The organism is Paraburkholderia bannensis NBRC 103871, assembly GCF_000685015.1.
In the GTDB taxonomy this organism is placed as follows: domain Bacteria; phylum Pseudomonadota; class Gammaproteobacteria; order Burkholderiales; family Burkholderiaceae; genus Paraburkholderia; species Paraburkholderia bannensis.
Map to the genome: position 1 here is coordinate 173,015 of NZ_BAYA01000010.1, position 57,671 is coordinate 230,685.

A 57,671-nucleotide genomic window follows, 5' to 3' on the forward strand; every position below is an offset into this window, starting at 1 on the left:
CGTCGACCAGATAACGACGCCACAGACGCGCCGGATCCTGCATGATGCGCCAGCACCATTCGACGCCCGAGCGCTGCATCCAGGCGGGTGCGCGCTTTTGCAGGCCGGCCGCAAATTCAATCGCGGCGCCCGCGCACAGCATCAGCCCACCCGGCATCGAGCCTGCGTGACGCAACGCCCAGCGCTCCTGCTTCGGCATGCCGATGCACACGAACACGAGATCAGGCGCGGCTTCGCGCACGCGTTGTGCGATCGCATCGCCTTCGGCACCGATCGGGTCGAAGTTCATCGACGGCGCGATCACCTGCATATCGAGCCCCGGATAGTAATGTGCGATGCCGTCGATCAGCGTCTGCTCGTGGCCGGGCTGGCCGCCCACGACGACGACTTTCCAGCCGTTCAGGCGCGCGCGTTCGCACAAACCGGGCAACAGGTCTGCACCCGTCACACGGCCCGGCAACGGCATGCCGAACAGGCGGCTCGCCCACACGACGGGCATGCCGTCGGCGAACAGGAAGTCCGCGGTGCGATAGAGCGTCTTGAGTTCGGGCTGCCGGTCGAGGCGCACGAGATGATCGACGTTCGGCGTCACCGCCACGCGCGCGCGGCCATCGCGTTGGCTCGCAGCGTCGCACAGCGCATCGAGCGCAGTGTCGAACGACACAGCGGCGATATCGAGTCCGAACAACGCGATACGGGGCAGGGAATCCGCCCGTGCGGCTGCCTTTGGCGCCGCCGTCTGATAAAGCACACTGCTCATTGTTTTTGTAACCCCGACTTCCCGCGCGGATCGATCCGCGCGTGCGCCCGCAATACGGGCTCACGCGTTTCACCGTGATTCGTCCGACGTGATGTTGTTTGGTCTCCTGGCGATGCCAAGATGCGTTTGGTTTTATTCGCGGAAAGAATCCGCAAACGAATAGTACCAGCGCATCTCAAAACTCGGGGGGCCTTGTCGTGTTTTTACAGCGGCAAATTCGAAAGAAATGATTGGCGCCTGTGACGGTTCATATTTCAATTCCTCCGATGAATCCGGAGCATCGCCCTGCAACGCCTTGCTGGCGGCGCGCGCTGCGCAAAACCCCTGCAAAAACCGTCGTATTCGCAGCACGGATCGGCTAACATCGCTGCTCGCGAAATGTGCGGTAAGGGAGTTTCCTTATAGTGTTGGCAACACGCAAACGATTAGCGCGATTTAAAACCCCACGGCGGCGAACGACGAACCCGGTAATATCGACCGAACTCGCGTTAAAACCCGGCGAAAACAAACTCGCTAACGTTTGCGCGCAATTTAAATTGCGCGTTTCCTGTTTTTACGCGTTTGAATCGCGGCCCGTTTTGCGCGCATCATGATTGTCGACGCCCGAGACTTTGCCGCCGGCACGCTGCTACATGCAGACCTGTGCATCGTGGGCGCCGGGGCGGCCGGCATCACGCTTGCACTCGCGCTGGAAGACAGCGGTCTGGAAGTGATCGTGCTGGAAAGCGGCGGCGACTCGGCCAGCCCCAGGACTCAGCAGCTCTACGCGGGCACCGTCGCCGATACGCACCTGCATCCCCCGACTGACACGGGCCGCGTGCGCCGTTTCGGCGGCTCGACCACTTTGTGGGGCGGGCGCTGCATGCCGCTCGACGCGCTCGATTTCGAGCCGCGCGAGCACATCGCCCACAGTGGCTGGCCGATCTCGCTCGCAGACCTGCTGCCCTTCTATGCACAAGCCAACGCGCTGTGCGAGGCCGGGGAATTCACCTATACGGTCGAAGGCGCATTCGTCGAGCCACTGCGCCCAATGATCGGCGGCCTCGCGCACGAACGCTTCACGACCGACACGCTTGAGCGCTTCAGTTGCCCGACCGATTTCGGCCGCCGTTATCGCGCACGCCTTGAACGCAGCCGCGTGCGGGTCATCCAGCACGCCAACCTCTGTGCGCTGCCGATGCAAAGCGGCTCCGGGCGGCGCGTGGGCCACGCCGACGTGCGCGTGCTGGGCGGCGCGACTTTTCGCGTGGCCGCGCGCGCTTATGTGCTCGCAGCGGGCGGACTCGAAGTGCCGCGCCTGCTGCTCAACAGTCCCGGCCCGAGCGGGCGCGGGCTCGGCAACACGCATGACGTCGTGGGCCGCTATTACATGAGCCATATCGCGGGCACCATCGGCACGCTCGATCTTGCCGCCGCGTCATCGGTCTGGCACGGCTACGAAGTCACGCAAGAAGGCATCTATTGCCGCCGCCGTCTCGCACTGCGCGAAGAAGTGCAACGAGAAAAACGCACGGGCAATTTCATCGCACGCCTGCACCATCCGCGTATTCCCGATGCCGGCCACGGCAACGGCGTGCTGTCCGCGCTTTATCTCGCGCGCCCTTTCGTGCCTTACGAGTACGCAAGGCGTCTCTACGACGGCACGCCCGAAGGCTACGCAGGATCGAGCGTCGCGCACCTGAAGAACGTGATCGCGGACGTGCCCGCCACCGCGCGCTTTTTCTGGCACTGGCTGCACAAACGCACGCTGGCGAATCGCAAGTTTCCGTCGGTGATCGTGCGCCCGCCGAACCTGCGTTTCAGCCTGGACTTTCACGCGGAGCAGGAGCCGAACCCGGCTAGCCGCGTCACGCTCGGCAATGAGGTCGATGCGCTCGGTCAGCGCCGCATTCATGTCGACTGGCGCTATACGCGGCAGGACGTGGCGACGGTGAGCCGCGCGCTGGAAGCGCTCAAGCAGGAAATCGAGGACAGCGGCGTCGGCCACTTCGCCTACGATCCCGAAGAAGTCGAGGCGGAAATGACGCGTTATGGCGCGTATGGCGGCCACCACATCGGTACCGCGCGCATGGGCGACGATCCGCGCACGAGCGTCGTGAATGCCGATTGCCGCCTGCATGAAGTCGATAACGTCTATATCGCCAGCGCTGCGGTGTTCCCGACTTCGAGCCAGGCGAATCCCACCTTGAGCGTCGTCGCGCTAGCCCTGCGCCTTGCCGCTCATTTGCGCGGCGCGGCGAACCTGGGCGGCCAGCCGGTCTCCGCCGCTAATTCGGCATCCTGATCAGTTGCCTTTGGCGCCCCTGAACCGCGCGCTCAGCTTGCTCCACAACGCCGGCAGCGGCGCGACACCCAGCAGGCGATGCGCGGCCCACGCGGCAATCGCGCCGTTGACCGCGACCGCCAGCGACGCAGCCGCCGCCGCGCCGATGCTGCCGCCCAGCGGCGTGAGCACCGCAAGACCGATCAGCAGCACGGCCACCGAATAGAAGTTGATGCGATACAGCACGGACGTGTGGGCCGTCATGCCGAGCAGCTCCGGCATGGCGGTGAAGCAGGCCGCGGCAAGCTGACCGAGCGCGAGCACGCGCAGCGCGGCTGCGCCTGCACCATATCCCGCGCCGAACAGCGCAAGCAGGCGCTCCGGAAACAGCAGCATGCACGCCGTGAACGGCAGCGCGAGACACAACACGATGCCCACGGCCTGCGCCGCGCTGCGCTGCAAGCCTTCGAGATCGCGGCGCGCGTAGAGACTCGCGAAGCGCGGCGCGGCCATGCCCGTCACGCCGCTGATGAGCAGGTTGACGACCAGCGCGAGCCGCCACGCCAGCGCGAACAGACCGGTCTCGCGCGAAGTCGCGACGATCCCCAGCACGATGGCGGGCGCGGACGTAATCAGCAGCTTCGTGAATTCCAGCGCGAACAGCGACAGGCCCGGCTTGACGAGATGCGGAGCGTCGCTGGCCGACGCGCTGCCCGCAGGCACCGCATCGAGCGCGCGCTTGAGCAGCACCGCCCCCACCAGCGCGGTCAACGCAAAGCTCGCGGCAATCAGAATGAGTGCGTGCACAACGGTCATGCCACCCGCGAGTTCGAGCGGAATCGCCACGACGCAGAAAATCGCGGGCCACAGCCACGAATAGATCATCTGGCTCAGGCCCACGCGTTGCAGCCCGGCGAGCGCACCGGCCAGCGCGCCGCCCACGTTTTGCGGCACGAACGCGAGCGCGCCCAGCACGAGCGGCCACGCCAGCTCGGGCTTCTTCAGCACATGCTGCGCGAGCAGTGCCGCGCTCGCCGCCAGCAGCACCGACACCGTCACCGAAGCCAGCACGACCAGCGTCAGCGCGCGGCGAATCGCGGGACGCACCGCCTGCGGGCGGCCTGACGCCACATCCATGGCGATCTGCCGCGTGAGCGCCTGATCGATGCCCAGGCGCCCGAAGCCCGCGAGCGCCACCATCGTGCTGAAGACGATGTAGAAGTTGCCGGTCTGGATCACGCCCAGCGCGGCGGCGACCAGCAGATGGAAACCGTAGCGGCTGGGCAGGTCGAGCAGGCGCACGCCCAGGCTGATCAGCGAGCCGCGGACGATCGAAGCGCCGCTCGATGCGGGCGCGGTTTGGGTGTCGCTCACGTGCGGGGGTTCCGGTGGCAAGGATCGAATTGAAAAATCAGGACGCCGCGCCGTGCAGCACGAACAGCGTGACGCTTTGCGGCGGCAGCGTCGCGCGCAACACGCCGTTGGTGTAATGCACGTCCTGCGAGCGCGCAAGCTGGTTGTTCGCCAGTTGCCAGTTCTGCGCCACGCCGTTCGCCGCGAAGTTCGCGATCGAGATGGCCGTTTCGGCGGCGTGATCCAGCTGCTTGTTGATGACGACGAGCGTGAGCGCGTGATCGCTTGCGCGCAATGCCGCAAACGCCGCGACCGTATCCGGATCGGGCACGTTCGCCGCGACGCTGGTCGACCCGAACGCACTGCCGTTGCCGTCGTAGTTGCGATAGAGCTTGATCGCCTTGTACACCGGCATGGACGCATCGATGGTGCCCCAGCGCGTGGCCATATCGAGCCCTTCGCGCCCGAAAATGCCGAGCAGGTCGGCTTGCGCAGTCGCACCGTTCATCAGCGTTTCGCCGCCCCAGTTGTACTCGGTCAGCGCGATGGGCGTGCCCGGATAGTAGTACGTATCGACCCAATGGCGCATCAGCGGAATCAGCGCGACTACGCTGTTGATCCAGGTGGGATCGGTATAGTGCGCGTCCCACAGGTCGCGCGTGGAGCGGTTGCGCTTGAGCGCGATGTCGGTCGTGTTCGCCGCCTTGCCGTCTGCGTATTCGCCGCCCTGCGGGTAGAAGTGCAGGCTGAACACATCGACGGGACGCCCCGCTGCCTTCCATTGCGACAGCAGCCACGGCACGTAGTCCATGCCCTGGGTCTCGTTCTCGCGATCGGGCGCGTGGTCGTAGCCGTTCGCGATGGCGTTCTGCTGGTCGAAGCCGCTATGGAAATAGCCGCTCCAGCCCCACTCTTCCGGCGCGAGCACCTTCGCGTGCGGGTCGGCCGCCTTCACGGCGCGCGAGTAGGTCACGACCTTGTCGGCGATTTCGCGCGCGTGCGCCCCCGTGGGATGCACGTCGCGATGGATCACCTGCCAGAGGCTTGGCTCGTTGTCCATCGCGTAGTAGCGCACGCCGCCCGCTTTCGCGCCGCCGAATTGCGCGACCAGCGCGGCAACGCGTGCCTGCTCGTTCGGCGCGTCGTCGGGCACGGTTGCATCGTTCGGATCGTTGCCGGTGATCGGCACGTCGCCGATGCCCATGCCGTTGCCTGCGTCGGTCAGGCCGTCGACATCGTGATTGGGCTGCGGGCCGTATTTGGCGATCGAAAAACTCGCCAGCGGCTGGCGCTGCGGCCCGAGCTTCGCCACCCGCCCCAGCATCGGAATCGTGATGATGGGCGTCGCGCCGCCCGCCTGGGTCAAGGTCACGAAACGGTCGCCGAACTGGTCGTTGATATCGGTCGTGCTCACGCCCACGCTTTCGAAATACCAGTCCTTGCCGGCATTGCGCGCGTCGAGCCGCCAGTTGTACGCCGACGCGCTATTGCCGCCCGAACGGTTGATGGGCACGCGCAGGTCGCGCAGCGTTGCCGTATTGCCGAAGTTGATGCCGTAAATCAGCGGGCTGATCGGATGGCGGCCAGCCGCCGCATCGACGCTGATGGCCACCGGCGACGTGCTGGACGTCGCTTCGGTGCACGAGGCCAGGCCCGCGATCAGCAGCGCGGCCGCGAGCGGCGCGATGAATGTTCTAGGGCGTCGCGTGCGCGGCATGGTCGCTCCGTGAATCGGCGGGATGGGGGTGATGGGGCTGATCGGTGTATTCGGCGTCACTGACGTGCTCGTTCAGGTTGCCGGCGCGCCAGACGTAGACGAACACCGCGAGAATCACCGCGGTCTCGCCTGGCGTGAGCGTAGGCGGATAAAAGAACGAAATCACCAGGATATAGATGAGGTAGTCGTACAGCGCGCCGAGGAAATCGTCGTTCACCTTCGCACGCAGGCGCCGGTAAAGAAAGAGTCCGCGCAGCTGGATGAACAGCAGGATCGTCGCGCCGATCAAGCCGTATTCGAACACGATGCCCAGCCACGTGATGTCGGCCAGAAAAAAGAAATGGTGAAAATAGTCGATCAGGCTATCGCGGCTCGTCGGGCTGATGGTGCCCACGCCAAACAGCCAGCGCATGGGATCGTTGCCGAGAAAACCCGAGGCAAGCTGCATCGAAATACGGCGCGTATCGAAGCCGTTCGCCGAATTCAGGTTGAACGTCGTGGCCAGGTAGCCCGCCGAAAACATCGCCACCAGCGCAAACGGTGCGCACAACAGGAACGCGACGCGCGCCAGCGGGCGCGACCACACCAGCGTATTGATGATGAGCACGCCCATGATGCCGATGATCATGGCGCGTGTCTTGACGATCAGCAGCGTGACCGCAAACGCGACGATCGCGCCGCACAGATAGCCCAGATGGCGCTCGAACACCGCGCGGCGGAAGCAGAAGAACAGCAGGATGATCGGGAAATACATCGACATGCGGATACGGTGCCCGCGCATGTCATTCGTGAAAAACGGCGCCTGGCCGATCACGTATTCGTCCTTGTAGAAGCTCGCCGGAACGATGGCCCACATCACGATCAGCGCGCCAATCACGATCATGCCCGCGACGATGAAACTGCGTTCGAGCTCGTGCAGCGTCGGTTCGAGCGCCAGCAGCAAGGCAAGGAAAGAAAAGAAATACAGCAAGGGCAGGAGTTTTACCTGCGCCGTAATACTGGTGAAAAAACCTTCGTGGAAATAGAACATCGCCGCGAAGCTCGGAAACAACACGAGCCACGCAAAGCTGATGAGCAACTGCCGCGTGACGGGAAAGCGCGGCTGGCCCGCAAGACGCAGCACGGCGGGCAGGGAAAGAATCGGAAACGCCTTCGACAACGCCCACAACGGCGCGAGCGCGCTGATGTAGTGAAAGGTCTGGCCGAACAGCGGCAGCAGCGCGAGCAGCCATAGCACGACGCGCGCTCTCGCCGGTTCGGCTGAAAAGACCGGAGCAAGCGCAGCCGTCGGCGAGGCGGTTTCCATCTCGTACAAAATGTTCTGCCCTGAAATGCTTCCTGAGTGCTGCTTGAGTACTAGCTGCGTGCAGCCCGCGAGCGCGGCCCGCGCTGCGCCCTTAGTACAGGATGTGATTGTTCGAGATGGTGTAGTCGAGGCTGCGATTGAACGGCAGCACCTTGTCGATGTACTGGTCGACCCACTGGTCGACTTCGGCGATCGACGACTTCGGCACGAAGATCGTGTCCGAAGACTGCAGCACGACGTCCTGGTTCGCATCGCCCTGGTGCGTGAGCGAATCCAGATTGATCGTGTGCAGCATCGGGCGGCCATCGGGGCTGCGACGAATCAGCACGACTTCATTGGTGCGCGCCGTGTCGAGCAGACCTTGCGCGGCGATGACGGCCTGCAGCACGCTCATGCCGGGCCGCAGTTCGACTTCACCGGGCTTGGCCACCTGCCCGCCCACATAGACATGCGAGGACGTCTGCGCGATGGCCACGGCCGCGTGCGCATTGGCGGCCACGCCGTTGGCCGCAAGCGCTTTGGTGATGTTCTCGCCGAGCTGCGCGACCGACAGGCCCGCCGCGGGCAGCGTGCCCGCGAACGGCATGGTCAGCGTACCGTCCGGCGCGACCGGGCCGCGAAAGTTGAGCTCGCTATTGAACGGCAGCACGACCGAAAGTTCGTCGCCGGCCTGGATGCGATAAACGGACGGGGTCGAATCGACCCAGTTGGCGAAGCTGGCCGGGCGCTGATATTGAGGTTGCACCCAGGTGCGGGAACAGGCGGTCAGCGTCAGCAGCACCAGGATGAGTGCCGGGCGAATAGTCTTCATCGAGCGTGTAGTGCGTGTATTTGGTGGCGCTGGCTGCCCGTTCCCTGGGCGCAAACGATAAAGCCTGAAAAGTGTCATCAGGGAACGACAGGGACTGCGCGAAATTTATAGAAATGCAGACTGGCTCATGTTTTCTTACGTATTATATGCGCCTTCGGTATCTAACTTGTGGGCCAGGAACCACAACCATATGGTTATTACAACTAGGACCAGGCCTGACCGCAGAGCAGCAGTTGTCGATTTGACGATTCGGGATTATCTCAACACCTTTTTTTATTACCGCAAGATTGCAGCAGCGGTATTTCTTACCATTGTCACAATCGGGGTGGTCGTGGCACTGGCGGTGCCGATGCCCTATCGCGCTCAAGCGACGCTGCTCGTGCTGTTCGCGGGTTACTACGACCAGTCCAACAATACCAATGGTTCCGCCGGGCTTCAGCCCGCCGCCGGCCAGCTCGACAGCGTCGAAGCGCAGATCCTCAGCAGCCCTGAACTCCATCGCGACGTCATCATTTCGAAATTGGGGCCGAACGCAAGCGAGCGCGAAATCAACGCCCAGCTCGCGAATTTCGAGCACCGTCTGCATATCGAACAAAACGATCTCGCCAACACCATCCAGCTGAACTACTCGGACGCCGACCCGAAAGTCGCCGCCGATGCGCTCGCCCGCCTGCTCGACAAATATTTCCGCCGCCGCGCGACGATCTTCACGTCGGGCCGCGTCGACTTCCTGACCGGCGAACGCGACGACGTCAAGGCCCAGCTCGACCGCGCCAACGCCGACCTGCTCACCTTCCAGAAGAAACACGGCATCGTCGACGTGGACGACCAGATCGCGCGCTCGGTGCAGCTCGAAAGCCAGCTCGTCCAGCACAAACTGGATAACGACACAAAACTGGCGCAGGACAGGGGTGAACTGAAATCGATGCAGGCCTCGTCGAAGGGCGTGCACGCGACCATCCCGATCTTCACCGACGATTCCGAGTCGGCGCACGCGCTCGACACGATGCAGCTGTCGCTGATGCAACTGGAAACGCGCCGCGCCGATTTCGCCGCGCGCTACCTGCCGAATTCGCCGTTCGTCCAGCAGCTCGACCAGCAGGTCAACGACATGCGCGCCAATATCGCGCGCCAGAAGCAGGAAATGACCACGGCCACGCGTCTGGGCCACAACGACTATTACGACGTGGTGCAGGGCAAGCTGTCCACGCTCAATGCGAGCATCGCGGGCGAGCTGGCGTTGCAGCACGCTCTCGACGAGCAGATCAAGGACGCGCGCGCGCACCTGAAAAACCTCAGCGACGTTTCGAGCCAGATGCGCCAGCTGCTGTCCACGCGCGACATCCTCGCGGACAGCTTCAAGGATCGCTCGCGCCAGGTCGAACAGGCGAAGATCCAGCAGGGCCAGGTCAGCCAGGTCAACAGCACGAACGTGCGCGTGATCCAGGCGCCGTTCCCGCCTTCGGAACGCAGCATCCCGGGCAGCCTGATCGTGTCGGCGGCCGTGGCCGCGGGCCTCGTGATTTCCGCGCTGGTCGTGCTCGTGCTCGCCAGCATGCGCGAAACCTTCCTGAGCCCGGAGCAGGTCGAGCGCTCGCTGCTGCTGCCGGTGCTGGCCGCGCCGCTCATGCTCAGCGGCGCCACCACGAATGGCCGCCGCCCCGGCGCGACGGGCCTGGCCGGCGCCGAAGCGCCTGCCGTCGGTCGCCCCGTGCACCTGGCCTACGGGCGCATGATCGCGGCGATCAACGCCAGCACCGAGGCCAATTCCAAGGTCATCATGGCGCTGTCGTTCGGCAAGAACGACGGCTTGCAGGCCGTGATCCGCGGGCTTGCCGTCGAACTGGAAAACCGCACGACAAGGCCCGTGCTGGTGCTCGACATGGCGTCGGCGCCCGATGCGGCGCCGCTCTACGGCAAGCCCGATGCGCAAGGCCTTTTGCCGTGGCCGGGCCATGCCGCCTCGCGCGAGCGCGGCGCTGAGGGCGACTCAGTGGCCAATACAGTGGCCAATACAGCGGCCAAGGCAGACAAGCACGCCCTGAGCACCGACGACCTGATCTTCGAGCGCGTCGACGGCCACAACATCGTGGTCGCGCGCACGCGCAACGGCATGTTCCCCTCGTCGTGGCAGCAGACCCGCGAGTTGTTCGACGCGCTGCGCGAATCGCACGACTACATCGTGCTGCACGCGCCGCCCGCGAGCCAGTCGTTCGCCGGCGTCGAAAACGCGGCGCTGGCCGACGCGACCATCCTGGCCGTACGCGCCGAATCGACACGCAAGCCCGTGGCGCTGGGCCTGAAAACGCAGGTGCAGGACGCAGGCGGCCGACTCGTCGGTCTCGCGCTCACCCATCGTCGCGGCTATATTCCCGACTTCATCTACCGCTTCTTCTAATTACCGGCGACAGACCGGAACACCATGGCCCAAATCAGCGCGATCCTGCCGATCAAGACCCGGGGACGGCACTACGCCGACAACATCGGCCGCTGCGACATCCTGTTTTCGTCGCTGCGCCACTTCACGACGCCCGATACCTTTCACCGCATCGTGCTGGTGGTGCCGCACGAGGAAGTCGACGAGGTCAAAGGCTACGCAAAGGCGTGGGCCGATTTCCCGGTCGAGGTGATCGACGAATCGCTGTACATGGGGATCTTCGCGGAGTTCTCGCAGCGCCATCAGATCCGCAACTGGCACCGCCAGCAGATCATCAAGCTGAACGCACCCGAATGGATCGAGACCGAGTATTTCCTCGTGTTCGATCCGGACTGCTTCGCCACGCACCATTTCACCGCCGACACGCTGATCCGCAACGGCCGCGCGCTCACGCACCGCCAGCCGCGCCGCGCCGAGCCGCGTTTCTGGGAAGCGTCGGCCAAGCTGCTCAACGTCGATCCGGGGCTGGACGGCGACGGCCTGTGGTGGACGCCCACCATCCTTTCGCGCACGCTGTGCCTGAGCCTGCATCACAATCTGGAGAAGCAGTACGGCACAGACTGGCGTCGCACGCTGCTGGCGAACTACGCGATCGACTGGACTGAATACACGCTGTACTGGCTCAACGCTGAGCGCGAAGGCCTGCTCGACGAGTTTCACGCATTTCCGCAACCGGGCCAGCGCACGCTGCACGCGTCGGAAAGCGTGTGGTTCGCCAACGACATGAAGGAATGGAGCGCCGCGCAGCATTTCGCCGAGGACAGCGACGGCCTGTTCGCCGTCGTCCAGAGCAATACGCATATTCCGCTCGATGAAGTGGTGAAAAAGCTGTCGCCGTATTTCCCGATCAAGGTGCAGCCCTACGAGCGCCATTTCGACGCGAAGCTCAAGAGCGCCGAACTCTATTCCGCCGTCGTGCGGCGCGGCCTCAAGCTGCTCAACAAGCTGCGCGGCTCGGTCGCCGCATAAGCCGCGCGCGCGGGTCTGCGCGATTCACGCCCTGGAAAAGCCGGCTCCTTGCAGCCGGCTTTTTTCTTCTCTACGCGGGCTTTCCGCGCTGCGCCCCTCAATTTTTCCCTCATTCGTCCGATAAAACGAACGTAGGCGAATTTCGGTGTCCAGGTAAAAACTCCCGATCGATTTACATTAATCGAATTGGCAGGCGGTGTTTATTCGCGCAAACGTTAGCGCGCGAATCAATCTTTTCAATCTTTCACCGAATTCGCGGCAATGGAAATATTGAAAGGAGCAGGAAAGTTTTGACGGGATTTAAAACACGACGCCATGTTTCGTTCGCCTTGACGGGCGGCATGAGTTTGCTGCTGGCGCTGGCGGGCTGCGGCGGAGGCTCGAACGGCGCCGCCCTCGCCTCGGGCTCGACTTCGACGTCGGGCACCGACGCAACCGCAGCGGTCGCCGTGACTGGCGTGACGGTCTCGCCCGACACGCTCACGCTGACGGTCGGCAAATCGGCGGCCTTGACGGCGAGCGTGCAACCCGACGACGCCACGGACTCCGCCGTTACGTGGAGCAGCAGCGACACGAGCGTGGCGACGGTCGCGAGCGGTGGCGCCGTCACCTGCGCAACGGCAGGCAGCGCGACGATCACCGCCGCGAGCAGCGACGGCCAGCAGGGCACGGCAAGCGTGACCTGCCAGAAGCCGTTCGCCGTGTATGAATTCCTCAAGCTGAAGTCGTACCAGGACGCGAGCGGCGTCAACACGATTTCGGATACGTGGTTTCGCGGCCTCGGCATCACGCCGCTCAACCTGATCTATTCCGGCAACCTGGTCACCTGCCCGCTCACCAGTTGCACCGACGAATACGTGGTCGACGCAACGAAGATCGCCACGCAGGCGGCCAGCGCGGACAGCACCGGCGCGACGCCGGTCTCGCTCGACCTGGAAGTGTGGGACACGAAGCGCTTCTATCCGACCACCGCGACCGGCAACGGCCTGAGCATCGTGCAGAACCTCACGCAGGCGCTCACCGACTTCAAGGCCGATAACCCCGGCGCGAGCGTGGGGCTCTACGCGGAAGTGCCGCAGAACACCTACACCTGGACGTCCACCACCACCGCGACCTATAGCGCGCTCAATCCGCAATATGCGTCGGTGGCGGCGCTCGTCGATTACTACAGCCCTTCGCTCTACAACTACGGCTACGACGGCACGGCGACGGGCGACGCGAACTGGAACAACTCGGCGGTCTTCGCCGTCGATCAGTCGCATGCCCTGGACACGCTCAACGGCACCAGCAAGAAGGTGCTGCCCTACATCACGCCCGCGTGGACGGATAGCAGCGGCGTGAGCGAGTTCCTCACCTACGACCAGATGATGTATCGACTGAAAGCGCTGCGCGCGGCGGGCGCGGACGGCTGCATCCTGTGGATTTCGAGCGGCCAGATCGATCCGTCCACCGGCAAGCTGCTGGTGATCGATACGACGTCGGGCTGGTTCAAGGCGGTGCTCGATTACATGGCTTCGAGCACGTGACCTTCTGAGTGCGCCGGCATTGGGACGCGCGTTGTCCCGATCCGCATTCATACTGTTCCCATGGCATCGCGACACGCAATAGCGGAACAGGACACGTATGAACGCACAACAGCAACAAGCGATACAGCAGGCCGCACGATGGATCGACGAAGCCGACGGCCTGCTCGTCACCGCAGGCGCGGGCATGGGTGTCGATTCGGGCCTGCCCGATTTTCGCGGCAATGAAGGACTGTGGCGCGCCTATCCGGCGCTCAGGGCCGCACGCATCGAATTCGAACTCATCGCGAATCCGGCCGCGTTTCGCGCCCGTCCCAGACTCGCGTGGGGCTTCTACGGCCACCGCATGAAGCTGTACCGCGAGACGCAGCCGCATCGCGGCTTCGCCATCCTGCAACGCTGGGCGCACGACCTCGCGCATGGCGCTTTCGTTTTCACGAGCAACGTCGACGGTCAATTCCAGCGGGCGGGGTTCGCCGCGGGGCGCGTCGCGGAATGCCACGGCTCGATTCATCATCTCCAGTGCGCGACGCCGTGCTGCGAACACATCTGGCCGGCCGACGCCTTCGATCCGCAGGTCGATGCCGTGGCGTGCGAGCTGGTGAGCGCGTTGCCGCGCTGCCCGGATTGCGGCGAGATGGCGCGCCCTAATGTGCTCATGTTCGGCGACGCGGCGTGGCTGCCGGAACGCACCAATGCGCAACTCGCGCGCATGCAGGCATGGCTCGGCAAGGTGCGGCGGCCAGTCGTGATCGAGATGGGCGCGGGCACCAGCCTGCCGACGGTCAGGCGCTTCAGCGAACGCAATGGGCCGCGCGTCGTACGCATCAACCCGCGCGAGCCGCAGATCGATCCGGCAAAGGGCGTTGGCGTCCAGGGCGGGGCGCTGGAGGTGCTGGAAGCCATCGATTCGATACGCCGCGAGTAGGGCTGGCCGCCTGCACCAGGCGCCGATTTTCAGGCGCGCAGCTCATTCAGCGCATCCATACTTTTTTCGTATCAAATACAAACTTTACCGGGATCGATTAAAATAATTCATGTGCGTAACCGAGCCTCTGGCCTGCCGGTGCGCCTGAAAAACCTCAATCGAACCCATGGCCAGCAAGACACTTTTACGCCTCATGGAAGGCGTCCCGCGCGGGCAACCGCTCGACCCGCAGATGCTGCGCGATTGCGGCGTCAGTGCCCAACAGACCACCTACTTCGTCAGCGCCGGCTGGCTGCAACGGCTCTCCAAAGGCGCGTACCTGCTCGCGGGCGACGCGCCCACGCGCGCGGGCGTCCTCGCGTACCTGGGCCGCCATGTGAGCGGCCTGCATATCGGCGGCAAGACCGCGCTCGACTGGCAAGGCGGGCGGCTGAGCATCGACGCGCACGAACGTTTCGCACTCTGGGCCGCTCGCCCTTACGTCATGCCCGCCTGGGCCGACGCCCACCTGCCCCACACGCTGCAGACCACGCAACTGTTCGACGACGCGCTACCGCACGGCCACGCCGTCGCGCCGCTGCCGAACCTCGATCCGTCGATTCTGGTTTCTCGGCCCGAGCGCGCGCTGCTCGAACTCGCGAGCGATATCGGCAAGCGCGGCAACCGGGGCCAGGCGCTCGACGACGCCATGGCCATCGCCGCCACGCTGCACGACCTGCGGCCCAAGGTACTCGACCGCCTGCTGTCCCACTGCACGCGCGTGAAGGTCGTCAAGCTCGTGCGCGACCTGGGCGCGGCCAGCGGCCATGCGTGGGGCGAGGATCTGCAACGTCACGTCGACCGGCTCGGGCCAGGCAAACGCTGGACGAGCAGCCGCAAGGGCGCGCCTGCGCTGAACCTCAAGGCCTGATACCTGGGATCGCTAACGGTTCTTTCAGCCGTTGCCGCCATGAAAGAGCGTCAGGCGGTTCGTGACCGACGTCACGCCCTGCACCGAGCGCGCCACGTCCTCGGCCTGGCGGATCTGGTCGCCGCTGCGCACCGTGCCGCTCAATGTCACGGCGCCGTCACGCGCGCGCACGAACACGCCCGATACATCGAATCCCTGCGCCTTGCTCAATGCACGCCGTACCGCGCGGCCCAGCGCTTTATCGGCTTTGGTTGCGTGGCCGCCGTGGGCGGGCGCCGCAGCGGCGTCGGGCGCCATCGGCATGCTCGCGGGCATGGCGTCGGACTGGGCGTAAGCCGCCGAAGCCAATAGTCCGAGGGTCAGAGCCGTTACGACACGGATTGTTGCCGTCTTCATGAAGGTCTCCAAAGGGAATCGACAGGTGCGCACGCGTCGCGCACGGATCGACATCCGTACCGTACGCCGAAACGGCCGCAGGCCTCGCGTAGATGGCCGCGTGCCTTGACCGGCCTTGTGCAGCGCAAAATCAAAACTTCGGACTGGTCGCCCCTTCCGGCGTAGTATTCCTTGCGATACATCGCAGCCTCCCTCTTTCTCCCCCCGCCGGTCAACGGCACATCGCGAGGAGCATGCCCATGAACCACGCTGAGTTGCAGTACCTCACCACGGACTATCCGTACCGCAAGCAGTACGACAATTTCATCGGTGGACAGTGGGTCAAGCCAGCAGGCGGCGAGTACTTCGACAATATCTCGCCGATCACGGGCGAGCCGTTTACCTCGATTCCGCGCTCGCGCGAAGCCGATATCGAACTCGCGCTCGACGCAGCGCACAAAGCGAAAGACGCGTGGGGCAAGACCTCGCCCACCGACCGCGCCAACATTCTCGGCAAGATCGCCGATCGCATGGAAGCGAATCTCATGCGCCTGGCCGTGGCCGAGACCATCGACAACGGCAAGCCGCTGCGCGAAAGCTGCGCCGCCGATATTCCCCTCGCCATCGATCATTTCCGCTATTTCGCCAGCGCGATCCGCGCGCAGGAAGGCTCGATTTCGCAGATCGACAACGACACGGTGGCTTATCACTTCCACGAGCCGCTGGGCGTGGTCGGCCAGATCATTCCGTGGAATTTCCCGATCCTGATGGCCACGTGGAAGCTCGCGCCCGCGCTTGCGGCAGGCAACTGCGTGGTGCTCAAGCCCGCTGAGCAGACGCCCGCCTCCATCCTCGTGCTGATGGAACTGATCGGCGACCTGCTGCCTGCGGGCGTGGTCAATGTCGTGAACGGCTTCGGCCTGGAAGCGGGCAAGCCGCTGGCGTCGAACAAGCGCATCGCCAAGATCGCGTTCACCGGCGAGACCACGACGGGCCGCCTCATCATGCAGTACGCGAGCCAGAACCTGATCCCGGTCACGCTGGAACTGGGCGGCAAGAGCCCGAATATCTTCTTCGCCGATGTCATGGATCATGACGACAGTTTCATCGACAAGGCGCTGGAAGGCTTCACGATGTTCGCGCTCAATCAGGGCGAAGTCTGCACCTGTCCGTCGCGCGCGCTCATCGACGAGAAGATCTACGACCGCTTCATGGAACGCGCGCTCAAGCGTGTCGAAGCCATTCAGCAGGGGCATCCGCTCGATACGAAGACGATGATCGGCGCACAGGCCTCGCAGGAGCAGCTCGAAAAGATTCTTTCGTATCTCGACCTGGGCAAGCAGGAAGGCGCGCAATGCCTCACGGGCGGCACGCGCAATGCGCTCGATGGCGAGCTAAAAAACGGCTATTACGTCAAGCCCACCGTTTTTCGCGGCAATAACAAAATGCGCGTGTTCCAGGAGGAAATCTTCGGCCCGGTGGTGTCCGTGACGACCTTCAAGGACGAGGAAGAAGCGCTGCACATCGCCAATGACACGCTCTACGGCCTGGGCGCGGGCATCTGGACACGCGACGGCACGCGCGCCTATCGCTTTGGCCGTGCGATCCAGGCGGGCCGTGTGTGGACGAACTGCTATCACGCCTATCCAGCGCACGCGGCGTTCGGCGGCTACAAGCAGTCGGGCATTGGCCGCGAGACGCACAAGATGATGCTCGACCATTATCAGCAAACCAAGAACATGCTCGTGAGCTATAGCGACAAGCCGCTGGGTTTCTTCTGACCTGCACGCGTCTGGCCGATATAAAAGTGCCTCGCCACCCGGCGAGGCGCATTCGCATTTAAAGCAGGCAAATCAGGGAAAAATACAAGGAGTCCAAATCATGGACAAAGAAGTGCTGCGCGTCGTCGCAACGCCCGAAGCCATCGCGCTGATCGAGCGGATCGTCGCGGAACACGGCGCGGTGCTGTTCCATCAATCGGGCGGATGCTGCGACGGCAGCGCGCCGATGTGCTTTCCCGCTGGCGAATTCATGGTCGGCGGCGTCGACGTGAAGCTCGGCGAAATCGCGGGCATGCCGTTCTACATGAGCGAATCGCAGTTCGAATACTGGCAGCACACGCAGCTCATCATCGACGCCGTGCCGGGCAACGGCGGCATGTTCTCGCTCGAACGTCCCACCGGACTGCGCTTTCTCACGCGCTCGCGCCTCTACGAAGACGACGAATCGGCGTGGCTCGAACAGCATCCGGTCGAACGGGCGGCAAGCTGATCGCACGCTGGATGCACGCTGGTTGCACATTGAGCGATCAAGCCTGCCGCATCACCCGGATGCCTCCCTGAAGGCCTCCTTGCGCTTCGAATTTAGTTAGAACCGCCAGGCAAGCCGCCCGCCAATCGCATTGTCGTGCGAGCCGCCGCCATACTGGCCGCTATACGCGATGCCGAGCGACAGGTTCTTCGCCAGGTTCGCATCGACGCCCAGCTCGACCACGGCCGTATCGCGCGCGATCGGCACGCCCGCCACCGAGAACGACGAACCGCCATCGACGAAAGCCAGTGTCGAAGCGGGCTGCGTATTGCCGAACGCGTGCCGCCAGCCCGCCATCGCGTGCGCGCCGATGCTCGCGAGCGGCAGCTCGCCCAGACGCGTCGCGATACGCAGGCCCAGGGTCGAATAGCCGATATTGTCGGTATCGCCCTGCGCGTGCAATGCGCTCGATCCGCCGCTTTCCGTGAAGCCGTCGGTATGCAGGTTCACGTAGGCGAGGCCCGCGAACGGCTCCAGCGCGAAGCGCTCGAACGGCACCGCGTAGCCCACTTCGCCGAACACCTGCGCGGCCTTCGCGTCGTAGTTCGCGCTGTCGTGATCGCTATAGCCGGTAAAGGCCGGGTAGCGGTCTTCGCTCACGTCGTTCCAGGTGTAGGACGCGCCCAGGCGCAGGCCGACCGGGCCGTACTGCGCGCCGCCGTAGAGCGCGACGTGATACGTGTCCACCGAAGCCGACGAGTTCAGCCCATTCTCCATCGAGCTATGCGCGAAGCCGCCCGCCGCGCCCACGCGCCAGTGGTCGGACAGCGCCATGTCCGCACCGCCGATCACGCCAGCCGAAGTCCGGTCGAGGCCCGCGGAGTTGTCGTTGCCGGCAAGGCGGCTGTCCGCGCCGTAGCCCTGCGCCCAGACCACGGGCTGATACGGCCGCTGGTCGACGCATGCACCCGACGAACCGCCGCGCGCCGCATCCGACTGCCCAGCCGGCATCGCGCCCTGGCTCATGCGCTGGTCGCACAGCGCCGGGCCGCCGCCGAGCGCGGAAAGCGACCCGCCCGCAGGCGCAAGCCCCTGACGCAGGCGGTCGGTCACCGCGTCGCGCAGATAGCGCGTGTCGAGCAGGAACACCGTCTTCGCATCGGCGATCAACTGGCCGTCGACCATGTTGAAGGCCTGGCGCGCGCTCTCGTCATCACCCGACGTCACTGCCGCGAGCAGCGGCGCGGTCGCGGGCATGCTGCCGATTGCGGTCGCCACGCTCAACTGGTTCGGCGACACCGCCGCCGACGCGAGCGCCGCGCCATTGGGCGCGAAGCTCAGCGTGACGTTGTTCGGGCTGTAGCTGAGCGTCGGCGTGAGGAACGGCAGGTTCGAGGTGACGCCCGTGAACGTGCCGCTCACGCCGTTCGCAGCCGTCACGATCGGATACTGCGTGGACGGCGTATAGACGCCGGGGCTCGCCGTTACCGTGACGGTGCCGCCGCCGATGGACACCGTGCCGCCGGACGACACCTTGCCGCTTTGCTGCGTCGTGGTGGAGACCTGCAACGTCGAGCCCGGATCGAAGGTCACGTTGCCGCCCACGTTGAGGCTTGAACCCGGCGTCGAAGCCGCCGCCGTGCCGCCGTTCTGCACGACCAGGCCGCCGACCGTGCCGGTGCCCGTGAGCGTGCCGCCCGACTGCACGGTGACCGTCGAGTTGGCCGCCGATCCACTCACCGCAAGCGTGCCGCCCGCAATCGTGGTCGGGCCGCTGTAGCTGTTGGTGCCCGAGAGCGTGAGCGTCGTCCCCGCGCCCGCCTTGGTGAGCGAACCCGCGCCCGCGATCGTGCCGCCAAAGCTGCCGCCGCCGTTCACGGTCAGGCCCGAACTGCCGAGGTCGAGCGTCGCCCCCGTCACGCCGTCGAGCGAGCCGAGTGCGACGGACAGCGGCGCGCCGCCTGCCACGCCCAGCGCCAGCGTGCCGCCGTTCATCGTCAGGCCGCCCGTGCCGAGCGCGCCGTTCGAGCCGACCGTGAGCGTGCCCGAGTTCACGGTCGTGCCGCCCGCATAGCTGTTGTCGCCGCTGAGCGTGAGGCCCGCCGCGCCGCTCTTGACGATGCCGCCCGTGCCCGAGACCACGCCGGACAGCACGGTGTCGGCGCTGCCGCCGATGGTTGCGCTCGCATCGAGTTCGATGGCGTTCGCCAGGTTGACGGCCGTTGACGCGTCGAGCGTCGCGGGAGCCGCCACGGTGAGCGTGCCGGTGCCAAGCGCCGCGTCGTTGCCTACGATCAGCGTGCCGCCCGAGAGCGTCGTGCCGCCGCTGAACGTGCTCGCGCCGCTGAGCGTCTGCGTGCCCGCGCCGGCCTTGACGATGCCGCCCGCGCCCGCAATCGTGCCGCCGAAACTGCCGTCCGATCCGCCGCCGAGCGTGAGCGTATTGCCGCTTAGCGCGACACTGCTGCCCGCCACGCCCGAGAGCGAGCCGATCGTCGGCGTGGCGCCGGTCGCTGCGCCGCTCACGTCGAGCGCCGTCCCCGCATTGGCGAGGTTCACGTTGGTCGCCGTGGACAGCGTGCCGTTGCCCGCGAGCGCCAGCGTGCCCGCGTTCACCGTGGCCGCGCCGGTAAAGGTGCTCGCGCCCGTGAGCGTCTGCGTGCCGCTACCCGCCTTGACGATGCCGCCCGTGCCGCCGATGGTGCCGCCGTAGCTGCCGTCCCCCGCATTGCCGAGCGTGAGCGTGTTGCTGCCCAGCGCGACCGTCGTGCCGTCCACGCCGTTGAGCACGCCGATCGTCGGTACGCCCGTCGCCGCGCTCACATCGAGCGCCGCGCCCGCGTTGGCGAGATTGACGTCGCTCGACGAAGACAGCGTGCCGTTGCCCGCCAGCGCCAGCGTGCCCGCGTTCACCGTGGTCGCACCCGTGTAGGTCGCCACGCCGCCGAGCGTGAGCGTGGCCGCGCCGTTCTTGGTCAGCCCGCCCGCGCCCGAGACCGTGCCGTTCAGCGTGAGCGCGTTGGAACCCGCGACGCTCAAGGTATCGCCGAGCGTGACGTCGTTGGCCAGCGTGGTCGCCGCGGTGCTGTCGAGCGTCGCCGCGCCGCTCACCGTGAGCGCGCCGGTGCCGAGCGCCGCGTCGTTGCCCACCGCGAGCGTGCCTGAAGCCAGCGTGGTGCCGCCCGAATACGAGTTCGCGCCGGTGAGCGTTTCGCTGCCGCTACCCTGCAGGACGATGCCGCCCGTGCCTGCAATCGTGCCGCCATACGTGGCGTTGCTGGCATCGCCGAACGCGAGCGTATTGCCGCCCAGGTTGACCGTGCCGCCCGCCACGCCGTTGAGCGCGCCGATGGTCTGGTTCGCACCCGCGCCGCTGATATCGAAGGTCGTGCCCACATTGGCGAGATTCACGCCGCCCGTCGCCGCGAGCGAGCCGCCTGCGCCAATCGCGAGCGTGCCCGCGTTGATGGTCGTGCCGCCCGTGAACGTGTTCACGCCCGTGAGCGTTTCGGTGCCGCCGCCCGCCTTGACGATGCCGCCCGTGCCCGCAAGCGTGCCGCCGAAGGTGGCGTTGCTGCCGTCGCCGAACGTCAGCGTGTTGCCGCCGAGCGCGACCGTGCTGCCGCCCACGCCGCTAAGCGCGCCAATGGTCTGGTTCGCGCCCGAGCCGCTGATGTCGAAGGTCGTGCCGCCGCTGGCCAGGTTCACCGCGCCCGTCGCCGCGAGCGAGCCGCCTGCGCCGAGCGCAAGCGTCCCCGCGTCGATGGTCGTGCCGCCCGTGTAGGTGTTGCTGCCCGTGAGCGTCTCCGTGCCGCTGCCGACCTTCGTGAGGCTGCCGGAGCCGCCGATCGAGCCGGTATACGTGCCGTCGGTCGCGCTGCCGAGCGTCAGATCGTTGCTGCCCAGATTCACGTTCCCGCCGCCGATCAGCGTGCCGAACTGCTGCTGGCCGTTGCCCGCCGACAGATCGAAGGTCGCGCCATCGGCAACATCGACGATGCCGGTCGAGGCCAGGCTCGCGTTCGCGCCCAGCGCCAGCGTGCCCGAGTTGATGAGCGTGCCGCCCGTGTAAGTGTTGGTGCCGTTGAGCGTGAGCGTGGCCGCGCCGTCCTTGGTCAGCCCGCCCGTGCCCGACAGCGCGCCATCGAGCGTGAGGTCGTTGCTGCCGAGCACCGTGAGGCCGCTGTTGAGCACGAAGTCGTTGCCGAGCGTCGTGGCCGTCGTGCTGTCGAGCGTCGCGTCGCCGTTGACCGTCACCGCGCCCGTGCCCAGCGCCGAGTTGTTGCCCACCACGATGCCGCCCGCGTCGATGGTCGTGCCGCCGCTGTAGGTGTTCGCGCCGGTGAGCGTTTCGGTGCCGCTGCCCTGCTTGACGATGCCGCCCGTGCCGCTGATCGTGCCGTCGAAGCTCTGGTTGCCCGCATCGCCGAACGCGAGCGTGTTGCCGCCGAGCGTTACCGTGCTGCCGCCCGTGCCGCTCAACGCGCCGATGGTTTGCGTGCCGCTGGCTCCACTGATGTCGAAGCCCGCACCGCTGCTGGCGAGCGTCACCGCCCCCGTCGAAGCCAGCGAACCGCCCGCGCCAATCGCGAGCGTGCCCGCGTTGACGGTCGTGCCGCCCGTGTAGGTGTTCGCGCCCGTGAGCGTCTGCGTGCCGCTGCCCTGCTTGACGATGCCGCCCGTGCCTTGCAGCACGCCGCCAAACGTCCCATTGTTCGCACTGCCGAGCGAAAGCACATTGCCGCCAAGCGTGACCGTGCTGCCGCTTACACCATTGAGCGCACCGATGGCCGGCGTGCCCGTCGCCGCGCTCACGTCCAGCGTCACGCCTGCGTTGGCGAGATTCACGTCGCTTGACGCGAGCGAACCGTTGCCCGCCAGCGCGAGCGTGCCGTCATCGACGGTCGTGGTGCCCGTGAGCGTGTTCGTGCCCGTCAGCGTTTGCGTACCGCCGCCCGCCTTGACGATGCCGCCCGTGCCCGCAATCGTGCCGCCGAAGGTTTCGTCGCCCGCATCGCCGAACGTCAGCATGTTGCCGCCGAGCGCGACCGTGCTGCCGCCCACGCCGATCAACGCGCCGATAGTCTGCGCCGCGCCTGCATTGCCGATATCGAACACCGTGCCCGCATTCGCGAGATTCACGGCACCCGTTGCCGCCAGCGCACCGCCTGCGCCAATCGCCAGCGTCCCCGCGTTGATCGTTGTACCGCCCGTGAAGGTGTTGACGCCCGTAAGCGTGGCCGTGCCGCCGCCCTGCTTGACGATGCCGCCCGTGCCTTGCAGCACGCCGCCGAAGGTCTCGTCGCCCGCATCGCCGAACGTGAGCGAATTCGCGCCGAGCGTCACCGTGCTGCCGCCCACGCCGCTCAAGCCGCCGATGATCTGCGCTGCGTTCGCGCCGCTGATATCGAAGCCAGCGCCGCTGCTGGCCAGGTTCACCGCCCCCGTTGCCGCCAGCGATCCGCCCGCGCCGAGCGCAAGCGTCCCCGCATCGATGGTCGTGCCGCCCGTGTAGGTGTTCGCGCCCGTGAGCGTTTCCGTGCCGCTGCCGATCTTCGTGAGGCTGCCGCTGCCGCCGATCGCGCCGCTAAACGTGCCGTCGGCCGCACTGCCCAGCGTGAGATTGTTCGCGCCGAGCAGCACCGTGCCGCCGCCGGTCAGCGTGCCGAACTGCTGCAGTCCGTTGCCCGCCGAAAGATCGAAGGTCGCGCCCGTCACGACATCGACGACGCCGCTGGCTGCAAGACTCGCGTTCGCGCCCAGCGCGAGCGTGCCCGAGTTGATCGTGGTGCCGCCTGTGTAGGTGTTGGCGCCGTTGAGCGTGAGCGTGGCCGCGCCGTTCTTGGTGAGGCTGCCCGTGCCCGCGAGCACGCCATTGAGCGTGACGTCGTTGCTGCCCGCCACCGTCAGGCCGCCGTTGAGGATGAAGTCGTTCGCGAGCGCCGTGGCCGTGGAACTGTCCAGCGCCGCCGCGCCGCTCACCGTCACCGCGCCCGTCCCCAGCGCCGCGTTGTTGCCCACCACGAGCGTGCCCGCATTGAGCGTCGTGCCGCCCGTATAGGTGTTGGCGTTGTTGAGCGTGAGCGTGGCCGCGCCGTTCTTCGTCAGGCCGCTCGCGCCGGAGAGCACACCGTTGAGCGTGAGATTGCTGCCGCCTGCCACATTCAAGCCGCTGTTGAGCGTGACGTCGTTGGCGAGCGTAGTGGCCATCGATGCATCGAGTGTCGATGCGCCCGCAACGGTCAGCGCGCCCGTACCCAGCGCCGCATCGTTGCCGACGATCAGGCCGCCCGCGTTGAGCGTCGTGCCGCCACTAAACGTGTTCGCGTTGTTCAGCGTGAGCGTGGCCGCGCCGTTCTTGGTGAGATTGCCCGCGCCGGAGAGCGCGCCGTTCAGCGTCAGGTCGTTGCTGCCCGCTACGCTCAAGCCGCTGTTGAGCACGACGTCGTTGGCCAGCGTCGTCGTCGCCGAACTATCGAGTGTCGATGCGCCCGCAACGGTCAGCGCGCCCGTCCCCAGCGCCGCATCGTTGCCGACGATCAGGCCGCCCGCGTTGAGCGTCGTGCCGCCGCTGAACGTGTTTGCGCCGCTGAGCGTCTGCACGCCCGCGCCGTTCTTGACGATGCCGCCCGTGCCTTGCAGCACGCCGCCAAACGTCGCATTGCCCGCATCGCCGAACGCGAGCGTATTGCCGCCGAGCGCGACCGTACTGCCGCTCACGCCGCTGAGCGCGCCGATCGTCTGCGCCGCGCCTGCATTACCGATATCGAATACCGTGCCCGCATTGGCGAGATTCACGCCGCCTGTCGCTGCAAGCGAGCCGCCTGCGCCAATCGCCAGCGTGCCTGCATTGATCGTTGTGCCGCCTGTGAAGGTGTTCGCGCCAGTAAGCGTCTGGGTGCCGCTGCCCTGCTTGACGATGCCGCCCGAGCCTTGCAGCACGCCGCCGAAGCTTGCGTCACTGCTATCGCCGAACGTGAGCGAATTCGCGCCCAGCGTCACCGTGCTGCCGCCCGTGCCGCTCAACGCGCCGATGGTTTGCGCAGCGCTCGCGCCGCTGATGTCAAAGCCTGTGCCGCTGCCGGCGAGATTCACCGCTCCCGTCGAAGCCAGCGAACCGCCCGCGCCAAGCGCGAGCGTCCCCGCGTTGACGGTCGTGCCGCCCGTAAAGGTGTTCACACCCGTAAGCGTCTGGGTGCCGCTGCCCTGCTTGACGATGCCGCCCGTGCCTTGCAGCACGCCACCAAACGTCGCATCGTTCGCACTGCCGAGCGAAAGCACATTGCCGCCGAGCGCAACCGTGCTGCCGCTCACGCCACTCAGCGCGCCGATGACCGGTGCACCCGTCGCCGCGCTCACGTCGAGCGCCGCGCCTGCGTTGGCGAGATTCACGTCGCTAGTCGCAAGCGAACCGTCGCCCGCCAGCGCGAGCGTGCCTGCATCGACGGTCGTTGTTCCAGTAAGCGTGTTCACGCCGGTCAGCGTTGCCGTGCCGCTGCCTGCCTTGACGATGCTGCCCGTGCCTTGCAGTACGCCACCAAACGTCGCATTGCCCGCATCGCCGAACGTCAGCGTGTTGCCGCCGAGCGCGACCGTGCTGCCGTCCACACCGCTCAACGCGCCGATAGTCTGCGCAGCGCCTGCATTGCCGATATCGAATGCCGCGCCCGCATTGGCGAGATTCACTGCGCCCGTCGCCGCGAGCGCGCCGCCCTCGCCAAGCGCCAGCGTGCCCGCATCGACAGTCGTGCCGCCCGTGAAGGTATTGACACCCGAAAGCGTGGCCGTGCCGCTGCCCTGCTTGACGATGCCCCCCGTGCCCGTGATCGCACCACCGAACGTGGTAGTGCCCGCATCGCCGAAGGTCAGCGCATTCGCGCCCAGCGCCAGCGTGCTGCCTGCCACGCCGGTAAGCGCGCCGATGGTTTGCGCGCCGCTCGCGTTGCCGATATCGAGCGTCGCGCCCGCATTCGCAAGATTCACCGCGCCCGTCGCGGCGAGCGAGCCGCCCGCGCCCAGCGCCAGCGTGCCTGCATCGACGCTCGTGCCGCCCGTGAACGTATTCGCCCCCGTCAGCGTAAGCGTGGCCGCGCCGCTCTTCGTCAGGCTGCCCGCGCCCGAGAGCGGGCCGGACAGCGTGAGCGCATTCGAGCCGAGCACCGTCAAGCCGCTATTGAGCACGATGCCGTTGGCGAGCGTGAGCGCGCTGCTGTTGTCGAGGGAAGCCGGGCCGCCCACCGTCAGCACGCCCGATCCAAGCGCCGCCGCATTGCCGAGCACGAGTCCACCTGCGTCGAGCGTCGCGCCGCCGCTGAACGTGTTCGCACCCGCGAGCGTCTGCGTGCCGCTGCCCTGTTTGACGATGCCGCCCGTGCCCGTGATCGCACCGCTGAACGTTGCATTGCCCGCACCGCCGAACGTCAGCGAATTCGCGCCCAGCGCGAGCGTGCTGCCTGCCACGCCGGTGAGCGCGCCGATGGTCTGCGCAGCACCCGCATTGCCGATATCGAATACCGCGCCCGTGCTGGCGAGATTCACGCCGCCCGTCGCCGCAAGCGAGCCGCCCGCGCCCAGCGCGAGCGTGCCCGCGCTGACGGTCGTGCCGCCCGTATAGGTATTCGCGCCCGTGAGCGTCTGCGTGCCGCTGCCCTGCTTGACGAGCGCGCCCGTCCCGCTAATGACGCCCGCAAATGCGCCATTGACCGCGCTGCCGAGCGTCAGCGCATTGCCGCCCAGCGCAACCGTGCTGCCCGCCACGCCATTGAGCGCGCCGATGGTGGCCGCGCCGGTGGCCGCGCTGATGTCGAAGGCGCTGCCCGCATTGGCGAGCGTGAGGTTCGACGTCGCACCGAGCGTGCCCGAGCCGGAAAGCGCGAGCGTGCCTGCATCGACCGTCGTGGCGCCCGTATAAGTGTTCGCACCACTGAACGTTTGCGTGCCGCTGCCTTGCTTGACGAGGCCGCCACTCCCTCCGATAGCGCCCGCAAACGTCTGGTTGCTGGCGTCGCCGAACGTGAGCGTGTTCGCGCCCAGCGCCACCGTCGTGCCCGCCACGCCCGACAGCGCCCCAATCGTCTGGTTGCTCGACGCGCCAATGTTGAACGATGCCCCCGTGCCGCCCAGCGTCACGCCGCCCGCGCTGGCAAGACTGCCGCCCGCGCCCAGGGCGAGCGTGCCCGCGTTGATGACAGTGCCGCCCGTGTAGGTGTTCGTGCCCGTGAACGTCTGCGTGCCCACGCCCTGCTTGATGAGCGCGCCCGTGCCGCCGACGGTGCCAGCAAAGGTCTGGCTGGTCGCATCGCCGATAGTGAGCGCATTCGCCCCCAGCGAGACGGCGCTGCCCGCCACGCCTGACAGCGCGCCGATCGTCCTGGCCGCGCCCGCATTGGCGATATCGAACACCGTGCCCGCATTGGCGAGATTCACCGCGCCTGTCGCGGCGAGCGAGCCGCCCGCGCCGAGCGCCAGCGTGCCCGCGCTGACCGTCGTGCCGCCCGTATAACTATTCGCACCACTGAGCGTCTGCGTGCCGCTGCCCTGCTTGACGATGCCGCCCGTGCCGCTGATCGCACCCGCGTAGGCCTGGCTGGTCGCGTCGCCGAGCGTGAGCGTATTCGCACCCAACAGCACGCTCGATCCCGCCACGCCCGTCAGTTCGCCGATGGTGCGCGCGCCCGAAGCCGCAGCAATCGAGAAGACCGCGCCACTGCTGGCCACATTGACCGCGCCCGTCGACGCCAGCGCGCCGCTGCCCGACAGCGCGAGCGTGCCCGCGTTGAGCGTCGTGCCGCCGGTGTACGTATTCGCGCCGGAGAGCGTCTGCGTCCCGCTGCCCTGCTTGACGAGCCCGCCCGTGCCGCTCGCCACGCCGCTGAAGGTCTGGTTCGTCGCATCGCCAAAGGTCAGCGTGCGCGCGCCGAGCGTCAGCCCGCCCGCGCCCGACAGCGCACCGACGGTCTGGTTCGCGCTCGCCGCGCTCAGGTCGAAGGCCGCGCCTGAAGCCACGTTCAGGGCGCCGGTCGATGCCAGCTGGCCGCCCGCGCCCAGCGCCAGCGTGCCCGCATTGACCGTCGTGCCGCCCGTATAGGTGTCAATGCCCGTGAGCGTCACCGTGGCCGCGCCGTTCTTGACCAGCGCGCCGGTGCCCGCCACGACGCCCGAGAGCGTCAGCGCATTGCTGCCGCCGAGCGTGAGCGTATTCGCCCCCAGGTTCACCGCGTTGCCGATGGACAGCCCCGCCGTGCTGCTGTCGAGCGTGCCCGCGCCGCCTAGCGTGAGCGCCCCCGTCCCCAGCGCCGCGCCGTTGCCGACGACGATCGACCCGGCATTGAGCGTCGTACCGCCGGTGTAAGTGTTCGCGCCCGTCACCGTGAGCGCGCCCGTCCCCGACTGCGTCAGCGCACCCACGCCGGAAATCACGCCCGACAAGGTAAATGCATTGGAGCCCGAAGCAATCAGGCCGCCCGAGCCCAGCGAAATCGTGTTCGCTATGTTGAGCCCGGCCACGCTGCTTTGCAGCGCGCCGCCCGTCGCCGTGAGCGTGCCGGTGCCCAGTCCCTGTGCGTTGTCGAGAATCGCCGTGGCGGCGGCGCCGAGTGTCGTATCGGCTGCGCTCGACGCCCCGCTCAACGTCCAGCTGCCGCTATCGATGGCCAGGTGGTTGAAATTGATGTAGTTCGCCAGCGAGATCGAACCAGCGGCCGGGCCGCCCACGTCCTGCTGGAGATGCAGGGTATTGTCGCCGCCCGCGCCGCCATCGACGTACCCGGCCTGCGCGAATCCCAGCGACAACCCGGCGATGCCCAGCACGTCCAGCGACGCGCCCGCGCCAGGCGTCACCGACGACCCCGTGCGTGCATAAAACGTATTGGTGCTGCCCGCGCCCATCGACACGCTGCCGATGATGCTGCCGCCATTGGTGAAGGTATTGCCCGCGCCCGCCGTCGAGGAAGCCTGCAAGCCCACGCGGCCCGTGATCGTGCCGCTATTGGTGAAATTGACCTGGCTGCCGCCATACACCGCGACCGAGGTGCGGTCGCCCGGCGCAATCGAGACGCCCGCGATCGAAGCGGAGCCGATGGTGCCGGTATTGGTGATGTTGGTGACGCCGCCCGCGCCGTTCTGCACGGCTAGCGCAAGGCCGGTGAGGCTGGCCACGTTCAGCGTGACCGCGCCCATCGTGCCGTTCATCGTCCCCGAGTTGGTGATGTTGACCGTGCTCGCGGCGCTGTTGCCGATCGTCGTGCCACTGGACAGGATGCTCAGCGCGCCGAGCAGCGACGGATCGACCGTGCCCGCGTTGTTCAGCGTGACGTTGTTGCCGGTGAGCGTGAGCGCCGTGCCGCCCACCCCCAGCAGCACGCCCAGGCTCGATCCCGACGCAATGTTCACCGTCTGGTTGTTGACGCTACTGGTGAAACTCGGCGAAAGGGGATTGGCCGCGCCCGTGCAGGTCACGGTCGATCCGCTCGTCGTACACACAGCGTAGGCATCGCCCGCCGCCATCCCCATCAAGATACCCACCGCGACCACATGTTCCAGCGCATGGATCGCCCCGCGTTGCAGCCGCCTGCCCGTCCCGGTCGATTCGCTCACGGCGTGTTCCCTCGGAATTAGTCGAACCGCTCTCAATAGAAATTTTTAAAATCGTTTTGATGTCGCGCCGCGCGCGCTTTAAAGCCTTTGAATCCGTGAATCGTTTGAATCGGCTGCTGTGAATTGAACGCGTGAGCGCTCCCCGCCCGGTCAGCGAATGACAGGCAAGCTGGACGCCGGAATCGACGCCGGTTCGGACTCAGTGTCCCGATGTCCGTCAGGCATCGCCCGGAACCAGGGCGTGCGCGAGCCCGCGGCGCCAGCGCAGGCGCCGTCCGGATCGAGGCGTGACGGATCGACCGGGATGTCGGTCGGACAAAAAACTAGACGGGAGCTTCGCGGAACTTCATAGGACATGCCTCCTGTAACCCGCCCTGGAAGAACGGGTCAGTACATACAATCAGCTTTCATCCAGAGGATAGGCAACGACCCACTATTTTTTCAAGCTTTAAATCGCGGTTTAAATCAATTTCTGCGAAACGCATGAGATTACGGTAAATCTGGCGTTGCGTTTTGCATGAAAGGTATTAATGACGCGGTTTAAACGGCGCTTTAAAGGCATTTAAACCGGTATATGGAGTGCGCCTGGCGGCGCGTGTGGCGGGGAATGGGAAGGCATGACCGTTGCGCGGGCAACGGTCATGGGGAGGGCGTGGGATGGGAGCGCGTGAACGTGGTAAAGGGGGAGCTACGCCCGTGCGCGTAGCTCCCGCACGAAAGCGCTAGGCAACGGCCTTGAGCTTCTGTCCGATCTGGGCGAACTTCTCGCGGCTCTCACGAATCGACCGGGCGCTCTCCGCCATGGTCGAAACGATACGCTCGAACTCGCGCAGTTGCGGCGCGAAGAAGTCGAGCATCTTGTCGTCGTCGCTCAGGAGATCGTAGATGTCCTTGAACGTGCTCTTGATCACATCGGCGATCTCGCCCTTGACCTTAGTGAGTTCGGCCTCAAGCTCGTGATTCTTGTATGCCTTGTAGATATCGACGCCCAGGGAAAGCGCCCCGCCTGCCGGGCCCGCCCATGTCGCGACCGCGCCAGCCATCTTCGTTGCCTGCCACGGCTTGAACTTGATCGCGATACCCGTGAACTGCCCCAACACATTGCGAGCCGTTACGATCGTGTCCTTGATGACACTCGGGTTCACCTGCGCAATGCCCTTGAGCACGCCACTGGCCGATTGCAGGACGCCTTCGCTCATCGACTCGATAAAGCTCTCGCTCTTGTCGAGCTGGCGCCCGATATCGGCGGAAATACGCTTCGTCACCGCCGACGACTGCTCGAAGAATCGATCGATCGCCCCCTTGATGTTCAAGTTGAGCTTGTAACCGATCCCGTCCGTCGAATAGCCGATCTCGTCTTCCAGATAGCCGCGAATATCTTCCAGCGATAGCGGGCGCAGCTTGCCGATCAATTGCGTCTCCATCGCCATCAGTTCCTTGGCCAGCTCGCCGCCCAGTCGCTTGACATCGACGCGCCCGCGCTCGATATCGCCCTGGATACGCCGCGACTCCTCCTGGTTCTGCTGCGCGTAGATGGCCAGCTCATTGACCTGCGCTTCTGCCACGGCCAGCTTTTGCGCCACGAGATCGCGCACGACATCGAGACCGGTCTTGGCGATCAGGACGGCGGGCACGTTCTTCGTGAGGACGTCGCTCGTTGCCGCCTTGAGCTCGTTGATGCGCGAGCGGCTTTCATAATGCTCCGGCTTGCCGAACCAGAATTCCAGGCCGCGCCCGTTCGGGTTGGCTGCGAGACAGACGATATTCAGTTGCGCCGACTCCTGCGACGAAAGCCCTGCAACACGCTCCAGTTTCTTGCGCAGATTCTCGCGCTTGATCTCGGCCTGCTCAGTGAAGAGCGCGTGTTCGCTCAGGTCGGTCACTTCGTCCATCTTGTTGATGACGAACACCGTCGACGTCAGCTTGTTAAGGTCGCGCAGCACCCATTTCGCGATCTCGCCGTGGCTCTCCTTCAGCGGATTCGTTGCGTCGACAACATAGAGAATCAGGTGCGCTTCTGAAATGTAGCGGCGCGTCAGGTCTTCATACATCACCGTCTGGCCGTCGAGCGTCTTCTCCTTGTCGCCGAAAAGCCCCGGCGTATCGACGATCTCGCACTCGCCGGGCAGGCCTTCCGGCTTGTACACAGCGAGGCGATCGGACGATTCGTCCATGTCGATCTTCATGTCGCTCATGATGCGTCCGAGCCACGCGGCAACGACGCTGGTCTTGCCGTCGGAGAACGCGCCCAGCAGTGCAATGCGCAGGACGTCGCTTTCAATCGACGCCAGCGCCGAACCGATCTTGTCGAGGTCTTGCTGAACGTCCAGCCCCAGCTCACCCAGCTCCGTGAGCAGCCCGCGCAGTTCGTTCAGCTTGCCGATAGCGGCGGCCTTTTCAACGCTGAATTGCTTGAATTGTTCCATGAGGCATCTTTTCGAGTTGATTTTTGATTTTCGACATCGCCGCAATCTGCTGCTCGATGACTGCGATAGGGCGTGCCAGCGTGGCGTAAAGCGCATCCACCTGGGCAAGCACGGAAGCCGTCATCTCGCCCCGTACCGACCGGGTGATCTTCGCCGCCTCCTCAGGCAGCGTGTTCATGACGTCGCGGCGCATGTCCGCGATCTTGTCCTGCACCTGCTGCTGGGCCTTACGGATACGTTTTTCCTTGCCCATAAAGAATCCGGCGACGCTCACGAGCACACCGACGAGCGCACCCACCGCTGCGCCAATCAAGTTGCCGATAACCGGAAAAGCCGAACCGATCATTGCGCCCGTGAGTGCATAAGATGCGACGTTAAACGCCATGCCGCCCCACTCCTTGAGGCTCAGGCTCATATCCATTTCGCCTGCGCGAAATGCGGCGCCGCCGCTGCTCGCCGCCACTTTCATCTTTTGCAGGAACTGCAGGCGCTGCACATCGCTCATCAACCGCCGCATGGCTTCCCCTGCGCGTTGCTCCAGCTCTTTGAGCAAGGCCTGAAGATGGGCCTGGAGGTCGTCGCCGACCGTCGCCTGCAACTCCGTCGAGGCGCGCTTGAGTTGCGCGGAAATGACGTCGTTTTCCCCAAAATTCTCCGCAACGATATCGTTCGCGCGTTCACTGAGGCCATTGAAAAAATCGGCCCAGCGATTCGAAAAGCCGTTACCCAGAAGCCGCTCGAAATTGCTCAGCGAACTTTCGATCAGGTCGCGGCAATCCTTGAAACTGGGCAGGATGTCCGCCATGAAGCGCCGATGGTCTGCGAGCGCCGCCTGCAATTCGTCGATGTTCGCGGCCAGCAGTTGACGCACCTTCATCTTGTTGCTTTCGACGATATCTTCACGGAACGTCAGCAGCTTCGCATCCACCTGCTTCGCAACAGCACCGAGCTGACTGAACTCGAACATCGCCTTATGGGACGCGAAGTGTTTGCGGTAATTGCGCTGCTGGATCACCAGATCCCGGTCGCGCGACGGGTGGATGGTCGTGCGACCAGTGGCAGCATCCACGGCGAGCGCGGAAAAACCCAACAGGCCTTGTACGCAGTTGCCCTGGAGGAGTACGCCTTCGGGCAAGACGGCTTCGAGCACCCCCACCGTCTGCTTGAGTGCGTCGCCTGCCCCGCCGTGAGATTCCAGCGACTCGCGATCCTCGTCGAATTCGTACGCGTCGGCATTACCGCGGACGTTCACCAACGGATAGACCTGCGTGCCCCAACGCAGATACGAACGGATCTTTTCGGCCGTCGCCTTCTCCGGCTTCTTGTTCGTACCGTTGACGTAGACGACGAGGTGCGCAGTCTTGACCGCCTCTTCCACCATCGCCGCGTAACGGCTTTCATCGCCTTCGATACCCGGCACGTCAAGCAGCTGGAACGTCTTGCCCTGATGATTCAGCGCATAGACCGTATTGCCCTTGGTGAAATCCGCTTCGCCCGTTCCAATGATCCGGCCATCCACGCGCGGCGCCGCCAGCCTGCGCTTTTCCAGCGCCGCCGCCGACTCGCCAAGCCCAGGCAACGCCGTATTCAGTAATTGATCGATTGACTCCGTCGCCGCGGCCATGCGCGCAGGCGCTGCCTGCACAGGATCGGTACAGGCGGCTAGAACCGGCTTGACCCGCCCGCGTACCGCCTCGACTTCTTCGGTCACGGTGCTCATAGCAGGCCCCGCAACACGAGCGTCAATGGCACGGCGAGCGTGGCGCCCGCCAATGCACCGACGATCGCCCCCAACCAGACCTTGCGTCGCGTCCGTGCCGACGATTCGGCATTCACCACTTGCGATAGCGCCGCCGCGCTTTGCCTGATGCTGGCAATCTCAGCAGCATGTTCGCGGCACACGGCATTCATGCTCTCGCGCACCTGATCGACCTGCGCCTTGAAGGCCTGCTCGAAGCGCTCGACATCGCAGGATTGCTCTTCAAGCAATTGCTGTCGCGTTTCTTCCTTGAACAGGATACGCAGCGATTCAATGAGCGTGCTCTTGCCGGCGTTGGTTTCACCAAAGAATGCGAGCGTGAATTTGTCCCACTCGGCGTATTGCTGCAGATCGGTCAATTGCTGGTCGAAGCGCGATTGAATCGCGCGCAGCCGCTCCAGCATATTGCCGATTTCCTGCTTGCCTTTCTCGTGATCGACATTCAGTTCCGCGATGTCGGCAATCGTCGCAGCAATGCTTCCGGAAATGTCGGTATAGAGACGATCGAAGTCCTGACCAGGGTGCATGATGTACGTGATGAGTTTGGATGAATGACGCTGAATGGCCGCGCCGACATGGCACTCGTCCTACCGGGAGACGACTCCCTTCAGCTTGCTCGATAACAGCTCGAATAACGTCGCTTCACGTCGACGTAGTTCGTGTGCACCGCAGCGCGGGCAATGCGATTCCCAATTCAGACCCGGGATCAGCACATCGCTACGCGGCGCAAACGTATGCGACCATTTGCACGTGTCGCATTCAAGCGTGAATGGTCGGGGTGCAATTGGCATGACTTGCTCTTTTGGCTGAATCAGTTTTCTGCGTAGAGCGCCGCCAGCGCGCGCGCTTCCTGCGCCAGCTCCGCGCGCAGGCTCGCGGGCTCCAGGACTTCGACATTCGGCCCGAACGAACGCAGCCACCAGCGCAGGCGCTGGCTAAGCAGTACCGTGCCGCGCACCTCCAGGAATTCGCCGCAATGCGTGACTTCCTGATCGTCCGATAGCGCAGACTCGATCAGATGGTCGCCCGCCGAACCCGAGAAGCGCAGCTTCATCGCCACCTCGCCCTCGACCATGAAATCGAACTGGCGCTGCTGCCGCACATAGCTCGCGAGACTGAATTCGCGCGGATAAGCAAACGATTCAGGCAGCATGACCGCGTCGGTCATGCGATCGAGCCGGTACATGGCGGGATTGGGATGCCGCGCCATCGCCGCGACCAGATAAACGAGTCCGCCCACTTCCACGAGTCCCAGGGGGTGCACGATCTTCGGCGCAACATTGTCGGCCCTGGAGCGCGGCCGGTAGACGATCTCAAGCTTTTGCTCGTAGAACAACGCGCGCGAGACGCTCGAAAACAGATCGCCGTTGATCGGTGGATGCTGCAGCGAGAACCCGCCGCTTTCGACTTCGACCTTGTCGGCCCATTTGCGATATTGCCTTTCGTGCTCGCTATTGACCGATTCGAGCCGCCGCGTTGCGACTTCGAAGACATTCGACAACGTCTCCGCGACCAGCGAGGGAATTTGCCGCGACGAAAAGCGCCTGAGCGTATGCAGCGCCAGTGCCTCGTCGTGCGTCATGGCGCCCTTGCCGCCCGAGGCCAGGCCGCTCACCCCGGCGCGCTTGCGCCAGACCAGCGAGGTGCCGCGCTTCTCGAATTCGACGAGTTGATCCTCGAACATCTTTTCCAGGCGGCGCTGCACCGTCTTGACGACCGGCGGATCGATCATGAAAGCAACGAGTTGCCGATGCAGGTCGGGCGTACTGACAAACTCTCCGCCTTTGGACTCATCAGGCAGGATGCGCAGAATTTCGTGATCAAGCACGGTCGACAGGCCTCTCATTTTTATTTCTAGAAATCTTGATTACGGCTTGATCGTTCTATTCTTTAGAACAAAATTTATTTTATTTGAGCCTGTGCCGACCACGCCTGATCGAATATCGCTTCGAGTTGGGGATGTACGCCCCGCAATTGATCTACGACCGCTTTTGACCATGTGAAATATTCACGTTTTCGCTCCAACGACCAGTCGGCGGGCGGACTGTTTGCAATATCGCGCAAATTAGCGATCTTGTCCGCGAGCTTGACAAGTTTGGCCTGCGGGCTGATATGCGCGGCGTGTTCGATTTGCAGGCGCTTGCGCTCGGCCTTGAGCAAACGTTTGTCGTCTGTGACTTCCTGCACGATCTGCGCGACCTCGCGACCGAACTGCGTTTCGATTTCAGCGGCTGTCGTTTGCGTATCTTCGATCGTGTCGTGCAATAGCGCCGCGATCAATACGGCTTCGTCGTCTACGTCGCCTTCGTTTGCTAAAACGTTTGCGAGCGCAATTGGGTGATTAATATAGGGCGAAGCGTGCGCATCTTTGCGCCGCTGGTTACGGTGCTTTTCCGCTGCAAATGCGGCGGCCTGAATCAATGAATTCATCAATATGCTCCTTGAATGAAGCGAATATTCACGCCTCGAAACGGTTCCACACAGGCTTTCAAGAATAAGACAGTGTAGAGACATTTCCTGTCCCGATCGAATCAAGTTTATTTTCCCTCAAGAAACTGCTGGTGCGTGCCGAAAAGAGATGGGGCGCTTCTATATTGAGAACACCGGAAACCCACTCGCTGGCCTGCCGTCGGGACATCGTTTGTCCCGACGGCAGGCCAGAATGAGCGCCGATGTCAACCAGGCATAACCGCCGACTTCCCAATTCCCTAATTGATAAAACCAAAAAATGACCAATCTTTCCGAAACCGGTGCGTGTTCCTGGTGCGGCGTCTCGACTTCGCACAGCCTGCTTGAGCGCAACTATCTGCGCCGCAATGTCTATGTCTGTGGCGGCTGCAAACAGAAGACCGTGCAATGCCGCTACTGCACCCACATGGCCAAAGTCGGCGAACACTGGGACGATGAACTCTGCGCGGAGCACGACGGCTCGATTGCGTCGTTCAAGCGACTCAACATGAAGATCGACGACCTGTCGAAATTCGCAGAGCTCTTCGAACGCGATTCGGTCAATTTGATGCGCGTCGGCAAGATTGCCGCCGGCACGGCTGCCGGCGTGACGGTGTTCGCACCGCTCGCGCTGCTCGCGGCGCCCGCACTTGCCGCGTCGTTGGGAGCGGCTGGCCTGCTGGGTGCTGCGGGCACCGGCACGGCCATCAGCACGCTCAGCGGCGCGGCGCTGACCAGCGCGTCGCTCGCCGCAATCGGCGGCGGCACGATGATGGGCGGGGTCGTGCTCGTCACCGCCGCGGGCGCTGCGATGGGCGCCTATCAGGGCGGCATGATCAGCAACGGCTACTTCGGCGCCATCGATCACTTCGGCATCCGAAAGATCAATCACGGCAAAAAAAGCCGCAAGCACGCAATCGTCTTCGTGAACGGCTTTCTTTCCCAGGCCAATCACGATGTCGAGGACTGGACGAATCACCTCGGCGACTATTTCGACGAAAGCGCCTGGTATCACGCCGACTGGGAGGCCACGAACCTGCGCAAGCTGGGTAATTCGCTCACCAAGGCGCCTGAACTCGCCGGCACCGAGATGCTCAAGGTGCTCGGCAGGAAGGCCACGAAAGCCGCCGGCAAGAAGCTCGGGCCGTTCTCGCTGGTGAACAGTCTTGCCGATGTCATCGGCAATCCCTGGCACAGCACGATGGTCAAGGCAGGCATGACCGGCCTGCTGCTTGCCGATGCGATCGCCCGCACGCCGGGATGGACGTTCACGCTCGCCGGGCATTCACTGGGCGCGCGCGCGATCTACTACGCGCTGGAAGCGCTATCGACGCGCGGATCGAAGGCCCAGGTCGACAACGTCTATCTGCTGGGCGGCGCGGTGGGCGGCGCCGAAAAGGATCACGAGGGCTGGAAAGCGGCGGCTGGCGCCGTGTCGGGCAAGATCTACAACTGCTTCTCGGAGCAGGATCACGTGCTCAAGTATCTCTATGAGTACGCGAACGGCGGCATGAGCCAGGCGATCGGCTACCACGGTATCGACCTGAAACACCGCAAGATCGAGAACCTCGATTGCAGCGACCTCGTCGACGGCCATACGAAGTGGAAAGACGCATTCGGGTCGATCCTCTCGCACGTGAACGACTGACCAGAAGTGCACCTGCGCCCGGCGACGCCACGACGGCTTAACCCTCGTGTGCGTCGCGCGGCACCGACTCGCCGCCGGTAAACTCCACCCGGTTGCGGCCGCTGCGTTTGGCCTTGTAGAGCGCGGCGTCCGCCAGCCCATAAGCCGTATCGAAACTCGTGCCGAGCGGGTTCGCGCTCACGCCGAAACTGCTCGTGATGCGCCGGGTCACCGGTGCGCCGAACACATGGTTCTCGATGCTCGCACGCATGGTTTCGGCCAGCGCCAGCGCCTCGTCCAGCTCGTAGCCGGGCAGCACCACCGTGAACTCCTCGCCGCCCACGCGGCCAATGATGCCCTTGCTGCCCACGATGCGGCGCAGGCAATCGACAATCCCCAGGATCACCGTGTCCCCGGCGGGATGGCCGTAGTCGTCGTTGACCTTCTTGAACTCGTCGATATCGAGCAGCACCATCACCGCGCAATCGGTGCGCAACGCCTTGCTCGCGCGCTCGATCACGGCGCTGCGATTGAACACGTCGGTCAGGGCGTCGTGCGTCGCACGATATTGCAGTTGCTGCGTAAGCGCGTGCATCTCGCGCTCGGCGCGGTCGCTACGGCCGATCAGGCGGCGCGTCTCGCGCATCAGGCGCTCGTAATGGCCGATCAGTTCGCCCAGGGCATGGCGGTAACGCTGTGCGTCCGCGCTGGCGTCGGCACGGATCGCGCGCGCCTTTTCCAGCGCCTCGCTTTCGCTCTGAAACAGGTCTGGCGCGTCACTCGTCGCTGTGTCTGCGGAGGAAGTCGTTACCACCATCGCTATCCTTAGATCGCCACGGGGCAATCGATGAACTTGATCGCCGTGAAGTCGGTTTGCAGTTCTTCGCCGAATTCCTGGATCGTTTCGTCTTCCTCATCGCGATACCAGTTCACCTGCACGCGATTGCCCGCAGAGGCGGCGCGATCGAGGGCGTCGAAAATGCTGAACAGCATCTTCGTGCTCGAACTGTTGAAATAGGTGAGCGTCACGTCCACCGTGATCGCGACGTCGTCGCACTGCGCAAGCCACGCACCGAGGCGTTCGATGACCGGTGCGTAAAAGGCGGCGGCGTTTTCCGGGTAGGACTCGCCACGCAGCGAAAGCGTGTTCTGGTCGAACTGGAAATCGATTTCCGGCGAAGTCGCCGTGGCGGCAATATGTAGGTTTTCCATGGCAGTCGCGGCAATCAGATAATGGTCTTCAGGCAAAACAGCGTGGTCGCGGGGTCGTCTTCGCGAGGATGGAAGGCGAATTCGAGCGGTGCGCTCGCGTCTCGCGCCATCGTCAGAAAGCCCATGCCCGCGCCTTTGCTTTCGGCGGGCGTCTCGGCACGCAGCGAATTCTTGTAGGCCTGCTTGATTTCATCGACCGACATGCTGCGCAGCGGTTCGAGCTTTTCACGCAGTTCGTCTACGGCATGGGTGGCGATCGGGTTCACGCACACCATCAGATGGCGCTCGCCGTCGCTCGTGATGCACATGGCGCCTTCGCGAATGCCGCCTTGCGTCTGGTCAGCGGGCAGCGTTTCGGACGAGTAATGGACGATATTCTGCGAAAGCTCGATAAACGACGAAAACAGCTTGCGGCGCGTCGGCCCATTGACGCCAGCGACTTCGAGCTGAAGCTTCACGACTTCGCTCATTGCCGCAACGATGTTTTGGGAGAAGTAGCCTTTGTGATAAAAAATCAGGTTGCGCCGCTGCGCAAGCTCCAGAAAGGCGCTGTTCTGCTCCAGAAGTTCGGACATAAGTTTGATCAGCAATCTTAAACGCGTGCAAAAAGTAAAGTGACGTCGTCGCGGCGCGATTGTGCGCCTTGCCATTCGGTCAGGGCATCCACGAGGCGCGCGCAAATGGCCGATGGCGTCTGCGCGCGGTTCGCAAGAATCAGGTCGAGCGAGCGGCGCTTGCCAAAGGCAATCTTGCGCGCACCGCCGATCTGGTCGGTCAGCCCGTCCGTCGAAACGAACAGGAGGCTGTCTTCGGGCAGATCCACAGCGTGAAGCGGCCACGCATAGTCGGCCAGGCTGTCCACATAGCCCACGCCCACGCGCTCGCCCGCGATGGTTTCAAACTGTTCGGCATCGGGGCGCAACACGTGCAGTGCCACGCGCGCGCCCGCAAAATGCAGTTGTTGTTTTGCAGCGTCGTACCAGAAGAACGCCGCGTCCAGCCCGTCGTTCGACTGCGGCGCGTCGCCTGCGCCCTTCACCTGGCCCAGCAGTCCCTTGACGTTGCGATTGACGGCCGCCAGCAGCTTCGACGGATCGTGCGGGCCCAGGCGTTCAAGCGCCTGCGAAAGCGACGCCGAAGCCAGCAGCGTCATAAACGCGCCCGGCACGCCATGTCCCGTGCAATCGGCCACCGCGCCGAACCAGCCGTCGGGGAACGCCGCGAAGTGATAGAAGTCGCCGCCCACCACGTCGCGCGGCTCCCAGACCAGCGCCGCATCGGGCAGCATGGTCGAAAGCGTTTCGCGCGAGGCGCGCAGCATGGCCTGCTGGATCACGCTCGCATATTCGATGCTCTGCATGATCTGGCGATTCTTCTCTGCCTGCGTTTCGGCGACTGCGCCCAGCAATTGCAGGCCGTTGCCTACGCCGGAAAAGCGCCCTTCGCGCGTGACGATAAAGCCGTCCACAAGCGCCTTTTCACCGACTTCGACCGTCTTGAACGTGAGCGCCTCGATGCTCATGTCGGCGTCGACAATGAGCGGCTCCTTGTCCATGAACGCGATGCAGCTTTTCTTGTCGTAAAGCTCGCGATGGAACGGCTTGCTCATCTGCGACAGAAAGATATCGCGGTTGATGAGGCCGATGGGACGGTCGCCTTCGATGACGGCGAGACTAATCAGGTCGCGGCGCGAGTAGAACACTTCCATTACGCGCGAATTGGAATCCGAAGCGTCGATGGCCGGCGCAGACTGACACAGATCGCCGGCGCAACGTGGACCTCCGGTCGGGCCGGAACGGTGAAATTGCGCAAGCGCTGGGTGCATGGCGAACTGATTCGTCGGATGAGAAAATCAGCACGCTAAAGACTCTTTATGTCATTTTCGTTACATTCACGCAATGATTCCCGAGCGTGAATTCTTTAATTCTGCCTGGTGTCAAGACGGTTGCGGCGACAACGTTTGCGACGCATCCTTTATTGCAGCCTGCGTGGTAATGCCTGGCAACGCCCGGCAATGCGCGGTAACACAGTCGCCTACTCCAGCTCGCGCCAGAGTGCGTGGATCCAGTCCTTCATGAGCAGCGATTCGGCCCACCGATCGGTCGTATCGTTGCCGTCGCGGCCGATAATCGCATAAGGCTTCGGCCCCAGTTCGCAGGTAAACGCGAGTGTATCGTTTGCGCCCGCGCGGCGGCGCCACGATGCAAAGCCATAACGCCACCAGTCGAGAAACAGGTCGACCCACATGCGATGCGGCTCGAACGATAATTCGATCTGCACCTGTTCGCGGCTCGCCACGCGGCCATGAAACGCCCACGAATGATCGAGAATGCGATGCATCAGCGCGTGGTTTTCATCCGAGACCGGCCACGCGAATTCGCGCGCTACCAGATAGTGTGAAATATCGCCGAGCAGTTTCAGGTTCGGCCGCGCATCGAGCAGATCGAGCGTGAAGAACAGGTCGGTCGTCATGCGGTCGCGGTGCGTTTCGATATACACCGGAATGTCGACCTGCTCCGCCAGCCGTTGCCAGCCGTCCAGCAGGCGCACGCATTCGGCCACGGTGCGCAGACGCACATCGGGTTGAATGTCGATATGGTGCGCGCCGGATTCCACCGCATTTTCCAGTACCGGCTGCAGGTCGTCGATGGTGCGCGGGAAGCACTGGCCTTCCGCATTCAAACCGTATTCGGCGCGCAGTTCGGCGAGATGCCGCACGGCTGCGCGATCCGTGTAGTGTGCGCTCACGCCGTCGAAGCCCGCTTGCGCGATCATGCGCAGGTTTTCGCCGAGCGTGCGCTCGTAGCCGTCGGTATGGCGGCGCTCCATCGCCCAGAGCGATTGAAATACGAGCAGGCGTTGTGCCATTGTGTCTCCGTGAGTTTTAAAGGGCACTTTGATTCAAGCGCGTTAAAGCAGGCTCTTTAGCTTCACATCCGGATTCGCAAGACTTTGCGCATCGACTGGCACGGCGCGCTCCACGAGCATGCGCGCAAGCCGCATCTCCTTCGCGAAGCCTTGCAGCGTGCCGAAGCCGCTCGCCGCGACCAGTTGCCCTGCACCGTCCAGTGCGAAATGGATCTGCGACTCACCCGACAGGTCGCGCACGATGGTGCGCACGCCAAGCGCCGGTTCGCCGCTCACCTGAAGTTGCCGATCGTACTGATCCGACCAGAACCATGGCACGTCGCGATACGGCTCGCCCGCGCCGAGCATGTTGCGCGCCGCGACGCCTGCCTGCGTTTCGGCGTTGTGCCAGGTCTCCTGGCGAATGTGGTGCGTCCCGAAGCGGCTCGGAAACAGCGCGACGTCGCCCGCTGCATAGATGCCCGGCGCCGAGGTCTGCAACGTCTCGTCTACGACGATGCCGCGCGCAGTTTCAAGCCCGGTTCGGAGCCCGGTTTGGAGCCCGGTTCCACGCGCGATTTCGTCCGCCGGTTCGATGCCGATTCCAACCACCACCGTATCGGCGTCCAGCAAGTCGCCCGAATCGAGCGTGACGTCCAGCCTGCCGTCGTCGCGCTGGGCGATAGCGCGTGCGGATGCATTCAGCACCACGCGCACGCCCTGGCGCTCATGCAACGCATGCACATGCGCGCCAATCTCCGCGGGCACGCAGCGGCCCAGCAGACGCGCAGCGCCTTCCACCACGGACACCTCGCATCCACGCGCACGCGCCGACGCCGCGACCTCAAGCCCGATGAAGCCGCCTCCGATCACCACCACGCGCGCGCCTGCGCCCAGGCGCGGCGCAAGCGCCGCCGCATCGTCGAGCGTGCGCAAGCCGAACACGCCGTCGAGTTGCGCGCCGGGAATCGTGAGCCTGCGCAGGTGGCCGCCCGTCGCGAGCAACAGCGCTTCGTACGCGAAGCTTCGGCCATCGGCGAGTTGCAGCGTGCGCTCATGCGCATCGATCGACCGCACGGCGCCCACGATGTGCTCGATATCGTCGGCACGCCACGCGTCGTGCGGGCGCAGGTGACATTGCTGCGCTTCGCGCTCGCCGGTCAGCAGGCCCTTCGAGATCGGCGGGCGCTCATAGGGCAAATGCCGCTCGGCACCGATCATCGCGATGCGGCCTTTCCATCCCGCTTCACGTAGCGTCTGCGCCGCGCGGCCGCCCGCATGGCCCGCGCCGACGATCGCCATGACACGATCCCTCGCATGATCGAATGTCATCGCTCATACCTCGACCAGGATGCGGCCACCCTCGACTTTCGCGGGCCACGTCTTGAGCTTTTCGCATACGGGCGCGCACAGCGGCTTGCCGTCGCGCACGTCGAAGCGTCCGTTGTGCTTCGGGCATTCAATCACGTGCCCCATCACGAGTCCGTCGCTCAAATGCACCTGTTCGTGCGTGCAAAGACCGTCGCTTGCATACACATCGTCGCCCACGCGATAAATCGCGAAAGTGCGTCCCGCGTGATCGAAGCGCATCACGTCTTCGTCTTCGATATCGCCCAGCGCCGCCGCGTCGATCCATTGCGTCATGCTCGTCTCCGGTTTTATAGGGTGTACTGATCGATCAGGCCTGCGCGGCATCCGGAACCGGACGCGCGACGGCATACGAGGGATCGCGGGTCTGGCGCACCAGCGCCGGAATGATCTCCGCATACGCGGCAATCGTGCTGGGATACGGCGGCGGCATGTCGGCCTTCACGACTTCGTGCAATGCCGGCAGCGCATGAAACGGCACCATCGGGAACATGTGATGTTCGACGTGATAGTTCATGTTCCAGTAAAGAAAGCGGAACAGCGGATTCATGCGCACGGTGCGGCAATTGCGGCGGTGATCGAGCACGTTCTCCGGCATGCCCGCGTGCTGCGTGAGGCCGAAATAGAGGTAAAGCCACGCGCCGTAGAGACTCGGCAGGCCGATATAAAGCAACGGCAGAATCGAATGAAAGGCGATGCACGCCGCGATCACCAGTGCGTAGATCGCCAGCGAAATGCGCGCCTCGCGCACCACCTTCGGCCATTCGGAGGCCGGAATGAAGGTCTCCTCCTGCGCACCGACCTTGCCGAACGCCGCGCTCACCATCATCGGCAATTCGTGCGAGACGTGCTTGAGCGCGACCACATTGAGCGCAATGCCGAGCCAGTCGGTCGGACGCGGCGCGCCGATCTCCGGATCGCGGCCCACCACCAGCGTATCGGTATGGTGGCGCGCATGGCTCCAGCGCCAGACCGTGGCGCGCCGGAACACCTGGAATGAGGCGACCTGGTAGAGCACGTCGTTCATCCAGCGCGTCTTGAAAGCGGTGCCGTGACCGGACTCGTGCCAGCGCGAATCGGCGGGGCTGCAATAGAGCGTGCCGTAGAGGAAGAAAGCCGGGATCGCCCAGAGCGAATGCGCGTGCCAGGCCCATCCCGCCAGCGCGCCGCTCGCGACAATCGCCGCGTACCAGAGCAGCGTGTCGCGGATCGCGCGCGCGTCGCTGCGCTGCATCAATTGCTTCATGGTGGGGCGCGGCACCGCGCATTTGTACCAGTCGGCATTGACGAGGCCCGCGGCCCGTGCGCGCTCGCCTGCGCCGCCGATCAGCCGGTAGGCATCGCGCGGGCCGGGTGCAGTTTTCCGGGTGCTGTCGCCTGTGTTCTGGTTATGCGCCACCTGTGTCTCCTTGTCAGGACGGTTCCGGCCTCGTTGGGCGCGGAACGCATGTCAGGAACATAGGCCAGCGGCACCGCCGCCTCAACGGGAAAATTGACGAAATTTCGTCATTCTTTCACCATGGCCGCTCGTGGGCTGGTGAGCGCATGTCATGATCGCCACGCATCGCCCCGCAGCAACCCCATCGCCCCGGAGACGCCGTGCCCAAGGAAACGCCGCCGCGCTGGCGCAAGCGCACCGCGCGGTTCGTCGAGATCGCCGAACTGGCGGGCGTGAGCGCCACCACCGTCGACCGCGTGCTCAACGAGCGCGGCAGCGTCTCCGCGCAGACGCGCGAGCGCGTGATCGCCGCCGCGAAGCAACTGGCCGTGCCGCGCATGCTGCCCGACACCCAGCACGGCCTCGTCCATATCGACGTGATGGTGCCGGGCAGCGACTCGCCGTTTTTCAGCCGCCTGCGCGAAGCGCTGCAACGCTCGGCGCAAATGCTCGACCGGCGCGTGATCGTGCATCGCACCATGCTGTCCAGCGCCGACGAAGCGCGCCTGCCCGCCTCGATCGGACGCTCGCGTCATCGCCGCGCCGCGCTGATCGTCACGGCCCAGGACACGCCCGAGGTGCGCGCCGCGCTCGCAGCGGCGATCGCACGCGGCGAGGCCGTGGTGACGATGGTCACCGACATCGGCGGCATCGACCGGCTGCATTACGCGGGCATCGACAACCTGCGCGCCGGTCATACCGCCGGGTATTTTCTGGGGCGTCTGGCCAGGCCCGGCCGCGTGCTGCTGCTGCCCGCGCGGCTCGACTACCGTGCACATGCGGATCGCATCGAAGGCTGCCGCACCCACATCGCGCGTCACTTCGATCATCTGGTCTGCGAGGCCGCGTCGCTGGAATCGCTCGATGAGGACGACCGCTGCTACCGCGCCGTGAGCGCAGCGATCCGGCGCGGCAACCTCACCGGCATCTACAACACGGGTTACGGCTCGGCGGGCGTCGAAGCCGCGCTGCGCAAAGCGGGACTTGCGGGCAAGGTGACGTGGATCGGCCACGAGATGTTCGACGCGCACCGCCAGTACATCGACGCCGGCATCATGGACATTGCCATCGACCAGGATCCGGACGGCCAGGTGATTGCCGCGCTCCAGCATGCGCTGCACGCGTGCGGCATCGTCGAGCGCACGAGCGCCGGCGAACCCGTCGAGTTCCGCGTGTTCTGCTCCGCGAACGTGCGACAGAGCGCCTATCTGCGGCCCTGACAAATCTTGTCGAATATCAAGCGACAGCAAAATTGCGACCGTCCAGCGTGCCGCCACCCCGCCGGACGCTGAAATTCGGATTTTTCGGGTATTTCCAAAGACAGATTTATCCCATCCTAGACCAACGGTAGCGCAACGCTCCCGGCAGCGTGAATCCACTGCGCGAATTTATGCGCGGATCCACGACAAGAATCCACTGCATGAGGCCATGACGGCGATCGCCAGTCCGACAGACCCTGGCACATCGCCTCATTTCATTCATAAGGATGACAAACTAAATGCCCATTTCTCCGTTGACCAGCGACCCGACGCCTCATAGCGCGCCCAAGAGACGACGCGGCGCGCAGACGTCCTCACCCACGCCCGCGCGCCGCCCCCGCCGCGACGGCCGCGGCCGCCCTCCGCGCTATGCGTGGCCGCCGGAAACCGTTGCACTGCTCGGCACCATGACCGACGCGCGGGTCGCCGAAATCACCGGCGCATCGCTGCCCACGGTCAGCGCCAAGCGGCGCGAGCTTGGCATCGAGTCCGCGCGCGAGCGCGGTATCGTCGGCCATCGCTGGACGCGCGAGGAAATCGCGCTGCTCGGCACGATTACCGATACGGAGGCGGCGCGGCGCTTCGGCGTCGTGCCACAGACGGTCGGCGCGATGCGGCAGAAACTCGGCATCGCACCCCGGACGCGCGCCATCGTCCTGAGCGCGCAAACGCTCGCGCGGCTCGGCAGGCAAAGCGATGCGTCGCTGGCGCAGCAGGTCGGCGTGAGCACCGGCGTGATCCAGCGTGCGCGTCTCGCGCGGGGCATCGCCAGCTGCAAATCGGTTCACTTCTGGACAGATGAGGAAGTCGCGCTGCTCGGCACCATGTCCGACGCGAAGCTCGCGCGGCGGCTCGATCTGTCCGAGACGGTCGTGAACAAGAAGCGGCGGCGCCTCGGGATCGAACGCGCGCGGCATCACTGGAGCGAAGAGGAACTGGCGCTGCTGGGCACGCTGCCCGATGCGCAGATCGCGAGGCGCGTCGGCCTTTCGACGGTGAGCGTGCGCCTGCAGCGCCGCAAGCTGGGTCTGGCGGCGGTCGCCGATCGCGGCCCGAGGCGGCCACGCAACTGGAACACGCTGGCGGCCGCGCGGCTTTACCACGCACAAGGCGGTGCGCTGCCCGGCAACTGGCAGGAGGAAGGCGTCGCGCTGCTCGGCGTCGTACCCGACCTGGAACTGGCGTGGCGCTTCGGCAAGAGCTACAACGCCGTGCGCTACGAACGCGTGAAACGGGGCCTTCCCGCCGTGCGCTCGCGCCGTCAATGGACTGACGAGCAGATCGCCTTGCTTGGCACGGTGAGCGATGCCGTCGTCGCGGAGCAGATCGGTTGCAGCAATACCACCGTGTACAAGAAACGCACCGAATTGGGCATTGCGCCGGTACGCCATCAATGGCAGCAAGACGAGATCGCGCTGCTCGGCAAGATTTCGGATTTCGAACTCGCGAAGCGTATCGGCTTATCGGCCAAGACGGTTAATCTGAAGCGACGGGCGCTGGGCATTCAGGCTTTACGCCGCCCGCCGGGTCGGGAGCGGAATTAATCCAGAAGATCTCACCAAAGTTCACGGGTATGAAAAAAACAAAAGAACGCGTGAACTTTTGGCTTTTCCGGTCAAGCGACCAGTAAGGCGATTAACAGCAGCTTCGATAAACCGCGCGTGAAAAAAATGCCGCAAGCCAATGCACATGGCATATGACGGGATTTTTTACCGGCACTTCTTCATGATCGACCAGAACCGCGCCAGCTCTACCTGAACGCTGTGTCTGTTCATCGCATCGCCAGCCAGATAATTCACCCGCCATATTATTCGTCTTACCATCTATCCTGATCTGGCGAATTCAAATTAAAATACCGCACCGCGGGATTTAACGCACGTACACAAGAACAGCAGCATAAAATACCTGCCCGCGGCAAACCGGCAAAAATGACGAAAGCACAGCCTGCGGTCATTTTTGTTAAATGTGCCGACGTGCGATTTAAAAAAACCACACCATGACCGGGGAGTGTCACCGACAAATAAAACGATCGCCGCCGCACGGCGAAATATTACGTATAGACCAGACCAATCATGCAGTGCCCGACCTCGCCCTTGCTACGCCCTGTTCCGCCTCAGTCCATCGCGCTTGCCGCGCTGCTGATCGCCACGCCCGGCCTCGCCCTCGCCGATTGCATCGACGACGCGGCCGCGTTCCAGCACGTCAACGTGAGCCTCATGCGCGCCATCGCGCAGGTGGAGTCCGGCACCCAGACCAATGTCGTCAACCGCAACAGCAACGGCACGGTCGATATCGGCCTCATGCAGATCAACAGTTCGTGGCTGCCGCGCCTCGCGCAGGTGGGCATCACGCAACAGAGCCTCTACGATCCTTGCACGAATGCCTACGTCGCCGCCTGGATTCTCGCGGAGAACATCCGCCAGTTCGGCCCGACCTGGAATGCGATCGGGGCGTATAACGCGGCTTCGCCCGACAAGCGTCTGGCCTACGCGCAAAAGGTCTACGCCACCGCGCAATCCATCACCAGTTCGCCGGACTCGCCCATGCCCATCCTCCCGCCCTCGTATACGCCGCCCGCGGGTGGCTACAACCCGTTTTCGAATCTCGAAGTCACGCAGGTACGCATGAACGCGCCGCGCACGACACAATCGGCGCCAGCGGCCCTGCCCGCTTCGCAGGCCATCGCGCAGGGGGCGGCGCCCGGTGCTTACAGCTTTGGCTGGACGGTGAGCGGCGCGGACGACGTGAAGCCCGTGCAGGTGTTCGACGATGGCGCGAAGGTCTATGTGCAGTTCAGCGACATGAAGCGCCCGCCCGCGATTTTCGCGGACACGCCGCGCGGCCGCGTGCTGCTGCGCTGGGAGGCGCAGCCGCCCTATGCCGTGATTTCGTCGCTGGAGCGCACGCTGATTTTCCAGATCGGCACGACCGAAGCGCGCGCGCAAAAGACCGCGAATGGCGATGCGGGGCGTCCCGCGGCAGCGGGCGCGCAGGCGGCCGTGCTGCCCACGGCGAACACCGCCACGGCGCCTGGACAGGAGAAAGCCGCCAGCACGCGCGGCGCTTCCGCGCCGTCGACGGATGCGCTCTGGTATCTCTCGGTGCCGCGCCAGGGGACGCAGGTGCAGGCTCAGGTACAGCCACAAGCCCAAGCGCAGGTACAAACTCAGGTACAAGCGCAGGCACCGCTTCCGCCCGCGCCAGCCGCCGACAAGGCTGCGCAGTCCGCCGCGCCAGGCGCCGTCTGGCCCGTTGCGCAGACGCCTTCCGCCAGGCCTTCTGCCCCGGCCAAACCCGCGGCGACCAACACCCCAGGGACTGGCGCCCTGTGGTACGTCACGAAGTGACATCGACTTAACGGCACCATGTACGGCAAGAAACCCCTCAGCAAGTCGATGTTGTTGCCCGGTTCGCCCGCGTCGGTTCAGGATCGTGTGCTGCGCATCCACCTCGCGCTCGCGGCGCTGCTGTCCGGCAAGGGCAACGGCCACCAGATGGCCGTGCTGATCGAAACCGCCTATCTCACGTGGTTCTTGTGCGATGCCGGGGTCTGTCATGCGGATCACGCCGACTTTAAGGATATCGAACGAATGATCGGCAACACAGCGCACGATACCGCGCTCGACCTCTACGCGCTGCGCGAGGACGACAAGGCGCTCGCCGCGTGGCTGCTCGACCTGCATGAACGGCAATTGCGGCGCGCGCCGGTGTTCACGGTGCTCAAGGCGCAGGAGCGGCTTGCCCATTTCGCACGCAGCTCGCGCGCCGCCCCCTGGGAGCGCCAGCCCGCCAGTTAAGCCGCTGGCGTCCCTGCCGCGTGTACTGCCTGTGCCGCGTGGCAGACGGCCTCGACGCGATTGCCCGCCGGATCCACCAGAAAAGCCGCGTAGTAGTCGCGGTGATAGTGCTCGCGCAGGCCCGGCTCGCCATCGGAGCGGCCACCCGCCGCGAGTCCGGCTGCAAAGAACGCGTCGACCTGGGCGCGCGTCGCGGCCTTGAAGCACCAATGCCGCTTGTTTTGCGCGATTTCGCTTGCGTCCAGGTACACCGCGAGGCAGCTCGAAGCGGTATCGCTGGCATCGCAACGTTCGCCGTAACCGAGCGCCGTGGCGCGGTCGTACACCTTGCGCGCGCCTAGCGCTGTCATGATCGCGTCATAAAACGGCCGCGCCGCGTCAAGATCGGGCACGCCGATCGATACATGGTCGAGTAGTTGCATACGCATGGGTTCCCGTTGAGATCGGGCCCATTCTAAACGGACATTTCGGCGATTCCCGCCGGGCGCGTCGTCCCACAAGCGCGACGTCTTTTGGCGTGCATATCCGCAAAGCACCCCCGGCGGCTATACTGGGCCCTCATTTTTTGTCCGACAAATCGCCGGAGTGCGAGTCATGGGGTCTTCCGTCTTTCCTCTACCGGCCAACGCGGCCGAACGAAATCGATTCCACGCGCGCTCGCTCCAGCATCAGCGCCCGCTTTCGTTCGTCACCATGGCGCTGTCCATCGGCGCTTATGTGCTGTTCGCGGCGGCGCGTGCGCAACTGGTCAACGCAGCCGCTGCGCCGTATCCGTTCTGGATCGCCGCACTCGGGGGCGTGGGCCTCTTGCTGCTGGTGCTCGCCATTCCGCGTACACGCACCACGGCGGAATTCGGGCTGATCGGCGTGGCTTACGTGGTCATCATGCAGCTTGCCGCCAATGCGCTCGTGCGCGGCACCGACGACCCGCTCGTCTGGATGACGCCCGCCGTCGTGGCGATCACGCTCTGCGCCGCGCCGCTGTGGCTCACGCCGCGCCACTTCGCGCTGGGCAGCGTGTGCTACTACGCGGCGACGCTGCCTTTCGTGCTCGGCCTGCCCCATGACGCCGCGCAACTGGCGATCTTCGGCGTGTGGGTCGCCATCGCGTTCACGACGGCCATCGTGTTTCACTTCGGCTTCTATCACTTCCGCTATCGCCATTTCAGGCTTGAAGAGACGCTCACGGCGCTCGCCGCCACCGACGCGCTGACCGGCGTGATGAACCGCCGCGCCTTCCTGGACGAGGCGGCGCGCTTCATGGCCGAACGGCGCAAGGCGGGCCGCGCCGTCACGCTGCTGTTCATCGATATCGACCAGTTCAAGTCGATCAACGAGCAATTCGGCCACGGCGCGGGCGACAAGGCGCTGCAAAACGTGGCCGACGCCATCGTGCAGCACGCGCCCGAGGGCGCGCTGATCGCGCGCATGGGCGGCGAGGAATTCGTCGTGCTGGCCGAGGAGCAGCCGCCCGTGCCCATCGCCGGGCTGGCGCAGTCGCTGCGCCACGCGATTTCGCAGATCGAGCGGCCCGACGGCTTCGTGACCGTGAGCATCGGCGTCGCGCACATGCAAGGCGATAACAGCGAGACCGGCGATGATCTCGCGGCACTGCTCGAACGCGCGGACGAAGCGCTGTTCCGCGCCAAGCAGGCCGGGCGCAACCAGGTGGCCTTCGAACGCGGCGCGGCGCTGGTGGCGGTGCGCAACACGGCGGGCAGCGACGCTCCTCGGGAGCCCGTTGCGCACGCAACCAGCTCGCGCCTGCGCTGGCGCAACGTCACGCTGGTGTCGCATTTCCAGCCGCTCTGGAGCCTGCCGCGCGAAAAACTCATCGGCATCGAGGCGCTGCTGCGCGGCGAAGACGACCAGGGCGACATGGTGCCGCCGGTCGTGCTGTTCGGCGGCCTGTCGGCGCACGAGTTGCGCGAACTCGACGTGCTCGCCCATCGCTGCCACCTGCAAAGCGCGGCGGGCCGCATGCCCGAGGGCGCGCGCCTGTTCCTCAATATCCTGCCCTCCACCTTCATCCTGCCGGGCTATGAGGCCGAGCTTGCGCGCATGGTCGATGCGGCCGGCCTCGCGCCCGGTGACATCGTGCTGGAACTGCTCGAATCCGACGATGCGGGCCCCGACGCGCTGTCGCTGGCCGCCAACCGGTATCGCGACTGCGGCTTCCTGATCGCCGTCGATGACTTCGGCGCGCGCTATTCGAATCTCGACCGCCTGCTGCGTATCCAGCCCGACCTCGTCAAGCTGGACGGCGAACTGATTCGCGCGCGCAACCGGCGCTCGGGCCGCCCCTTGCTGCGCGACCTGGTCACGCTGCTGCATCAGTCGGACATCGTCGTCGTGGTCGAGGGCGTCGAAACCACCGAGGAACTCGTGCTGGCCGTCGATGCCAAGGTCGATATCGCCCAGGGCTTCCTGCTCGGGCGCCCCAACGCGGCGCTCGCGCCGGCCAACACCACGCCCACGCGCATCGACCATGCCTTCGACCTGGCCGCCGAAGCCCGCGCGGTGCGCATGAGCCGCTTCGATTGCGCGATCCGCCCGTGGCTCGCCGATCTCGCCGAGGCCAGCCGCCAGGTGCAGTCGGGCACGCCGTATTCCGAATCGCTCGCCAAGCTGCTGGCCGGCGCGCAATGCGTGCGCGCCTTCGCCCTCGGCCCGGCGGGGCGGCCGACGCTGTTCGAGGCGCGCGGCGCGGCCCGCACCGAACCGCCGCTGAGCCTGCACAACGGCAGCGACGCAGCGGGCGGGCGCTGGGATCATCGCGCGTTCTTCTGGAAGGCCGCGCGCAACAACGGCCAGGCGGTCTATTCCGGCCCGATGCTCTCGCCGCTGACGAGCTGCCTGTGCGTGATCGCGTCGATTGCAATTGAGGTGGGCAACCAGCAGGTGCTGATCGCCGTCGAACTGGACTGGGCTTCGCCCGACCTGCCGTGGCCGGAAGCGGCTTGAGTCTGCTTGAGGCGGCTTGAGGCGGCTTGAGCACGCTCGAAACCGTGGCGGCGTGCCACATCGATGCACGATGGATGTTGTTTTCGATGCATGGCGGCGCTAGCACGATCGCGCAAAGCGCCGCCTGACAAGGCTCCAACAATGCCGTCGCCCAGGCGCGTCATTTTGACGCCTATTTAACCTTACTCTGTAAGGGGACAATAATCCGGAACCGATCAGAGGAGTGTTTCGATGCTGTCCCCTACCGCGGTATCCCAAGTCGCCGTACGTCGCGTCAACCCGGCCAGCCTCGCGCCCGCGCCAGCCCGACAGACGGCCGCACGCTGCTCCGCCTGCGCCATGCGCCATCTGTGCATGCCGCAAGGACTCGCCTCCGACGACATCCCCAAGCTCGAAGCCCTGATTTGCAGCGTGCGCAAAGTGCGCCGCGGCGAAGCGCTCTACCGCGCGGGCGACCGCTTCGACAACCTCTACGCCGTGCGCTCCGGCTCGCTCAAGACGCTGATCGTGCATCGCGACGGCCGCGAGCAGATCACCGGCCTGCAACTGGCGGGCGAGGCGCTCGGCCTCGACGGCATTGCGAACGATACGCACGCCTTTAGCGCGATCGCGCTGGAGGACAGCTCGATCTGCACGCTGCCCTATGCCGCGCTCAAGAACCTGTGCCGCGAGACCGTGACGATGCAGGATCGCCTGCATCGCCTGATGGGCGACCAGTTCAACCGCGAGGCCTCGCAGATGATGGTGCTGGGCTCGCTCTCCGCCGAGGAGCGCGTGGCCAACTTCCTGCTCGACGTGTCGGAGCGCAACTGGCAGCGCGGCTATTCGCACGCCGAATTCCACCTGCGCATGTCACGCGAAGATATGGGCAGCTATCTGGGCATTACGCTGGAAACCGTGAGCCGCATCCTGTCGCGCTTCCAGAAGCGCAACCTGATCGACGCACAGGGCAAGCTGATCCGCATTGTCGATATCGAGGGCCTGCGCGCGCTGTAAATCGCGCACGCAGCGCCACCCGGTCACGCATGCCTCAGGGGTGCGCGAAGATCGGGCCGAGTCCGGGCACGTCGTCCTGCGTCTGGGTGAACGACGTCTTCGATGCCGCGCCCGATGCCGACGAGCCATTCGCCACGCCGCCGTAGGCCGATCCTGCGTTCTGCGCATTCTGCGCATCCACCCGGGCCTGGGCGGCCTGGATGTCATCCGGATAGTGCAGGTCGTTGCGCGCGGGGGTGTAGCCCGCCTTTTCGAGTTGCACGAGTTCGGCCTGCACCTGGGCGCGCGTGAGCGGCTGGTTAGCCTGGCTTGCCTGCGCGAACGCAGCGACGGGAGCGACCATGGCAACGGCAACGATAAGCGACTGGATGAGCTTCATGACGGGCACCTTTGAGTGAGAGTGAAGTTCGGCGCGCACCACCCGGCGTGGAGGGCGCTGCGCCGCTTCCAGCAGCGGCGTTTCGCGGGGCGTTGCGTCGCTGGCTGGCATGGGTGTATTTGACGCCCCCAACGTATCGGGCATGTTTGCGCCAACCCGCCTTTACGCAAGCGTTCTTGTCCCAACGCACTGCCGATACATAGCGATACAAAACGCCCAGGCCACTGCCCCCAAATTGCACCTGAAGCCTCTCCAGCAAGGCGACTTAGTCAGGATGCCTTTTCAATTGCATCATCTTCGAAGACGAGTGGCGCGATATCGACATTGGGCAGTTGCTCCAGCAACGCAGGCGCCAGCAGCAGCTTGGTCGCCCGCACGCCCGCGCCCATCACGATGCGCTCGCGCGCCATCACGGCGCTGTCCACCAGCACGACCCAGTCGGCAGGCACGCCAAACGCCGTGATGCCGCCAAACTCCATGCCCGTGAGTTCGACTGCCTGCTCGCGCTTCGCGAACGACAGGCGTTGCGCGCCCAGACGCGCTTTTACCGCGCCATTGACGTCCAGACGGCGCGAGCCGAGGGTCACCACGGCGGCGTGGTGCTCCGCGCCGTCGCGCTTGTAGCGCAGCACCAGGGTGTTCGCGCAGTCTTCGAGGCCGAAGCCATAACGTTCGCTGAACTGCGCGGTATCGGATGCGTCGTCGTCCACCGTGAAGACCGTCACGCCCTGCGCGGGAAGACGGGCCATCACGCCGCGCGGAACATGATGTTCGCGTTGAGCGTCCGGGACGATATCGAGGCGATGATGCGGGGCTTCCATGAGCTTGATGTCTCCAGTGATTGCCGGTGATTCGTGGTGGTTACCGGGCATTGTATCGATTGCAGTCCCGCCGGCGAGCGCGTGAAACGATCCCTATAATCACGGAGGATTCTGCGCTTTTCCCCTCTCTCATCCTCTCGCACCTTCACATACCCTCACGCACCATGACCATCGATCCCAAATACTCCGAGCGCCTCTTCTCCTATGGCACCTTGCAGCTCGAACAGGTGCAGATCGCCACTTTCGGCCGCAAGCTCGACGGCCAGAGCGACGACATGCCGGGCTTCTCGCTGACGATGCTGAAGATCGAAGATCCGCAGGTCGTCGCGACGAGCGGCAAGACCCATCACCCTGTCGTCGCCTGGACGGGCAATCCCGCCGACCGCGTCAACGGCGCGGTGTTCGCCATCACGCCGGAAGAACTCGCCCAAGCCGATGAGTATGAAGTCGCGGCCTACCGGCGCGACCGGGTCACGCTCGCATCGGGCGTGGCGGCATGGGTGTATGTGGACGCGAATTCGCCGCGCCCCGCCTGACGATTTTTTTGAGGGCGTTCGCAACGCCCTCTTTGCTTTTTTCAAATCCTTTGGTAGTATCTCGCCCCTACGTAGGGGAGTCGCCAAGCTGGCCTAAGGCACCGGATTTTGATTCCGGCATTCGAAGGTTCGAATCCTTCTTCCCCTGCCACCCAATTCCCTGATGCCCTGGATCGATCCAGGCGCCTCTTTGTTGCAGCCGAGCCGTTTCAAAAGCGCGCTCGCACGCACAGACACCATTTCCGAATCTGCAGATTATTTCGTCTCGCTACGCTATTCCAACGGCGTGGGCGACGGACTGACTTATCGCAGGATGCGTTTGTCAGCGAGCTGCAACCCATAAAAAAACGCGCCGCGGGAACGTCTCCCGCGGCGCGTTTTTCTGCACTATCTAGCGCCGCCTCGCCCTTACGGACTTACGCGGCACTTCAACCGAATCAACCCGCCAGATCGGCCGGCAGCTTGCCGCCGTTCGCGGCCAGCGCGGCCATCACCTGCTTGTGCAGCCAGATGTTCATGCTGGCGGAATCGTTCATGTCGCCCGAGTACTTGAGCTCCTGCGCGAGCTGCTTGCGGTGGTCAAGGCTGCTGTCCACGCCAAGCGCCTTCATGGTATCGACGATCGACACGCGCCAGTTCAGCGTCTGGCCGCTCTCCGACACGAACTGATCCATCACGGCGGCAACGTCGACGTCGCTCAGCGGCGCAGGCGCCGGTGCGGCATCGGGGGCGGCGGCCTGGGCGGCTGCAGGATCCGGCGTCGGCTCGACGGCCGGCGGCGTCTCGTCAGGTTTGGCCTTGTGGAACAGCTTGTTCACGATATCGCCAAAGATGCTCATTTGCTTGACTCCTATGGGGTTACTGGTTGCCGAGGCGGCGCCGCAGCGCCGTCTTTACCTCGTCAGGCGAAGTATGCCGTAGCATCGAAAATCGCCGTCCTAAAAACGTCCTGAAATGTGCCTGTCACATGCACGATGTTTGCGATCGCCTGGGCCTACCCGTCGCCCCTGCCTGTGCGCTCACCGGATATCGCAGATCAGTTGCAGCACGGCCTGCGCGCGTTCCAGCGGCAGTTCGCTGATCGACAGATGCACCGTGCCCGCCTGCTCGCTTTCGACCTTCACGTCGATCTGCGGCCCGCCCGTCACGAGACGCGGCAGCACCACCGAACGATGTCCCGTCCATTCGGTGCTATGCAGCCCGATGCTCGCGAGCAGCGTGGGCATGATGAAGCCGTGCGCAGGCGGCGCGATGTGGTAGCCGCGTACGCCAACCTGCGCGTAAGCGGCGTTCGCCGATCCCTGCGCTCCACGCTGGGCGCGAATCCGTTCGAGCACCTCGATATAGCCCGGCACCAGACGCCCCTTGATCTCCTCGGCGAGGCGGCTCGCTTTCTTGGTGAGCGACAGCGTGATCGTGCGCCGATAGCGGGTCGCGCGCAGGGCGTCGGCACTGAGGTAATCGGCCGTGCGCATCGGCACGCCGCCGAGCGCCAGCATGCACTCCACCACGACGCGCCCCAGCGCCTCTGGCGGCGAAAAGCGCAGCAGCAACGCGGCATCCGGATCGACGTTAGGCAGGCGCACGACCCAGGCGCGCGACTTCGGCATGGAGGCGGCATGATCGATTTGCGCGCACAGGGCATGCGCGAGCACCTGTGCGTCGCCGCTGTAATCGCCGCGGTAACTGGCTGGGTTGCCGCGCTCGCCGTAATCGCGATTCACGGTCGGCGAGCTCATTGCGCGGCCGCCTGGCACTCGCCGCGCAGCAAGGCCCACTCTTCGCATTGATGGCCGTTGGGCAGCTTGCACAGGCCCACCTGCCCTTCGGCCGTCTGGACGATCTGGAGGGTGCCGCCGTTGTGGATGCAGTTGACCGACGCAGGGTTGGCGAGCGCGGCCTGCTGTCGCGCGGGGCTTTGTGCGCTGGTGGGCAGCGGCTGCGCACACGCTGCGCTAGCGCAGCAAAGCGCGACGAACGCGGAAATCGTGCTGGGGAAGTGGATTGTTTTCATGTTGGCCACCAGGTGAGCAAGCGTTTCGATACGCCGCCGGAAGCGGGAGAGGGTTTCAGGTACTGGCGAACCCTGGCGGCGAGCACGACGGGCCTCCTGAAGATCGACGATCGTCCGCAACGACCGAAGCCCGTGCATGGTTGACGTTACAACATGCGCCGCGCGGCTGCGCGCCAGGCGTCGTGAATTCGGAATTTACTGACCCGCCGCGAGGCGACGGGTAGAAGCTCGATCAAACCCCCAGCGACACGATGGCGCGGCTACTTCCTGATGGCCGCCGTCACCACGATGTATTCGCCGGGGTGGCGCTGCTTGAGAAGAACCCAGGCCTGGTCGATGGCGGCGTCTCCCGATACGGCGTCGACCCGGATCGCGGAGCCGATGTCCGTCGTGGTGTTCATGTGGCGGTGAGTGTATTTCACGATGAAAGCCGGCATATCTTCCTCGAATGTCTGTTGCGGTATACGCGAGCCAAACCTGACGGCCAACTTGGGGCCGATGAGATTTCGGCGAGTGTATCGCTGTGACCCTGAATTCGATACCGCGACCCACACTGTTTGACATTGCCGCCGACGCCAGCCTG

Annotated in this window: 44 protein-coding genes and 1 tRNA gene (1 of these 45 cut by a window edge); 18 read left to right on the forward strand and 27 right to left on the reverse strand. The window is 64.8% G+C overall.

Going from position 1 to position 57,671, the window contains the following annotated elements:
• Positions 1 to 760, reverse strand: the 5' portion of a protein-coding gene (locus BBA01S_RS17890) for a WecB/TagA/CpsF family glycosyltransferase (protein ID WP_084162258.1). The gene continues 71 nt to the left of window position 1, outside the view; the window shows 760 of its 831 coding nt (coding positions 1-760); the start codon lies at positions 758 to 760; its stop codon lies off the left edge, out of view.
• Between the two features lie 589 nt (positions 761 to 1,349).
• Between BBA01S_RS17890 and BBA01S_RS17895 the strand changes: the two genes are divergently transcribed.
• Complete coding sequence (locus BBA01S_RS17895) at positions 1,350 to 3,044, forward strand: FAD-dependent oxidoreductase (protein ID WP_027817658.1); 1,695 nt, start codon at positions 1,350 to 1,352, stop codon at positions 3,042 to 3,044.
• Here BBA01S_RS17895 and BBA01S_RS41650 read toward each other — a convergent pair whose 3' ends face one another.
• The 4 genes from BBA01S_RS41650 to BBA01S_RS17915 all read right to left on the reverse strand — a co-directional run bounded on the left by BBA01S_RS41650 (position 3,045) and on the right by BBA01S_RS17915 (position 8,210).
• The gene (locus BBA01S_RS41650; protein WP_042297464.1) at positions 3,045 to 4,397 is read right to left on the reverse strand and encodes an oligosaccharide flippase family protein; all 1,353 of its coding nucleotides are present in this window, start codon (positions 4,395 to 4,397) and stop codon (positions 3,045 to 3,047) included.
• Between the two features lie 37 nt (positions 4,398 to 4,434).
• Positions 4,435 to 6,093 (reverse strand): glycoside hydrolase family 44 protein, encoded by a 1,659-nt coding sequence (locus tag BBA01S_RS17905; RefSeq protein WP_027817659.1) that lies wholly within the window; start codon positions 6,091 to 6,093, stop codon positions 4,435 to 4,437.
• Positions 6,071 to 7,399, reverse strand: a complete 1,329-nt coding sequence (locus tag BBA01S_RS41655; protein WP_063750548.1) for a hypothetical protein — start codon at positions 7,397 to 7,399, stop codon at positions 6,071 to 6,073. Before BBA01S_RS41655 ends, BBA01S_RS17905 begins: the two co-directional genes overlap by 23 nt.
• 91 nt (positions 7,400 to 7,490) lie before the next feature.
• Complete coding sequence (locus tag BBA01S_RS17915) at positions 7,491 to 8,210, reverse strand: polysaccharide biosynthesis/export family protein (RefSeq protein WP_027817660.1); 720 nt, start codon at positions 8,208 to 8,210, stop codon at positions 7,491 to 7,493.
• A 349-nt stretch (positions 8,211 to 8,559) separates the two neighbouring features.
• On the opposite strand from BBA01S_RS17915, the gene BBA01S_RS17920 reads away from it, so the two are divergent.
• From BBA01S_RS17920 to BBA01S_RS17940, 5 genes are all read left to right on the forward strand, one after another.
• Complete coding sequence (locus BBA01S_RS17920; protein WP_167336023.1) at positions 8,560 to 10,608, forward strand: exopolysaccharide transport family protein; 2,049 nt, start codon at positions 8,560 to 8,562, stop codon at positions 10,606 to 10,608.
• A gap of 24 nt (positions 10,609 to 10,632) precedes the next feature.
• Positions 10,633 to 11,616 carry a DUF6492 family protein gene (locus BBA01S_RS17925; RefSeq protein WP_027817662.1) on the forward strand — a complete coding sequence of 328 codons (984 nt, stop codon included), beginning with the start codon at positions 10,633 to 10,635 and terminating at the stop codon, positions 11,614 to 11,616.
• 341 nt (positions 11,617 to 11,957) lie between these two features.
• Positions 11,958 to 13,142, forward strand: coding sequence for an Ig-like domain-containing protein (locus BBA01S_RS45195; protein ID WP_052391778.1), 1,185 nt, complete (start codon positions 11,958 to 11,960; stop codon positions 13,140 to 13,142).
• 97 nt (positions 13,143 to 13,239) lie between these two features.
• Positions 13,240 to 14,067, forward strand: coding sequence for an SIR2 family NAD-dependent protein deacylase (locus BBA01S_RS17935; protein ID WP_027817663.1), 828 nt, complete (start codon positions 13,240 to 13,242; stop codon positions 14,065 to 14,067).
• A gap of 166 nt (positions 14,068 to 14,233) precedes the next feature.
• Positions 14,234 to 14,977 carry a type IV toxin-antitoxin system AbiEi family antitoxin domain-containing protein gene (locus BBA01S_RS17940; RefSeq protein ID WP_027817664.1) on the forward strand — a complete coding sequence of 248 codons (744 nt, stop codon included), beginning with the start codon at positions 14,234 to 14,236 and terminating at the stop codon, positions 14,975 to 14,977.
• A 24-nt stretch (positions 14,978 to 15,001) separates the two neighbouring features.
• Here the strand turns inward: BBA01S_RS17940 and BBA01S_RS17945 are convergent, their stop codons facing one another.
• Positions 15,002 to 15,373 (reverse strand): BON domain-containing protein, encoded by a 372-nt coding sequence (locus tag BBA01S_RS17945; RefSeq protein WP_027817665.1) that lies wholly within the window; start codon positions 15,371 to 15,373, stop codon positions 15,002 to 15,004.
• A gap of 239 nt (positions 15,374 to 15,612) precedes the next feature.
• Between BBA01S_RS17945 and adh the strand changes: the two genes are divergently transcribed.
• Both adh and BBA01S_RS17955 read left to right on the forward strand, forming a co-directional pair.
• Complete coding sequence (adh, locus tag BBA01S_RS17950; RefSeq protein ID WP_027817666.1) at positions 15,613 to 17,133, forward strand: aldehyde dehydrogenase; 1,521 nt, start codon at positions 15,613 to 15,615, stop codon at positions 17,131 to 17,133.
• 100 nt (positions 17,134 to 17,233) lie between these two features.
• Positions 17,234 to 17,623 carry a DUF779 domain-containing protein gene (locus tag BBA01S_RS17955; RefSeq protein WP_174479173.1) on the forward strand — a complete coding sequence of 130 codons (390 nt, stop codon included), beginning with the start codon at positions 17,234 to 17,236 and terminating at the stop codon, positions 17,621 to 17,623.
• A 96-nt stretch (positions 17,624 to 17,719) separates the two neighbouring features.
• Here BBA01S_RS17955 and BBA01S_RS17960 read toward each other — a convergent pair whose 3' ends face one another.
• The 6 genes from BBA01S_RS17960 to BBA01S_RS17985 all read right to left on the reverse strand — a co-directional run bounded on the left by BBA01S_RS17960 (position 17,720) and on the right by BBA01S_RS17985 (position 35,812).
• Positions 17,720 to 29,197, reverse strand: a complete 11,478-nt coding sequence (locus BBA01S_RS17960; RefSeq protein ID WP_245641516.1) for an autotransporter-associated beta strand repeat-containing protein — start codon at positions 29,195 to 29,197, stop codon at positions 17,720 to 17,722.
• Between the two features lie 722 nt (positions 29,198 to 29,919).
• Positions 29,920 to 31,623, reverse strand: a complete 1,704-nt coding sequence (locus BBA01S_RS17965) for a LeoA/HP0731 family dynamin-like GTPase (RefSeq protein WP_027817669.1) — start codon at positions 31,621 to 31,623, stop codon at positions 29,920 to 29,922.
• Positions 31,595 to 33,343, reverse strand: coding sequence for a P-loop NTPase family protein (locus BBA01S_RS17970; protein WP_218004247.1), 1,749 nt, complete (start codon positions 33,341 to 33,343; stop codon positions 31,595 to 31,597). The genes BBA01S_RS17965 and BBA01S_RS17970 overlap by 29 nt, the downstream gene beginning before the upstream one ends.
• On the reverse strand, positions 33,340 to 33,909 hold the full coding sequence (locus BBA01S_RS41665; protein ID WP_052391780.1) for a hypothetical protein: 570 nt from the start codon (positions 33,907 to 33,909) through the stop codon (positions 33,340 to 33,342). Before BBA01S_RS41665 ends, BBA01S_RS17970 begins: the two co-directional genes overlap by 4 nt.
• Positions 33,910 to 34,193: 284 nt before the next feature.
• Positions 34,194 to 35,228, reverse strand: coding sequence for a helix-turn-helix transcriptional regulator (locus tag BBA01S_RS17980; RefSeq protein WP_042297465.1), 1,035 nt, complete (start codon positions 35,226 to 35,228; stop codon positions 34,194 to 34,196).
• Positions 35,229 to 35,284: 56 nt separating this feature from the next.
• Positions 35,285 to 35,812 (reverse strand): HD domain-containing protein, encoded by a 528-nt coding sequence (locus BBA01S_RS17985; RefSeq protein WP_027817672.1) that lies wholly within the window; start codon positions 35,810 to 35,812, stop codon positions 35,285 to 35,287.
• 298 nt (positions 35,813 to 36,110) lie between these two features.
• Here BBA01S_RS17985 and BBA01S_RS45200 point away from each other — a divergent pair, with 298 nt between their 5' ends.
• On the forward strand, positions 36,111 to 37,478 hold the full coding sequence (locus tag BBA01S_RS45200; protein ID WP_052391781.1) for a DUF726 domain-containing protein: 1,368 nt from the start codon (positions 36,111 to 36,113) through the stop codon (positions 37,476 to 37,478).
• Between the two features lie 37 nt (positions 37,479 to 37,515).
• On the opposite strand, the gene BBA01S_RS41680 is transcribed toward BBA01S_RS45200, so the two are convergent.
• The 8 genes from BBA01S_RS41680 to BBA01S_RS18035 form a co-directional block, all read right to left on the reverse strand.
• A complete protein-coding gene (locus BBA01S_RS41680) occupies positions 37,516 to 38,274 on the reverse strand; it encodes a GGDEF domain-containing protein (protein WP_042297466.1) in 759 nt (252 codons plus the stop codon).
• Between the two features lie 8 nt (positions 38,275 to 38,282).
• Entirely contained in the window at positions 38,283 to 38,669 is a 387-nt protein-coding gene (locus tag BBA01S_RS18005; RefSeq protein ID WP_027817673.1) for a DUF1987 domain-containing protein, read from the reverse strand.
• Positions 38,670 to 38,683: 14 nt separating this feature from the next.
• On the reverse strand, positions 38,684 to 39,244 hold the full coding sequence (locus BBA01S_RS18010; protein WP_027817674.1) for a SiaB family protein kinase: 561 nt from the start codon (positions 39,242 to 39,244) through the stop codon (positions 38,684 to 38,686).
• 17 nt (positions 39,245 to 39,261) lie between these two features.
• Positions 39,262 to 40,377 carry a SpoIIE family protein phosphatase gene (locus BBA01S_RS18015; protein ID WP_042297467.1) on the reverse strand — a complete coding sequence of 372 codons (1,116 nt, stop codon included), beginning with the start codon at positions 40,375 to 40,377 and terminating at the stop codon, positions 39,262 to 39,264.
• A 326-nt stretch (positions 40,378 to 40,703) separates the two neighbouring features.
• Positions 40,704 to 41,537 carry a sugar phosphate isomerase/epimerase family protein gene (locus BBA01S_RS18020; RefSeq protein ID WP_027817676.1) on the reverse strand — a complete coding sequence of 278 codons (834 nt, stop codon included), beginning with the start codon at positions 41,535 to 41,537 and terminating at the stop codon, positions 40,704 to 40,706.
• Positions 41,538 to 41,579: 42 nt separating this feature from the next.
• Entirely contained in the window at positions 41,580 to 42,848 is a 1,269-nt protein-coding gene (locus BBA01S_RS18025; RefSeq protein WP_027817677.1) for an NAD(P)/FAD-dependent oxidoreductase, read from the reverse strand.
• Positions 42,849 to 42,851: 3 nt separating this feature from the next.
• Positions 42,852 to 43,160: a non-heme iron oxygenase ferredoxin subunit gene (locus tag BBA01S_RS18030; RefSeq protein ID WP_027817678.1), complete on the reverse strand. Its 309-nt coding sequence runs from the start codon at positions 43,158 to 43,160 to the stop codon at positions 42,852 to 42,854.
• 34 nt (positions 43,161 to 43,194) lie between these two features.
• A complete protein-coding gene (locus tag BBA01S_RS18035) occupies positions 43,195 to 44,283 on the reverse strand; it encodes a fatty acid desaturase family protein (RefSeq protein ID WP_042297468.1) in 1,089 nt (362 codons plus the stop codon).
• A gap of 200 nt (positions 44,284 to 44,483) precedes the next feature.
• Between BBA01S_RS18035 and BBA01S_RS18040 the strand changes: the two genes are divergently transcribed.
• From BBA01S_RS18040 to BBA01S_RS41695, 4 genes are all read left to right on the forward strand, one after another.
• On the forward strand, positions 44,484 to 45,542 hold the full coding sequence (locus BBA01S_RS18040) for a LacI family DNA-binding transcriptional regulator (RefSeq protein WP_027817680.1): 1,059 nt from the start codon (positions 44,484 to 44,486) through the stop codon (positions 45,540 to 45,542).
• A 278-nt stretch (positions 45,543 to 45,820) separates the two neighbouring features.
• Positions 45,821 to 47,125, forward strand: a complete 1,305-nt coding sequence (locus BBA01S_RS45925) for a hypothetical protein (RefSeq protein ID WP_156965977.1) — start codon at positions 45,821 to 45,823, stop codon at positions 47,123 to 47,125.
• A gap of 528 nt (positions 47,126 to 47,653) precedes the next feature.
• Positions 47,654 to 48,928, forward strand: coding sequence for a lytic transglycosylase domain-containing protein (locus BBA01S_RS41690; protein ID WP_042297469.1), 1,275 nt, complete (start codon positions 47,654 to 47,656; stop codon positions 48,926 to 48,928).
• Positions 48,929 to 48,946: 18 nt separating this feature from the next.
• On the forward strand, positions 48,947 to 49,378 hold the full coding sequence (locus BBA01S_RS41695; protein ID WP_042297470.1) for a hypothetical protein: 432 nt from the start codon (positions 48,947 to 48,949) through the stop codon (positions 49,376 to 49,378).
• Here the strand turns inward: BBA01S_RS41695 and BBA01S_RS18060 are convergent.
• The gene (locus BBA01S_RS18060; RefSeq protein ID WP_027817682.1) at positions 49,375 to 49,800 is read right to left on the reverse strand and encodes a VOC family protein; all 426 of its coding nucleotides are present in this window, start codon (positions 49,798 to 49,800) and stop codon (positions 49,375 to 49,377) included. The genes BBA01S_RS41695 and BBA01S_RS18060 overlap by 4 nt on opposite strands.
• 172 nt (positions 49,801 to 49,972) lie before the next feature.
• Between BBA01S_RS18060 and BBA01S_RS18065 the strand changes: the two genes are divergently transcribed.
• Together BBA01S_RS18065 and BBA01S_RS18075 are read left to right on the forward strand one after the other, a co-directional pair.
• On the forward strand, positions 49,973 to 52,342 hold the full coding sequence (locus BBA01S_RS18065) for a bifunctional diguanylate cyclase/phosphodiesterase (protein WP_027817683.1): 2,370 nt from the start codon (positions 49,973 to 49,975) through the stop codon (positions 52,340 to 52,342).
• 339 nt (positions 52,343 to 52,681) lie between these two features.
• Positions 52,682 to 53,338 carry a helix-turn-helix domain-containing protein gene (locus BBA01S_RS18075; protein ID WP_027817684.1) on the forward strand — a complete coding sequence of 219 codons (657 nt, stop codon included), beginning with the start codon at positions 52,682 to 52,684 and terminating at the stop codon, positions 53,336 to 53,338.
• Between the two features lie 34 nt (positions 53,339 to 53,372).
• Here the strand turns inward: BBA01S_RS18075 and BBA01S_RS18080 are convergent, their stop codons facing one another.
• Positions 53,373 to 53,717, reverse strand: coding sequence for a DUF4148 domain-containing protein (locus BBA01S_RS18080; protein WP_027817685.1), 345 nt, complete (start codon positions 53,715 to 53,717; stop codon positions 53,373 to 53,375).
• A gap of 269 nt (positions 53,718 to 53,986) precedes the next feature.
• Complete coding sequence (locus BBA01S_RS41700) at positions 53,987 to 54,538, reverse strand: YbaK/EbsC family protein (protein WP_042297471.1); 552 nt, start codon at positions 54,536 to 54,538, stop codon at positions 53,987 to 53,989.
• A 164-nt stretch (positions 54,539 to 54,702) separates the two neighbouring features.
• Between BBA01S_RS41700 and BBA01S_RS18090 the strand changes: the two genes are divergently transcribed.
• Together BBA01S_RS18090 and BBA01S_RS18095 are read left to right on the forward strand one after the other, a co-directional pair.
• Complete coding sequence (locus BBA01S_RS18090; RefSeq protein ID WP_027817686.1) at positions 54,703 to 55,074, forward strand: gamma-glutamylcyclotransferase family protein; 372 nt, start codon at positions 54,703 to 54,705, stop codon at positions 55,072 to 55,074.
• A 73-nt stretch (positions 55,075 to 55,147) separates the two neighbouring features.
• Positions 55,148 to 55,225: transfer RNA gene (locus BBA01S_RS18095), tRNA-Gln, on the forward strand.
• Between the two features lie 286 nt (positions 55,226 to 55,511).
• Here the strand turns inward: BBA01S_RS18095 and BBA01S_RS18100 are convergent.
• From BBA01S_RS18100 to BBA01S_RS18110, 3 genes are all read right to left on the reverse strand, one after another.
• Positions 55,512 to 55,913 carry a DUF3597 domain-containing protein gene (locus tag BBA01S_RS18100; RefSeq protein ID WP_027817687.1) on the reverse strand — a complete coding sequence of 134 codons (402 nt, stop codon included), beginning with the start codon at positions 55,911 to 55,913 and terminating at the stop codon, positions 55,512 to 55,514.
• Positions 55,914 to 56,093: 180 nt separating this feature from the next.
• Positions 56,094 to 56,813, reverse strand: coding sequence for a hypothetical protein (locus BBA01S_RS18105; RefSeq protein ID WP_042297472.1), 720 nt, complete (start codon positions 56,811 to 56,813; stop codon positions 56,094 to 56,096).
• Positions 56,810 to 57,088 (reverse strand): putative hemolysin, encoded by a 279-nt coding sequence (locus tag BBA01S_RS18110; RefSeq protein ID WP_084162268.1) that lies wholly within the window; start codon positions 57,086 to 57,088, stop codon positions 56,810 to 56,812. Before BBA01S_RS18110 ends, BBA01S_RS18105 begins: the two co-directional genes overlap by 4 nt.
• Before the next feature lie 12 nt (positions 57,089 to 57,100).
• On the opposite strand from BBA01S_RS18110, the gene BBA01S_RS48460 reads away from it, so the two are divergent.
• The gene (locus BBA01S_RS48460; RefSeq protein WP_281176974.1) at positions 57,101 to 57,232 is read left to right on the forward strand and encodes a hypothetical protein; all 132 of its coding nucleotides are present in this window, start codon (positions 57,101 to 57,103) and stop codon (positions 57,230 to 57,232) included.
• 116 nt (positions 57,233 to 57,348) lie between these two features.
• Here BBA01S_RS48460 and BBA01S_RS46850 read toward each other — a convergent pair whose 3' ends face one another.
• Complete coding sequence (locus BBA01S_RS46850; protein WP_156965978.1) at positions 57,349 to 57,510, reverse strand: hypothetical protein; 162 nt, start codon at positions 57,508 to 57,510, stop codon at positions 57,349 to 57,351.
• Positions 57,511 to 57,671 lie beyond the last annotated feature (161 nt).

What these genes read in the sequence shown, in the direction of transcription:
- BBA01S_RS17895 (WP_027817658.1), top strand. Translation starts at nt 1,350, where the DNA reads ATGATTGTCGACGCCCGAGACTTTGCCGCCGGCACGCTGCTACATGCA.
- BBA01S_RS17905 (WP_027817659.1), bottom strand. Translation starts at nt 6,093, where the DNA reads ATGCCGCGCACGCGACGCCCTAGAACATTCATCGCGCCGCTCGCGGCC.
- BBA01S_RS41655 (WP_063750548.1), bottom strand. Translation starts at nt 7,399, where the DNA reads ATGGAAACCGCCTCGCCGACGGCTGCGCTTGCTCCGGTCTTTTCAGCC.
- BBA01S_RS17915 (WP_027817660.1), bottom strand. Translation starts at nt 8,210, where the DNA reads ATGAAGACTATTCGCCCGGCACTCATCCTGGTGCTGCTGACGCTGACC.
- BBA01S_RS17920 (WP_167336023.1), top strand. Translation starts at nt 8,560, where the DNA reads ATGCCCTATCGCGCTCAAGCGACGCTGCTCGTGCTGTTCGCGGGTTAC.
- BBA01S_RS17925 (WP_027817662.1), top strand. Translation starts at nt 10,633, where the DNA reads ATGGCCCAAATCAGCGCGATCCTGCCGATCAAGACCCGGGGACGGCAC.
- BBA01S_RS45195 (WP_052391778.1), top strand. Translation starts at nt 11,958, where the DNA reads ATGAGTTTGCTGCTGGCGCTGGCGGGCTGCGGCGGAGGCTCGAACGGC.
- BBA01S_RS17935 (WP_027817663.1), top strand. Translation starts at nt 13,240, where the DNA reads ATGAACGCACAACAGCAACAAGCGATACAGCAGGCCGCACGATGGATC.
- BBA01S_RS17940 (WP_027817664.1), top strand. Translation starts at nt 14,234, where the DNA reads ATGGCCAGCAAGACACTTTTACGCCTCATGGAAGGCGTCCCGCGCGGG.
- BBA01S_RS17945 (WP_027817665.1), bottom strand. Translation starts at nt 15,373, where the DNA reads ATGAAGACGGCAACAATCCGTGTCGTAACGGCTCTGACCCTCGGACTA.
- adh (WP_027817666.1), top strand. Translation starts at nt 15,613, where the DNA reads ATGAACCACGCTGAGTTGCAGTACCTCACCACGGACTATCCGTACCGC.
- BBA01S_RS17955 (WP_174479173.1), top strand. Translation starts at nt 17,234, where the DNA reads ATGGACAAAGAAGTGCTGCGCGTCGTCGCAACGCCCGAAGCCATCGCG.
- BBA01S_RS17965 (WP_027817669.1), bottom strand. Translation starts at nt 31,623, where the DNA reads ATGGAACAATTCAAGCAATTCAGCGTTGAAAAGGCCGCCGCTATCGGC.
- BBA01S_RS17970 (WP_218004247.1), bottom strand. Translation starts at nt 33,343, where the DNA reads ATGAGCACCGTGACCGAAGAAGTCGAGGCGGTACGCGGGCGGGTCAAG.
- BBA01S_RS41665 (WP_052391780.1), bottom strand. Translation starts at nt 33,909, where the DNA reads ATGCACCCTGGTCAGGACTTCGATCGTCTCTATACCGACATTTCCGGA.
- BBA01S_RS17980 (WP_042297465.1), bottom strand. Translation starts at nt 35,228, where the DNA reads ATGAGAGGCCTGTCGACCGTGCTTGATCACGAAATTCTGCGCATCCTG.
- BBA01S_RS17985 (WP_027817672.1), bottom strand. Translation starts at nt 35,812, where the DNA reads ATGAATTCATTGATTCAGGCCGCCGCATTTGCAGCGGAAAAGCACCGT.
- BBA01S_RS45200 (WP_052391781.1), top strand. Translation starts at nt 36,111, where the DNA reads ATGACCAATCTTTCCGAAACCGGTGCGTGTTCCTGGTGCGGCGTCTCG.
- BBA01S_RS41680 (WP_042297466.1), bottom strand. Translation starts at nt 38,274, where the DNA reads ATGGTGGTAACGACTTCCTCCGCAGACACAGCGACGAGTGACGCGCCA.
- BBA01S_RS18005 (WP_027817673.1), bottom strand. Translation starts at nt 38,669, where the DNA reads ATGGAAAACCTACATATTGCCGCCACGGCGACTTCGCCGGAAATCGAT.
- BBA01S_RS18010 (WP_027817674.1), bottom strand. Translation starts at nt 39,244, where the DNA reads ATGTCCGAACTTCTGGAGCAGAACAGCGCCTTTCTGGAGCTTGCGCAG.
- BBA01S_RS18015 (WP_042297467.1), bottom strand. Translation starts at nt 40,377, where the DNA reads ATGGAAGTGTTCTACTCGCGCCGCGACCTGATTAGTCTCGCCGTCATC.
- BBA01S_RS18020 (WP_027817676.1), bottom strand. Translation starts at nt 41,537, where the DNA reads ATGGCACAACGCCTGCTCGTATTTCAATCGCTCTGGGCGATGGAGCGC.
- BBA01S_RS18025 (WP_027817677.1), bottom strand. Translation starts at nt 42,848, where the DNA reads ATGACATTCGATCATGCGAGGGATCGTGTCATGGCGATCGTCGGCGCG.
- BBA01S_RS18030 (WP_027817678.1), bottom strand. Translation starts at nt 43,160, where the DNA reads ATGACGCAATGGATCGACGCGGCGGCGCTGGGCGATATCGAAGACGAA.
- BBA01S_RS45925 (WP_156965977.1), top strand. Translation starts at nt 45,821, where the DNA reads ATGCCCATTTCTCCGTTGACCAGCGACCCGACGCCTCATAGCGCGCCC.
- BBA01S_RS41690 (WP_042297469.1), top strand. Translation starts at nt 47,654, where the DNA reads ATGCAGTGCCCGACCTCGCCCTTGCTACGCCCTGTTCCGCCTCAGTCC.
- BBA01S_RS41695 (WP_042297470.1), top strand. Translation starts at nt 48,947, where the DNA reads ATGTACGGCAAGAAACCCCTCAGCAAGTCGATGTTGTTGCCCGGTTCG.
- BBA01S_RS18060 (WP_027817682.1), bottom strand. Translation starts at nt 49,800, where the DNA reads ATGCAACTACTCGACCATGTATCGATCGGCGTGCCCGATCTTGACGCG.
- BBA01S_RS18065 (WP_027817683.1), top strand. Translation starts at nt 49,973, where the DNA reads ATGGGGTCTTCCGTCTTTCCTCTACCGGCCAACGCGGCCGAACGAAAT.
- BBA01S_RS18075 (WP_027817684.1), top strand. Translation starts at nt 52,682, where the DNA reads ATGCGCCATCTGTGCATGCCGCAAGGACTCGCCTCCGACGACATCCCC.
- BBA01S_RS18080 (WP_027817685.1), bottom strand. Translation starts at nt 53,717, where the DNA reads ATGAAGCTCATCCAGTCGCTTATCGTTGCCGTTGCCATGGTCGCTCCC.
- BBA01S_RS41700 (WP_042297471.1), bottom strand. Translation starts at nt 54,538, where the DNA reads ATGGAAGCCCCGCATCATCGCCTCGATATCGTCCCGGACGCTCAACGC.
- BBA01S_RS18090 (WP_027817686.1), top strand. Translation starts at nt 54,703, where the DNA reads ATGACCATCGATCCCAAATACTCCGAGCGCCTCTTCTCCTATGGCACC.
- BBA01S_RS18100 (WP_027817687.1), bottom strand. Translation starts at nt 55,913, where the DNA reads ATGAGCATCTTTGGCGATATCGTGAACAAGCTGTTCCACAAGGCCAAA.
- BBA01S_RS18105 (WP_042297472.1), bottom strand. Translation starts at nt 56,813, where the DNA reads ATGAGCTCGCCGACCGTGAATCGCGATTACGGCGAGCGCGGCAACCCA.
- BBA01S_RS18110 (WP_084162268.1), bottom strand. Translation starts at nt 57,088, where the DNA reads ATGAAAACAATCCACTTCCCCAGCACGATTTCCGCGTTCGTCGCGCTT.